The 57,671-nt window shown below is 67.0% G+C and carries 48 protein-coding genes and 2 tRNA genes (1 of these 50 running past the window's edge); 23 read left to right on the top strand and 27 right to left on the bottom strand.

Annotated elements, in window-relative coordinates; translation table 11 throughout:
* Positions 1–73 carry the 3' portion of an HNH endonuclease gene (locus U9978_RS04635; protein WP_322759782.1) on the top strand. The gene continues 443 nt to the left of window position 1, outside the view, so only the last 73 of its 516 coding nucleotides appear in the window; its start codon lies off the left edge, out of view; its stop codon occupies positions 71–73.
* 70 nt (positions 74–143) lie between these two features.
* Here the strand turns inward: U9978_RS04635 and U9978_RS04630 are convergent, their stop codons facing one another.
* The gene (locus tag U9978_RS04630; protein WP_322759781.1) at positions 144–1,514 is read right to left on the bottom strand and encodes a GAF domain-containing SpoIIE family protein phosphatase; all 1,371 of its coding nucleotides are present in this window, start codon (positions 1,512–1,514) and stop codon (positions 144–146) included.
* A 76-nt stretch (positions 1,515–1,590) separates the two neighbouring features.
* Between U9978_RS04630 and U9978_RS04625 the strand changes: the two genes are divergently transcribed.
* Together U9978_RS04625 and U9978_RS04620 are read left to right on the top strand one after the other, a co-directional pair.
* Positions 1,591–3,210 carry an alpha-amylase family glycosyl hydrolase gene (locus U9978_RS04625; RefSeq protein WP_322759841.1) on the top strand — a complete coding sequence of 540 codons (1,620 nt, stop codon included), beginning with the start codon at positions 1,591–1,593 and terminating at the stop codon, positions 3,208–3,210.
* Positions 3,192–3,680 carry a globin gene (locus U9978_RS04620; RefSeq protein WP_416210846.1) on the top strand — a complete coding sequence of 163 codons (489 nt, stop codon included), beginning with the start codon at positions 3,192–3,194 and terminating at the stop codon, positions 3,678–3,680. Before U9978_RS04625 ends, U9978_RS04620 begins: the two co-directional genes overlap by 19 nt.
* A 30-nt stretch (positions 3,681–3,710) precedes the next feature.
* On the opposite strand, the gene U9978_RS04615 is transcribed toward U9978_RS04620, so the two are convergent.
* The 4 genes from U9978_RS04615 to ssb all read right to left on the bottom strand — a co-directional run bounded on the left by U9978_RS04615 (position 3,711) and on the right by ssb (position 8,971).
* Positions 3,711–4,034, bottom strand: coding sequence for a YciI family protein (locus tag U9978_RS04615; RefSeq protein ID WP_322759779.1), 324 nt, complete (start codon positions 4,032–4,034; stop codon positions 3,711–3,713).
* A 22-nt stretch (positions 4,035–4,056) separates the two neighbouring features.
* Entirely contained in the window at positions 4,057–5,739 is a 1,683-nt protein-coding gene (gene ettA / locus U9978_RS04610) for an energy-dependent translational throttle protein EttA (RefSeq protein WP_322759778.1), read from the bottom strand.
* Between the two features lie 220 nt (positions 5,740–5,959).
* Positions 5,960–7,873 (bottom strand): hypothetical protein, encoded by a 1,914-nt coding sequence (locus U9978_RS04605; RefSeq protein WP_322759777.1) that lies wholly within the window; start codon positions 7,871–7,873, stop codon positions 5,960–5,962.
* Between the two features lie 378 nt (positions 7,874–8,251).
* Positions 8,252–8,971 carry a single-stranded DNA-binding protein gene (gene ssb, locus U9978_RS04600; protein ID WP_322759776.1) on the bottom strand — a complete coding sequence of 240 codons (720 nt, stop codon included), beginning with the start codon at positions 8,969–8,971 and terminating at the stop codon, positions 8,252–8,254.
* 530 nt (positions 8,972–9,501) lie between these two features.
* Here ssb and U9978_RS04595 point away from each other — a divergent pair.
* Together U9978_RS04595 and U9978_RS04590 are read left to right on the top strand one after the other, a co-directional pair.
* A tRNA-Arg gene (locus U9978_RS04595) sits at positions 9,502–9,574 on the top strand.
* Positions 9,575–9,836: 262 nt separating this feature from the next.
* Positions 9,837–10,469: a phage major capsid protein gene (locus U9978_RS04590; RefSeq protein ID WP_322759775.1), complete on the top strand. Its 633-nt coding sequence runs from the start codon at positions 9,837–9,839 to the stop codon at positions 10,467–10,469.
* Between the two features lie 28 nt (positions 10,470–10,497).
* Here the strand turns inward: U9978_RS04590 and U9978_RS04585 are convergent, their stop codons facing one another.
* Complete coding sequence (locus U9978_RS04585; RefSeq protein ID WP_322759774.1) at positions 10,498–10,956, bottom strand: GNAT family protein; 459 nt, start codon at positions 10,954–10,956, stop codon at positions 10,498–10,500.
* A gap of 47 nt (positions 10,957–11,003) precedes the next feature.
* Here U9978_RS04585 and U9978_RS04580 point away from each other — a divergent pair, with 47 nt between their 5' ends.
* The 4 genes from U9978_RS04580 (at position 11,004) to U9978_RS04565 (ending at position 15,364) form a co-directional block, all read left to right on the top strand.
* Positions 11,004–11,282, top strand: a complete 279-nt coding sequence (locus tag U9978_RS04580) for a hypothetical protein (protein ID WP_322759773.1) — start codon at positions 11,004–11,006, stop codon at positions 11,280–11,282.
* A gap of 1,111 nt (positions 11,283–12,393) precedes the next feature.
* Complete coding sequence (locus U9978_RS04575; protein ID WP_322759772.1) at positions 12,394–12,567, top strand: type II toxin-antitoxin system Phd/YefM family antitoxin; 174 nt, start codon at positions 12,394–12,396, stop codon at positions 12,565–12,567.
* Between the two features lie 820 nt (positions 12,568–13,387).
* Complete coding sequence (locus tag U9978_RS04570) at positions 13,388–13,621, top strand: ferredoxin (protein WP_322759771.1); 234 nt, start codon at positions 13,388–13,390, stop codon at positions 13,619–13,621.
* A 399-nt stretch (positions 13,622–14,020) separates the two neighbouring features.
* Positions 14,021–15,364: a pyridoxal phosphate-dependent aminotransferase family protein gene (locus U9978_RS04565; protein ID WP_322759770.1), complete on the top strand. Its 1,344-nt coding sequence runs from the start codon at positions 14,021–14,023 to the stop codon at positions 15,362–15,364.
* A gap of 101 nt (positions 15,365–15,465) precedes the next feature.
* On the opposite strand, the gene aat is transcribed toward U9978_RS04565, so the two are convergent.
* From aat to U9978_RS04545, 4 genes are all read right to left on the bottom strand, one after another.
* On the bottom strand, positions 15,466–16,350 hold the full coding sequence (gene aat, locus U9978_RS04560) for a leucyl/phenylalanyl-tRNA--protein transferase (protein ID WP_322759769.1): 885 nt from the start codon (positions 16,348–16,350) through the stop codon (positions 15,466–15,468).
* Entirely contained in the window at positions 16,341–18,728 is a 2,388-nt protein-coding gene (locus tag U9978_RS04555) for a bifunctional diguanylate cyclase/phosphodiesterase (RefSeq protein WP_322759768.1), read from the bottom strand. The genes aat and U9978_RS04555 overlap by 10 nt, the downstream gene beginning before the upstream one ends.
* Positions 18,729–19,099: 371 nt before the next feature.
* Positions 19,100–20,086: a pirin family protein gene (locus U9978_RS04550; RefSeq protein ID WP_322759767.1), complete on the bottom strand. Its 987-nt coding sequence runs from the start codon at positions 20,084–20,086 to the stop codon at positions 19,100–19,102.
* Between the two features lie 142 nt (positions 20,087–20,228).
* Positions 20,229–21,332: a ferritin-like domain-containing protein gene (locus tag U9978_RS04545; protein ID WP_322759766.1), complete on the bottom strand. Its 1,104-nt coding sequence runs from the start codon at positions 21,330–21,332 to the stop codon at positions 20,229–20,231.
* A 700-nt stretch (positions 21,333–22,032) separates the two neighbouring features.
* Here U9978_RS04545 and U9978_RS04540 point away from each other — a divergent pair.
* The 3 genes from U9978_RS04540 (at position 22,033) to U9978_RS04530 (ending at position 23,601) form a co-directional block, all read left to right on the top strand.
* Positions 22,033–22,653, top strand: coding sequence for a hypothetical protein (locus U9978_RS04540; RefSeq protein ID WP_322759765.1), 621 nt, complete (start codon positions 22,033–22,035; stop codon positions 22,651–22,653).
* Between the two features lie 54 nt (positions 22,654–22,707).
* Positions 22,708–23,385 (top strand): oligoribonuclease, encoded by a 678-nt coding sequence (gene orn, locus U9978_RS04535; protein ID WP_322759764.1) that lies wholly within the window; start codon positions 22,708–22,710, stop codon positions 23,383–23,385.
* A gap of 140 nt (positions 23,386–23,525) precedes the next feature.
* Positions 23,526–23,601 (top strand) — tRNA-His (locus U9978_RS04530).
* A 27-nt stretch (positions 23,602–23,628) separates the two neighbouring features.
* On the opposite strand, the gene U9978_RS04525 is transcribed toward U9978_RS04530, so the two are convergent.
* From U9978_RS04525 to U9978_RS04505, 5 genes are all read right to left on the bottom strand, one after another.
* Complete coding sequence (locus tag U9978_RS04525; RefSeq protein WP_416210852.1) at positions 23,629–24,117, bottom strand: MarR family winged helix-turn-helix transcriptional regulator; 489 nt, start codon at positions 24,115–24,117, stop codon at positions 23,629–23,631.
* Between the two features lie 180 nt (positions 24,118–24,297).
* On the bottom strand, positions 24,298–24,723 hold the full coding sequence (locus tag U9978_RS04520; RefSeq protein WP_416210851.1) for an OsmC family protein: 426 nt from the start codon (positions 24,721–24,723) through the stop codon (positions 24,298–24,300).
* Between the two features lie 189 nt (positions 24,724–24,912).
* Complete coding sequence (locus U9978_RS04515) at positions 24,913–25,989, bottom strand: hemolysin family protein (RefSeq protein WP_322759761.1); 1,077 nt, start codon at positions 25,987–25,989, stop codon at positions 24,913–24,915.
* Entirely contained in the window at positions 25,986–27,368 is a 1,383-nt protein-coding gene (locus U9978_RS04510; RefSeq protein WP_322759760.1) for a hemolysin family protein, read from the bottom strand. Before U9978_RS04510 ends, U9978_RS04515 begins: the two co-directional genes overlap by 4 nt.
* Before the next feature lie 333 nt (positions 27,369–27,701).
* On the bottom strand, positions 27,702–28,403 hold the full coding sequence (locus U9978_RS04505; protein ID WP_416210850.1) for a response regulator: 702 nt from the start codon (positions 28,401–28,403) through the stop codon (positions 27,702–27,704).
* Positions 28,404–28,920: 517 nt separating this feature from the next.
* Here U9978_RS04505 and U9978_RS04500 point away from each other — a divergent pair.
* Positions 28,921–30,489, top strand: a complete 1,569-nt coding sequence (locus tag U9978_RS04500; protein WP_322759758.1) for an aldehyde dehydrogenase family protein — start codon at positions 28,921–28,923, stop codon at positions 30,487–30,489.
* A gap of 132 nt (positions 30,490–30,621) precedes the next feature.
* On the opposite strand, the gene U9978_RS04495 is transcribed toward U9978_RS04500, so the two are convergent.
* The gene (locus U9978_RS04495; protein ID WP_322759757.1) at positions 30,622–31,428 is read right to left on the bottom strand and encodes a polysaccharide deacetylase family protein; all 807 of its coding nucleotides are present in this window, start codon (positions 31,426–31,428) and stop codon (positions 30,622–30,624) included.
* A 240-nt stretch (positions 31,429–31,668) separates the two neighbouring features.
* Between U9978_RS04495 and thiO the strand changes: the two genes are divergently transcribed.
* The 9 genes from thiO to U9978_RS04450 all read left to right on the top strand — a co-directional run bounded on the left by thiO (position 31,669) and on the right by U9978_RS04450 (position 42,764).
* Positions 31,669–32,859 carry a glycine oxidase ThiO gene (gene thiO, locus U9978_RS04490; RefSeq protein ID WP_322759756.1) on the top strand — a complete coding sequence of 397 codons (1,191 nt, stop codon included), beginning with the start codon at positions 31,669–31,671 and terminating at the stop codon, positions 32,857–32,859.
* A 12-nt stretch (positions 32,860–32,871) separates the two neighbouring features.
* Entirely contained in the window at positions 32,872–33,072 is a 201-nt protein-coding gene (gene thiS, locus U9978_RS04485; protein ID WP_322759755.1) for a sulfur carrier protein ThiS, read from the top strand.
* 1 nt (position 33,073) lies between these two features.
* A complete protein-coding gene (locus U9978_RS04480; protein WP_322759754.1) occupies positions 33,074–33,847 on the top strand; it encodes a thiazole synthase in 774 nt (257 codons plus the stop codon).
* Positions 33,848–34,316: 469 nt separating this feature from the next.
* Complete coding sequence (locus U9978_RS04475; RefSeq protein WP_322759753.1) at positions 34,317–36,347, top strand: hydantoinase/oxoprolinase family protein; 2,031 nt, start codon at positions 34,317–34,319, stop codon at positions 36,345–36,347.
* A 36-nt stretch (positions 36,348–36,383) separates the two neighbouring features.
* Entirely contained in the window at positions 36,384–38,372 is a 1,989-nt protein-coding gene (locus U9978_RS04470; protein WP_322759752.1) for a hydantoinase B/oxoprolinase family protein, read from the top strand.
* Between the two features lie 224 nt (positions 38,373–38,596).
* A complete protein-coding gene (locus U9978_RS04465) occupies positions 38,597–39,010 on the top strand; it encodes a hypothetical protein (RefSeq protein WP_322759751.1) in 414 nt (137 codons plus the stop codon).
* 161 nt (positions 39,011–39,171) lie between these two features.
* On the top strand, positions 39,172–40,008 hold the full coding sequence (locus U9978_RS04460) for a hypothetical protein (RefSeq protein ID WP_322759750.1): 837 nt from the start codon (positions 39,172–39,174) through the stop codon (positions 40,006–40,008).
* A 12-nt stretch (positions 40,009–40,020) separates the two neighbouring features.
* Positions 40,021–42,006 carry a fumarate reductase/succinate dehydrogenase flavoprotein subunit gene (locus tag U9978_RS04455; protein ID WP_416210849.1) on the top strand — a complete coding sequence of 662 codons (1,986 nt, stop codon included), beginning with the start codon at positions 40,021–40,023 and terminating at the stop codon, positions 42,004–42,006.
* Entirely contained in the window at positions 42,006–42,764 is a 759-nt protein-coding gene (locus tag U9978_RS04450) for a succinate dehydrogenase/fumarate reductase iron-sulfur subunit (RefSeq protein WP_322759748.1), read from the top strand. Before U9978_RS04455 ends, U9978_RS04450 begins: the two co-directional genes overlap by 1 nt.
* Positions 42,765–42,845: 81 nt before the next feature.
* Here U9978_RS04450 and U9978_RS04445 read toward each other — a convergent pair whose 3' ends face one another.
* The 9 genes from U9978_RS04445 to U9978_RS04405 form a co-directional block, all read right to left on the bottom strand.
* Positions 42,846–44,480: a polysaccharide deacetylase family protein gene (locus tag U9978_RS04445; RefSeq protein WP_322759747.1), complete on the bottom strand. Its 1,635-nt coding sequence runs from the start codon at positions 44,478–44,480 to the stop codon at positions 42,846–42,848.
* A gap of 153 nt (positions 44,481–44,633) precedes the next feature.
* Positions 44,634–45,971 (bottom strand): non-hydrolyzing UDP-N-acetylglucosamine 2-epimerase, encoded by a 1,338-nt coding sequence (wecB, locus tag U9978_RS04440; RefSeq protein WP_322759746.1) that lies wholly within the window; start codon positions 45,969–45,971, stop codon positions 44,634–44,636.
* Positions 45,972–46,053: 82 nt separating this feature from the next.
* Positions 46,054–46,860, bottom strand: a complete 807-nt coding sequence (locus tag U9978_RS04435; protein WP_322759745.1) for a family 16 glycoside hydrolase — start codon at positions 46,858–46,860, stop codon at positions 46,054–46,056.
* Positions 46,857–48,419: a glycosyltransferase family 2 protein gene (locus U9978_RS04430; protein ID WP_322759744.1), complete on the bottom strand. Its 1,563-nt coding sequence runs from the start codon at positions 48,417–48,419 to the stop codon at positions 46,857–46,859. Before U9978_RS04430 ends, U9978_RS04435 begins: the two co-directional genes overlap by 4 nt.
* A 122-nt stretch (positions 48,420–48,541) precedes the next feature.
* Positions 48,542–48,727, bottom strand: a complete 186-nt coding sequence (locus U9978_RS04425; protein ID WP_322759743.1) for a hypothetical protein — start codon at positions 48,725–48,727, stop codon at positions 48,542–48,544.
* 894 nt (positions 48,728–49,621) lie between these two features.
* Positions 49,622–50,251 carry a hotdog domain-containing protein gene (locus tag U9978_RS04420; protein ID WP_322759742.1) on the bottom strand — a complete coding sequence of 210 codons (630 nt, stop codon included), beginning with the start codon at positions 50,249–50,251 and terminating at the stop codon, positions 49,622–49,624.
* Positions 50,252–50,402: 151 nt separating this feature from the next.
* A complete protein-coding gene (locus U9978_RS04415) occupies positions 50,403–50,915 on the bottom strand; it encodes a hypothetical protein (RefSeq protein ID WP_322759741.1) in 513 nt (170 codons plus the stop codon).
* Complete coding sequence (locus tag U9978_RS04410) at positions 50,912–52,216, bottom strand: molybdopterin-dependent oxidoreductase (protein WP_322759740.1); 1,305 nt, start codon at positions 52,214–52,216, stop codon at positions 50,912–50,914. Before U9978_RS04410 ends, U9978_RS04415 begins: the two co-directional genes overlap by 4 nt.
* A 109-nt stretch (positions 52,217–52,325) precedes the next feature.
* The gene (locus tag U9978_RS04405; protein WP_322759739.1) at positions 52,326–53,561 is read right to left on the bottom strand and encodes a low temperature requirement protein A; all 1,236 of its coding nucleotides are present in this window, start codon (positions 53,559–53,561) and stop codon (positions 52,326–52,328) included.
* Positions 53,562–53,609: 48 nt separating this feature from the next.
* Here U9978_RS04405 and U9978_RS04400 point away from each other — a divergent pair, with 48 nt between their 5' ends.
* Positions 53,610–55,274, top strand: coding sequence for a N,N-dimethylformamidase beta subunit family domain-containing protein (locus U9978_RS04400; RefSeq protein WP_322759738.1), 1,665 nt, complete (start codon positions 53,610–53,612; stop codon positions 55,272–55,274).
* A 188-nt stretch (positions 55,275–55,462) separates the two neighbouring features.
* On the opposite strand, the gene U9978_RS04395 is transcribed toward U9978_RS04400, so the two are convergent.
* Entirely contained in the window at positions 55,463–56,998 is a 1,536-nt protein-coding gene (locus U9978_RS04395) for a long-chain-fatty-acid--CoA ligase (RefSeq protein WP_322759737.1), read from the bottom strand.
* The coding region (locus tag U9978_RS04390; RefSeq protein ID WP_322759736.1) for an LLM class flavin-dependent oxidoreductase at positions 56,998–57,671 on the bottom strand (674 nt) is incomplete at its 5' end. The genes U9978_RS04390 and U9978_RS04395, both read right to left, overlap by 1 nt.

The raw sequence follows: 57,671 nt of genomic DNA, 5'->3' as shown, positions 1-57,671 counted from the left end.
GGGCAGCCGCCGGATGGACCCGCGCTGGTCGCGCTATCTCAGCTCGGAAGGTGACGAAGCCGCATCCGCCTGACGTTGCAGGCGTCACCCACCCGACCCGGTCCGCCAACCTGAGGTCCACCAGTGGCCTACTGGTGATGAGCTCAAGTGGTCATCACCAGCAGGGCGGTGTCGTCGTCGGTCTGCACGGCCAGCCCGGAAGCGGTCACGCAGCGCTGCAGCAGCGCCCGCGCCGTCACGGGCGGACCCGCCGGCGCCACGTCATCCGTCGCGCCGCGCAGATCACGACGCAGCCGGTCCATGCCGTCCTGGAGCGGGTGCCGACGGGACTCGACCAGGCCGTCGGTGTAAAGGATGATCCCGGAGCCTGGTGGGAGTTCCAGCGAGGTCTCCGAGAACACTCCGATATCACCGACTCCGAGTGGCAGGCCCGGATCGAGGACCAGGTAATCCGGCTCCTCGCCGGGCATAACCAGCAAGGGCGGCAGATGGCCGGCGTTCGACACGGTCGCCCGGCGGGTCGTGGGGTCGTAGACGACATACATGCAGGTAGTCAGGTGCAGCCCGGGAAGGGCGTCCACAACCCGGTCGAGCCGGGACAGCAGCTCGGCCGGCGCCCAATCCTCCAGTGCATACGCCCGCAGCGCCGCCCGCAGCTGGCCCATCACCGCGGCCGCCTGCAGACCTCGTCCCATGACGTCGCCGATCGCGATCCCCACCCGACCGTCCGGTAGCGGGATCACATCGTAGAGGTCACCACCGACCTCGGTCCCGACCGTGCCGGGACGGTAGTCCACCGCGATCTCCACCCCACGCAGGGCCGGCGGGTTCGCCGGCAACAGCGAACGCTGCAGGGTGAGCGCGCTCTCCTGCTCGGCGCTGTAGCGCTGGGCGTTGTCAAGGGCAACCGCCCCCTGGCGGGCCAAGTGCTCGGCGAGGCTGATCTCGACGGGTGTGTACGTCCCCGACTCGCGGATGAGCATCATCGCACCGAGTACCCGACCGCGGCCCGGCATCGGCACGGTGATCGACGGTCCTTTCAGGAGCTGGTGGTACAGGCTGTCGGCCCCAGCCCGGATCGACAGCCGCGCCGCGATGTCGTCGGTCAGGTAGGGCGTGTACCAGGTCTGCCCGGTGCGCAGCACCAGGCCGGGCGCGTAATCGTTGTCCAGGCTGGGCTGCTCGGTGGCGACTGCGTCACGCAGGACCTCCGCGACCCGGTCGTCGCGGTGCACGATCGCGCCGAGGCTTATCTCGTCACTGTCGCGGAGAAAAACCATGGCCCCGTCACCGAGCCGTGGTATCGCCAGCGATGCGATCATGTCGACGATCCGCTGCGGGACAAGGGAACCGGACAGCACCAGACCTGCGTCGGAGAGGAATCCGAGCTGCTCGAGCGCCGTCTGTTGCGCGACACGCCTGCGGGGACGAAGGACTCGTCCATCCAGAACACGATGGATCAGCCCGAACGAGTTATGCACGCTCTGCGAAATCGAATGATAACGTATCGTCACCCCTTCCACATGGCGAAGTCTAGTTCGGTCAGCGGATATCACGCCTGACGACAGGGATCGGGACTTGGATGGAACCATGCATCGTTGGTGGCTCGACGCCGTGCTGTACGAGGTCTACATCCGCAGCTTCGCAGACTCCGACGGCGACGGGATCGGGGATCTCGCGGGCATCGCCGCCCGCCTGCCCTACCTGCGCGATCTGGGCGTGGACGGAATCTGGATCACACCGTTCTACCGGTCACCCATGGCCGATCACGGCTATGACGTGGCCGACCACCGCGACGTCGACCCGTTGTTCGGTGACCTGGCCACCTTCGACGCGCTCCTGACCGACGCACACCGTCATGGCCTCAAGGTGCTCATCGACCTCGTACCGAACCACTCCAGCAACGCCCACCCGGCCTTTCGGGCGGCGCTCGCCGCCGGCGCGGGTTCCCCCGAGCGTGACCTCTACATCTTCCGGGACGGACGCGGCGAGAATGCGGCGCAGCCACCGAACAACTGGGAGTCGGTGTTCGGTGGACCTGCCTGGACCCAGGTGGCTGACGGGCAGTGGTACCTGCACCTGTTCGCACCGCAACAGCCCGACTGGAACTGGCAGCATCCCCAGGTGCGTGCCGACCATGACGCCACCGTCCGTTTCTGGCTCGACCGCGACATCGACGGCTTCCGCATCGACGTCACCCACGGCCTGATCAAGAACGACCTCCTGCCGGACAACCCACCGGCGCCGGGCGAGACGATCGCCTTCTTCCGGGAGCGGGCCGAGCCCCATGCCTGGGACCAGGACGGGGTCCACGAGATCTACCAGCGCTGGCGGGCGATCGTCGAGGACTACGATCGCCGCGACGGTAAGGCGCGGGCGCTGGTCGGGGAGACCTGGGTGGCCGACCCGCGACGGCTGGCCCGCTACGTCCGGCCCGACGAGCTGCACCTGACGTTTGCGTTCTCGCTGCTGGCCGCCCCGTGGTCGGCCGCGGCCTGGCGTAGTGCGATCACCGAGGATCTGGCCGCGACCGCCGAGGTGGGCGCCCCCGCGACCTGGGTGCTGTCCAACCATGACGTGATCCGGCCGGCCAGCCGCTACGGCGACGGCGCGATCGGCCTGCGCCGGGCCCGTGCCGCGCTGCTCACTCTGCTCGCCCTGCCCGGTCCGGTGTTCCTCTACCAGGGCGACGAGCTCGGTCTGCCCGAGGTGGACGTGCCGCCCGAAGCCCGCCAGGATCCCGTCTGGGAGCGGTCCGGCCGGCGTCGCCCCGGTCGGGACGGCGCCCGGGTGCCACTGCCGTGGTCGGAACACACCCAGCCGTTCGGGTTCAGCGCCGCCGGCGTGACGCCCTGGCTGCCACAGCCGGATACCTGGGCCGAGCTGACCGCCCGCGCACAGGCATCCGACCCGATGTCGACGCTCGTGCTGATTCGCGGTGCGCTGGCGCTGCGACGCGCCCTTCCCCCGCTTGGTGACGGTCCGCTGCGTTGGCGCGACGATCCAGCGCCCGGATGCCTCGCGTTCGACCGCCCCGGGCTCCCAGGCGCACCAGACCAGGCCGGTCTGACCTGCGTGATGTCGACCGCCGAGCGGGACACGACGCTGTCGCTGCCCGGCCGCCTCATCCTGGCCAGCGGTCCGGTCGGCTATGACGGGGTCACGCTGACGCTTCCCCCGGACACCACCGCATGGCTCGAGCTGCGATGACCCGAACAGGTGCCGTTCCCCGTATCACCCCGACGGTCCGCGATCCGTCGCGCAGAATGGTCGGTGTGACTCAGCGACCGTCGATGGCCCGTCCGACCGATACCTTCTACGACGCGGTCGGCGGCGAGAAGACGTTCCACCGGCTGGTGGCCCACTTCTACGCAGGGGTTGCCGAAGACCCGTTGCTGCGGCCGCTCTACCCGGAGGAAGACCTGTCCGCCGCCCAGGAACGGCTGCAGATGTTCCTCGTCCAGTACTGGGGTGGGCCCTCGACCTACAGTGAGCAGCGCGGCCATCCACGGCTACGACTTCGTCACGCACCGTTCGCGATCGGCCCGGCTCAGCGGGACGCCTGGCTGATCCGGATGCGTGCCGCCGTCGACGAACTGGACCTGTCCCCCGAGTACTCGCAGCCGCTGTGGGATTACCTGACGATGGCGGCCAACTCACTGGTCAACCACCCCGAATGAGCCGGCGGTCCGGCTGAATGGCCGGGCCGTTCAGCCGGACCGGTGCGGGGCGCGAAAGCCCGAGACGAACGGGATGACCTCGATCATCAGATAGCCCGCCCGGACCAGCGGATCCGCCTCGGCAGTGGCACGGGCCTCGTCCAGCGACCCGGTCTGGAACAGCAGCACCGCCTGCAGCTGCGTGTCAGGTTCGTCCGACCCGCCATACAGCACAAGCGACCCCGCAGCCCGCAGCGACTCCAGATACTTCAGGTGCTCGGCATGCCGCCGGTCGTACCCGCCATCCTCACCGGACGCCGGATGCGGGCGTCCCTGCCTGAGAACGACCAGCTCATAACGGTTCAGCGCGGCCATGACGCTCCCCCACGGTCGGGTCCTATTCGCGGGTGAGCTTGCGGTAGGTCACCCGGTGCGGACGCGCTGCCTCGACGCCAAGGCGTTCGATCTTGTTGGCCTCGTAGTCCGCGAAGTTACCCTCAAACCAGAACCAGCGAGCCGGGTCGGCCTCCGTACCTTCCCAGGCAAGGGTGTGGGTGGTGACACGGTCCAGGAACCAGCGGTCGTGGGAGATCACAACCGCGCATCCCGGGAACTCTCCCAGGGCGTCCTCCAGCGACCGCAGCGTCTCGACGTCAAGGTCGTTGGTGGGTTCGTCGAGCAGCAGAAGGTTGCCGCCCCGCTTGAGGGTCAGGGCGAGGTTCAGACGATTACGCTCGCCGCCGGACAGGACTCCGACCGGCTTCTGTTGATCCGGCCCCTTGAAGCCGAATGCCGACACGTACGCCCGGCTCGGCAGATCGACTTTGCCTACGATGATGTGGTCAAGTCCGTCGGAGATGATCTCCCACACGTTCTTCTTCGGGTCGAGGCCCGCGCGGCTCTGGTCGACATAGGCGATGTCAACCGTCTCACCGATGACCAGCTCGCCGGCGTCGGGTGTCGCCGAACCGGTCAGCATGGTGAACAAGGTGGTTTTCCCGACACCGTTCGGGCCGATCACGCCGACGATGCCCCCGCGTGGCAGGGAGAACGACAGGTCGTCGATGAGGACCCGGTCGCCGAAACCCTTACAGAGTTTCTTCGCCTCGATCACGAGGCTACCCAGCCGCGGACCCGGTGGGATCTGGATCTCCTCGAAGTCGCGGGGACGCGCCTTGTCCGCCTCCGCGGCCAGCTCCTCATAGCGGGCGAGGCGGGCCTTGCTCTTGGCCTGGCGGGCCTTCGGGTTCGAACGCACCCACTCCAGCTCCTGCGCAAGGACGCGCTTGCGCTTGGCGTCCTTGCCACCCTCGACCTTGAGGCGGGCGGCCTTCGTCTCCAGGTATGTCGTGTAGTTGCCCTCGTAGGGGTAGGCGTGACCCCGGTCGAGCTCGAGGATCCAGCCGGCGACGTTGTCGAGGAAGTACCGGTCGTGGGTGACCGCGAGTACCGCTCCGGCATAGCGCGCCAGGTGCTGCTCCAACCAGGCGACGCTCTCAGCGTCCAGGTGGTTTGTCGGCTCGTCCAGCAGCAGCAGGTCAGGAGCCTGCAGCAGAAGCTTGCACAGTGCGACGCGGCGGCGCTCCCCACCGGAGAGCCTGGTCACGTCGGCATCACCCGGCGGCAGCCGCAACGCGTCCATCGCCTGATCGAGTTGGCTGTCGAGCTCCCAGGCGTTCACCGTCTCGATCTTGTCGATGAGTGCCGCCTGCTCGGTCAGGAGCACGTCGAAGTCCGCGTCGGGCGCGGCCATCTTTTCGTTGATCTCCTCATACCGCGCGAGGACTCCACGGATCTCCCGGACCCCGTCCTCCACGTTGCCGCGAACGTCCTTGTCCTCGTCCAGTCGCGGTTCCTGCGCGAGCATGCCGACGGTGAAACCGGGGCTCAACGTCGCGTCTCCGTTGCTGGGCTGGTCAAGACCGGCCATGAGCTTCAGCAGCGACGACTTGCCCGCGCCGTTGGGACCGACGACGCCGATCTTCGCACCGGGCAGGAACGACAGAGTGACATCGTCGAGGACGACCTTGTCACCGTGGGCTTTGCGCACCTTGCGCATCTGGAAGACGTACTGCGCCATACGGTCAACCTTATGAGTCGGGCAGCCTGATACGTCAGGCGGCAGTGCGGGTCAAGCGGCAGTGCGGGTCAAGCGCGCGGGTCTCCTCGGCGGGAAGAGCACCGAGGACGGCTGGGAGTGCCCCGGGACGCTGATGGCATGCACGCGGGAGCGACACCAGGGTACGAGCCAACTCCCCCGGCCATGTCCCGTGGACCTCTTTCCCACGGGACACCGACCGTCAACCAGCGCTCAGCCGGATGGTTGGCGCGAGCCCCGACCCCACCGCCCCAACCTGGCCGTCCGGGACGAGAACGCTGACGCCGGCCCCCGCATCGACACGGACCGGGAGATCCTGGCGGTCGAGAAACCGCTCACCGCCGCCAGACGTCGAAGTGTAGAACAACGCCAGTATCACCGAATGGTCCGTTGTCGCCGGCGCATCTGCGGGACGCACACCTGCCGCAGGTCCACCTGCCCCAGACACAGCACTGACCGTGGGATCGGAACCGATGCCTGCCACGTCCACCCCGTCGGGGCCGATGGTGAGCGTAGCGGCCACCGGCCGGGCCGGGTCCAGCGAATAGGACGCTCGGCGTCCGTCAAAGATCATCTCCAACCGGGCCGCGCGGGCCCCGGCCGGAACCGATGCACGCACATCGACACCGATGCTCCGGCCGTCGACAACCCGTAGGCGTTCCAACCGGGCAGCCGTTGGTGACTCAAGTGTCCGGTTGTATCCATCGGCCAACCGGAGCAGGTAGGCGGATCGGTCCGGATGATCGGCGAGAACGGTGAAATCGGCACGGCCCCGTGACACCGCATACAACACCCGGCCGTCCATCGCGGGCGAGTTGGCCACCACCGACGTGGGGTGCATGAGGAACGCCGGGTCGGCCGACACGATGACCAGTACTCGCCCGGGTTGAGCTGCGATCATATTCGTCAGATTACGATCACGTCGGGTGAAGGACACGTTGGCCCCCACCGCGAAGACGAGCACAACGGTACTCAACCCCAGACATGCGGTACCGGTGAGCCCGCCTGCCCATGGCCGCGCGACAGCGAGGTCGACCAGCCCCCGAGCTCCGAAAACGACCAGTGGGATGAGAACGGGCATCAGGTAGAAGGGGCCGACATAACGGATACCACCCCACAGCTCGGCGGCGTTCCAGGCTCCCCAGAACACGATGTACCCAAGAATCAACAGAACTGCCCCGACCCCGACAGCGAGGGCCGGCCCCGACAGCCGACGGCGAACGACCGCCGCGACCGACAGCGCTGCCAGGAACACCCCACCACACGCCCAGATCCCGAGAAACCAGAGATGGTCACCGATGGAGACGAGCCCCTCGACCGGGCCGAAGCGGTGCGCGGGGTCGGTGGGAAACAGGCGGCGATCCCCGAAGCCCAGCTTGTCGTCGGGTTCGAGCAGCGCAAACGGCAGTGTGAACGGACTGCCCGTTGCCGCCGCGTTGTAGCTGAGCAACGCGGCGACCGGAATGATCATCCCTGCCCCGGCCCAACGCAACAGCCACCACCGCCGTCCGCGGGCGCCCCGGTGCACAGCCCACAACGCAAGCGGGCCGAGCACCAGGGCGGTGTCGTACGGGCGCACCGCCATGGCCAGCCCCAGCGCCAGCCCTGCCGCGACAAGCGGCGCCCCACGGCCGGTTCGCAGCCCTCGCAGCAACCCGACAAGCACGCACTCATACAGCACAAGGACCGGCAGATAGGACAAAATCATCGCGCTGTGCAGGATGACCAGCGGAGACAGTGCCAGCAGCCAGGCGGCGACCGCGGCAGCCCGTCGATCGCCCAGCAACTCGATTCCGACGTGGTAGGTCGCTACAACCGCGGCTGCGACGACAAAGGCGAGTCCCGCGGCGGTCCCGCCGGTGAGTACGAGACTCAACGCGAACAGCCCGGCGACTACCGGGGTGTACTTCAGGACGTAGTGGCCGTCGACGACCGCCGCCAGCCACGGTGCGTAGGACTGCGCCGGCGTCGGAGCCGACGGAAACAGCTGGCCGCCCGCCAGTGTCTGGGCCTGCAGCCGGTAGAGGGCCTCGTCGTTGTTGATCGACAGATACGGAAACAGGTAATGATTGATCAGGACGGCCGCGAGCGCGCTGAGCACGGCCGCGATCGCCACACTCCACCCGGGCCGAGACACCGCGGCCAACCGTGACCGCAATACCACCGGTGGTCGCCGCCACGACGGTCGCTGGTCACGCAGCCGGTCGGGCACAGGCTCGGGCAACGGGTCGAGGCGGTCATCTGACCGGCTCCGGCTAGAGGGCCAAAGGCGATGCGATCGTGGTTCTGGCGCATCGCCGGGTGCCGTGGGCCCGTCCACGCGCCCACGCGGTACCCGGATGGGCGTCGGTATATCGGCACCCCGCGCGCTGGTCACGGACTGACGCTACCCACAGGTCCGGCTGGGACCGGGCATCCACCCGTCTCATGGCCGTTGCGGAACCGGCCAACGCCTGTGCCGAGCGCCACCCGCGGGCCGCCGACTACCGTGACATCACACCGTCGCCGGACGCTGAGCCGGGACGGCGGGAGGTCGGCGCTCAGACCCCGGCGCCCCTGGTAGGTCGCCTGGCATCGGCTCGCTGAGCAGCTCGTCCGCGCCTGCATGGGTGAAACCCCCGTCACGGTACCCGGCGCCGGTTCCGACGCCGGTCTGGCCATTGTGCACACCGGTCATGCCATGGCCGGCGTGGGGTTCGGAGCCCACCGCCCTGCCATCGCCTTCGGTGGCGTCCGCAACCTCCACGGCACCCACGGCGTCCATGACCTCCGGAACCTCGGTAGCGTCCGTAACCTCGGTAGCGTCCGTAACCTCCGTGGTGTCCATAACCTCCGTGGCTTCCCGGTTCGAGCGCACCACCCGCCGGACCTCGGCCGACTGGCGGGTCAGGTCGACCGCGACCGCATCGGCATCCACTTCGTAGACAACCCGGCGGCCTCCGTCCTGGGTCTCGTACGACCTCTGCCGAAGCCGCCCGACCACGAGCGTCCTGTCCCCCTTGTGCAACGACGCTCCGACGTTCTCCGCCAGGTGCCGCCAGCAGGTGACGGTCACGAAGACGGTGTGGCCATCCACCCAGCGGTTCTGCGAGCGGTCGAACCGGCGCGACGTGCTGGCCATGCGCAGGGAGCAGACGAAGTTCCCGTTCGCCGTGCATCGCACGTCAGGGTCATCGACGAGGTTGCCGAGCAGCGTGACCGATGCTTCGATCATGGTTCCTCCCGGATCATGGATACTGGCCTGCTTCCGTGACGGACGGTCCCGAAGGGTTGGAGGCCGTGCGGTCACCGACTCCCGGCGGATCGCGACGCGATCCCGCTGTGGCCGTTCGTGCCGCGCAGCCAGGTGCCCTGAGAAACCCAGCGAGACCGTCCGCTGTCTCGTCCCACGTCACACTGTGACCTTTGCCGACCAGTTCGGCACGTCACCGCGGTCCGCTGTGGAAAGCAGGGCAGCTGTCCACAGTGGTAACGTCAAAGAGATGCACGATTGGCCGATACTGTGCCATCCTGGACTTTTAGGCTGGCGCATCCCGGCCAGCCGAGTATGGCGCCACAGCGACGGACGCGATCAGCTGACGACGTCGGGGTTGCCGCTGGGATCGGCGACGGACACGGTTGGCCTGGTGCGGACACCGCGGACGCTCGTTGACACCGGCCACGAGGTGATCGATCATTTGTGCGCGGTCCAGCTACGAACCGCACTGCGCGTTCGTGCCGGGCTGCACGCACAATAGGTGGTAAGCGCCCGTAGCTCAGCGGATAGAGCAAGTGCCTTCTAAGCACTTGGTCGCAGGTTCGATCCCTGCCGGGCGCACAGACACCCCCTGACCTGCGCAAACGCTGTCGATCTCTGTGGGCGGTGCTTTGCATGCCGCACAGGCACCCGATAACTTCACTCGCCATGACCTCCCCCGAAGATCGGGTAACGGGTCGGGTGACAGGTCCGCTCGGCCCACTGCTGGCCTCCTGGCTCCGCTCTCTGCACTCCGACCACAAGAGCGATCAGACGTGTACGACCTACATCGCGGCGGGTGTCCTGTTTGACGGGTTCCTCGCCGAGCAAGGCACCGTGGGCCATGTCGGCCAGGTCACCCGTGCCGATGTCGAAAACTGGATCATCAGCCTGCACCAGTCCGGCAAGGCTGCGAGCACGGCGAACAACCGGTTCCGGTGGTCAACGAAGAGTCGCTCCGGCTGCTCCTCAAAAGCCTCGAGGGCGAAGACTTCCTGTCACGCCGGCCGGCTCTGGCCAGCCGACCGGCATCGTCACCGCCCTGACCGGCGGTTCGCCGGTGGTGATCTCGACGACCACCGACACGTTCGCCGTCGGGGACGTCTACAAGGTCGAGACCGCGCTCCCGGCGCGGTACCGCCGGCGGGGTCAGTGGGCCGCGAACAATGCGATCTACCAGTCCATCCGGCAGTTCGGGACCTCGGACGGGCACGCCCTGTGGGAGCGGATCGCCAACGGCCAACCGCCGGAGCTTCTGGGCTACCCGGCGCATGAGGCGTCCGACATGGACGGCACGATCACCGCGTCAGCGGAGAACTACGTCATCGCAGACCGGCTGGGTATGACGATCGAGTTCATCGGCCAGCTGTTCGGCTCCAACCGCCGGCCGACCGGCCAGCGGGGCTTCTACGCCTATCACCGGGTCGGCGCTGATTCCGTCCATGACCCGGCCTTCCGGATGTTGAACGTTACATGATCAGATGGTCGTCGCACGACGCAGGGCCTCACCCGCCGGCACGGGCCTCCCAATCGGCCCGGCTGACCGCATACACGTTGTTGTCCTGCCACGGGCCGACCGTGGCGACGTCCCGGAAGACCATGCCGAGCTTGCGGGCAATGCCGTTCATCCCGATGTTGCCCTGGTCAGTGACGGTGACCAGCTCGTCCACGGCCAGGGTGGTGAACCCGAAGGCGAGGGAGGTCTGGACCGCAAGACCTGGATCCGCATGATCATGTCGACTCGGGGCGGTCGACCGGCACGGTGAACGTCCGCCGGCGGAACCCGGCCTGCACCATCGCCTGGTGTGCCGAGAGTCGGCCGGCGGGTGGGGCCGGCGGGTGGCCGCGGGGATGTGTAGCCGCTGTGGCAGCGACGCCTTGGTGGGTGGCCGGCCCGGCACGAGTGGATGGTTGACATACATTTTCCGCCCGAAAACCGGCCCCTCCTGACGTCTTCCTTCCACTCGTCGCACCGGCTGCGCTCGATGCGCGCCCGCGACGCCACACAGTCGTGCGGACATGGGCCGGACAGACGACCCAACGCCTGTTGCGGCATTACTGGGCGTCCGACTCGGGCGAGGACGAGATCACCCTACGCATGGACGCGGCCGCCCAGCGCCGGTTCCCCCTCTCCCTCCAGGAGGCACACCTCGCAGGGATCGCATCCGGGGTCCTCGGCCAGGGAACGCTCGCCTGGATGCTCGGCATCGATCCCGATGCGCTGGAAGTCGACATCCCCGCAGTGCCCGACGTGGACGTCGATGATCCCGCCGTGGCGCTTGGTCTCTGAACCGTGGCCGAAGCGGGCGTCAACATCTGCCAGGACCTGCTGATGACCCTGCCCGTGCCGCTGAGGGTCAACATGACCAAGAACATCTAGATCATGGAGTCCGTCCTATATGATGCGATTCGTCATGATAAAGGAGGGGTTCGGTGACTGGGTGGCCGCGGCATCCTCGCAAGGAGTATCAGGATCTACTAAAGCTAGTTGACCAGCACGGTTGGGCGGTTTCACGCGACAAGGGGTATTATAGGGCACTATGCCCCTGTGGGCGGCATGCGAAGTCGATCCCAATCACTCCATCAGTAGAACGATCACTGCTGAATCTGAGAAAGTGGTTCGAGCGACAGTCGTGCTGGCGGGAAGGGGAGGGGCAATGATATTTCACCTGTACCTAAAGCTCGATGTTGACGCAACACCACAAGGAACCGACCTGTTCGAAGCGACCGACCGTTTCATGGAAGAACTGCACGCGCTGGCGAACCAGGCCGACCACCTCGACTGCACGGTCGGCGTCGAACGGGCGCCCAGCAGCCGTAGCGCAGGAACGATCGAAGTTGATCTTGATGTTGAGGCGCGGACATTCGACGACGCGGTCCCGTTGGCAATGTCATGGCTCCGTGCAGCCCTCCATGCCAGCGACGTACCGACGCCCCGATGGGGTCCAGACGCGATCACCGTTACTCGACAATCTGTAGTTACATGTTCGTAGCAGATCGTTCGAAGTGTGGAAAGTAAAGGAAGTTAGCTAATCGCCTCTGGGCGGAGCACATAGCTCGGCCACCGGCGCCCGGGGGACGACCTAAAGCACGACCGCGTCCGCCGGTCCGATCATCACGCGGTAGCGGCGTTGCCGTCCACCCGGGCCGGGCCGTACCCGCCCGATGATGATCCGGCCGATGAGTCGCCGGGTCCAGGGGCGTCGGGCTGTTCTGCCGGCGCGAAGCTGGTCTGCAAGATCACTTCAGCCAAGCGGACCGACGCATTCTGATCAAAGGCAATACCGGCATGATCCGGACAGGATCATGCCGGCCGCTGTTCGCTGCCGGGGCTGCAGCCTCCTGCCCTTGGCGTGCTGGAGTTGCGCCCCCGAGCATCCAGATCCACGCACGCTGAAGGCATGCGCAGTGAACCACTGACAGACGCGAAGGCCCACCTTGACGAGCTGGCTGACGATGTCGAGACGACCGGTCCGATGCTCCTCAGCCGCCCGGGACGTGTGGGGGTCATCATCGTCTCCGCGGAAGACTGGCAACAGGTCGAGGATCTGATCTCTGTAGAAGAAACCGAGTGATGGCTGCGTAGCGAGCGTGAACGCGCTTCTCGCGTTGAGCCCCCGGAGCACGACAGCCAGGCGCCGGGACTCGATGAGGACCAGGTCCGGCGAAAGTACGCGCACCTCCTCCCCGGAGGTCGTGACCAAACGTGACCTACCGCCTCAACTTAGAGCGCCCGGCAATAGGGCACGGGCGATCTGGTGGCCTGGTGGCCTGGTGGCCTGTTGGAGTCCACGTGGCCGGGTCGGCAACCGGCTCAGATACCCGTGCAGCGCCCGGCAGACGTCCCGTCTCGGCGAGATGTCCGGCCGTCTCCACGCCAGGCATTGGCCCCGGCATCATGGCGTGGACGGGCGCCTGCGCGCCCGCGGCGTTCGACCGCACGTTTCACGGCGGTAAATGTTCGATGGCGGAGCCGGTGCGCCTCCGTGGAACCCCGCCCGGGAAACGACACGCCCCGCCGCTGAAACCGGTCTGCGGAAAATCACCAGGCCGTCCGGGGCGGTGGCCGATGTCACGTCGGCTGCTCCGCGAGAACGCCACGTCGACCGGAGCCGAGGCCGGTACCTGCACATTCATGCCTCAACCGAAGATCTGGCGCATCCCTGCTGTCCCCATCGGGTCCGCGCTCGCCGCGGCGTCCAGCGGAAATATCACCATTGGTCCGGCCGGCCCGGACGGCGGCGGGCATTGCGACCCATGGACTTCCCGACCCGAGTACCTGAACCGCCGCTTCCCGACATCCGCGGCGCGCGACCGCCCTAACAGGCGGCCGGCTTGCCGATAGAATCGGCTGGGCGGCCACCGCCAATGCTCCCAACGAATGCGAGGTGTGATGTGGCAAGCGAAAAGCGTCGACTTCCCATGAACGTCGAGGGACCCTTCTTCGTCGACTCTGAATGCACTGACTGCGAAAACTGCCGGGGCGTCGCCCCGGATTTCTTCAAGCGCGACGAGGCTCGCGAGGTTCATTACATATGCCGGCAGCCGTCGAATGAGGAGGAAGAGGAAATGCTGCTGCAGGCCCTCGAATTCTGCCCGGCTGAGGCGATCGGACGGATGGCGGCGTAACCCTCCGCGTACCGCGGGCCTCGTGATTACGATCTTCTCGGGCCGGGGTTCCTGTCACCGGGACGCCCCAAGGGACCCCGGCCGAGATCGCCGACAGCCGAACCGCGACGGGCTGCGGCGGCCCCATCACGGGAAGACCCAACCGGCGTACGCCGCGACCCATGGCAGACGAGCCGTACTCCGGTTGGGTATGGTCCAGGTTATTTCTGACATGATCGTAATACTTTCTGCTATTTATACTAATTCAGTATATTCATTCCTAACTACCGGTAAAATAGCCTTTGCCTGAAGTGACCATCGGATCGGATGACCCGACAGTTCGTCGGTAAATACTCAAAAGCAACGCCGTCCGCGAAAGTTGCGCCGTAGCGTGGAACCCTCATCTTTCGAGGAGGGGCGTTGTCCAAGACTCCGGGGCGGTTGTCCACACGCCAGACTCCGCCAGACCCGCCGGGACCCTACGATCGGATACTGGGTCGTCCGCTGGGCCCCCTGGTGGAGCTCGCCGAGCTACGAAACACCCATCCAATGGTGGACTCCGTCGTCGACGAGATCGACGGACGCCGGATTCGCATCGGCGACCACTGGCTGACGGACTTCGCGTCCTGCAACTACCTCGGGTTCGACCTGGATCCGGAGATCATCGCAGCGGTGCCGGAATACCTGGCCAAATGGGGTACTCATCCGAGCTGGTCACGAATGATCGCCTATCCGCGACCGTTCGCCGAGATTGAAGAAGAGCTTACCGAGCTCCTCGGCACCGAAGACAGCCTCACGATTCCCACGATCACACACATCCACATCTCGGCCATTCCGGCCCTCGCCGGGGAGGGTTCGGTCTTCCTCGACCGACGTGCGCACCGCACGGTCTACGACGGCTGCGCCATGGCACAGGCACGAGGCGCGACCTTGCGGCAGTTCGAGGCCGAGAACCCCAGTCAGCTGGACGAACTGCTGCGGGCGTGTCCCCACCACCCGAGACTGGTGTGTATCGACGGCGTTAACAGCATGACCGGCAATGCATCCCCCTTGGCCGAACTGCTCACGGTCACCCGCGCAAACGACGCGATCCTCTACGTCGACGACGCCCACGGTTTCGGTGTCCTCGGTGAGCGCAGCGCGGACGAACTCAGCCCGTACGGTTCACACGGCAACTCCCTTGTCCGCCATGTCGGGGAGACCTACGACGGACTCATCCTGGTAGGCGGCTTCTCCAAGGCGTACTCGTCGCTGCTGGCGTTCATCGCCTGCCCGACCTCGGTGAAGAACTACCTCAAGGTGACCGCCGCACCGTACACCTTCTCCGGGCCGTCGCCGGTGGCTTCCCTCGCGACCGTGCAGGCCGGCTTCCGGCTCAACGCCGCGCGGGGCGATACCATCCGAGCCGATCTCCATCGCAAGACCGCCCGTGTTCTCGACGGGCTGGTGCAGCTCGGGCTGCGGACCTTGAACCGGTCCGGGACGCCGATCATCGAAGTACCGATCGGTACTCCCGAAGACACAGACGCCATGGGAATCCACCTGTTCAACCGTGGGATCTACGTCACCATGGCGCCCTATCCGGTGGTGCCCCGGGCTGACGTCGGGGTCCGTATCCAGATCACGGCGGCCAACACCGACGAAGAAATCACGCATCTACTGACCGTGCTCGCTGAAATCGCCGCGATGTTCCCCGGCACGCAAGCCGAGCCCAGCGTGCCGGCGTCCCGTTACGAACCCGCCCAGCAGACGACGATCGGGTAGATCGATCCACCTGGGCACGCCCAGCCAAAGGCCGCGCGATCATGCCTCTCCGCGCGCGGCCGGAGGCGCAGCCCCGGCACGCCCAGCCAAAGGCCGCGCGATCATGCCTCTCCGCGCGCGGCCGGAGGCGGGACCGTCCCGGCCCGCCGAGCCCGCCGGGCCGCTCGCGCGCGTTCGACCAGGCGTGCCACGGACATCCGGTCACGGACGAGCCGCACGTCGATGTCCCGCACGTCGCGCAGAACCGCCAGAAACCGCTCACGCGGGATCTCGACGGCGCCCATGGAGCCAGCGTGCGCACTGACGAACTGCGCGTCGACAAGCCGACCACCGGCCTGCACGAACCGCGCGTCGAAGTCGACCAACGCGACCTTGGACGCATCGGTCTGCACATGGAACATGGACTCGGCCATGAAGGCGCCACCGACGAGCACACCGAACATGCCGCCGATGAGGTCGTCGCCCTTCCACACCTCGACGCTGTGCGCCCACCCGAGCCGATGCAGCTCACGGTAGGCATCCGCGAGCTCAGGCGTGATCCAGGTGGGTCGGCCGCCCCGGCTGCACCCGCGGACGACCTCGGCAAACGCCTCGTCTACGGTGGTGGTCCACGCGCACGCACGCATCCGTCGGAACAACGAGTCGGACACGTGCACCGCGCCGACGGGCAACACTCCCCGTGGGTCCGGACACCACCAGGGAAAGTCGAGATCCGGCGGGTCGTCCCCGGACAGGTTGAAGACTCGCCCGTCGGCGACAGCCGTGGCCAGCCGACGGTGCGTGTCCGCGACCTCGAGCGGATCGTCGACAGGAACCGGGAAGGGGAAGACCCCCCGCCGGTACGCCCCGACGAGCGTGGCCGGGGTGAGCTCACCGCCGACCGCGACGGGTAATTCGACTGGCTCAGCCGGCTCGGCATAATCCTTCTCTGGCAGCCCGTCCCACGGCGACGGGCCCGGCAGCCCAGGCCGGCGGGTCAGGTCCACATGCGACCCGAGCGGACGGGTTCAGGCCGCGGCGCCACCCGGCCAGCCGCGCCTGCCCGACCCACCGGCGACGACGACGGTCCTACGGATAACGCGGTGGATCCGGCTGGCGACCGGTGGTTGTGCCGATGCCACAGCAACGGCGTCAGCTCCTCGGCGGGCTGCGGACAGCCCAGGTAGAAGCCCTGCGCCAGATCACAGCCAAAGTCGGTCAGGCGCCCCATCGCAGTCTCGGTCTCGACTCCCTCCACAACGATGCGCAGGCCGAGGGAGTGCGCAAGCCCGACCGTGGACTGCACGATCGCCGCTGCCACCGGATCGGATTCCAGGTGCACGGCAAACGATTTGTCCAGCTTGAGCTCATCCACCGGGAGCTCCCGCAGGTAGGACAGGGACGAGTATCCCGTCCCATAGTCGTCCACGGCGATGTGGATTCCCATCTCCCGCAGGGTTGTGAGCACGGCCGCGGTGCGGATCCGGTCGAGCATCAGCGCCGTTTCGGTGATCTCGAACTCGAGCGCCCGCGCAGGCACCCCGTGCAGCTCGAGGAGCTCCGCGACCTCGGCCGGGAATCCCGTGTCGAGCAGATTGGCCGCGGAGAGGTTGACCGCTACGCCGATGTCCAGACCGACGTCCCACCATCGGCGGCACTGCCCCAACGCGAGCCCGAGGACCTCCAGCGTCAGCGGACGCATCAGCCCGGTGTGCTCGGCCAGGGGCAGGAAGACATCGGGCTGGAGCAGGCCCTTGGTGGGATGTTCCCATCGTACGAGCGCCTCCACCGCGTGGCAGCTACCGGTACGCAGGTCGACCTTCATCTGGTAATGGACCCGCAATTGATCATCACCGAGCCCGCCTCGCAGCGCCTCGATGACGTCAAGCCGGTCTGGGGTGTGCACATCCGCGCCAGGCCGGTAGTACTCGACCCCGGAACGGGCGGACTTGGCCGCGTACATCGCGACATCCGCCCGCTGCAACAGGACGCTCGCGGTGACCGCGTCGTCCGGGTGGAGCGCGGCCCCGATGCTGGCGTCCACGTGCAGGGTGACCGCACCGACGTCGAAGGGGCCCTTGAGCGCAGCGAGTACCCTCTCGGCGACCATCTTGGCCACCGCCGCGTCCGCATCCTCCAGGATGACGGCGAACTCGTCCCCGCCGAGGCGGGCCAGCAGATCTTCCGGGCGCAACGCCGCCGCGATCCGCCGCCCGACGAGTTTCAGTAGATCATCGCCGACAGGATGACCAAGAGAATCGTTGATTTCTTTGAAACGGTCAAGATCGAGCACGAGTAGCGCGAACCGACGGGCGCGGCGGTCGGCGCGGAGATCCAACCCGTCCAGACGCTCGAAGAAGCCACGGCGGTTGGCCAGGCCGGTGAGCTCGTCGGTCCGGGCCTGCAGTTTGGTCTCAGCGAGTTGGCGGACCTCGGCGAAGGTGATCCCCGTCCGCACGAGCGCGACCAGAACGGTGGCAGCGGCGAGCGCGACGGTCGCGGGCGGCAGGCGCTGCGTCGCAGCGCCGAAGACCAGGAGACCGAGCGCAGCTAGCGTGAAGATCGCCGGGATCGCCAGCACGCCCCACCCGGTGAGACCCTCCGTCTTCTCCCGCGGTGGCCGTTGCCAGGCTGCGTACGCAGGCAGCACCAGCGCCAACGCCCACAGCACCTCGACCGGCCCGCCCGCGGAGTAGTGACCGCTGGCAACCTCACCGACAACGATCGTATCGGCCACCGCAAAACCGATCAGCGAGCCACCGAGGAGGTACCAGACCCGTTCCAGCCGCCAGCCCAGCAGACCGAACACGCTCACCACAAGTACGAGCAGCATCAGATCGGCCAGGGGATAAGCGAGGTTCAACCCAACCGCCGACATGCTGGTTGCCCGGACCTTACCGATGGCGCCGGCGGCCAGCCCGCTGGCAAGTGCCGCCACCCCGAGACCGCCCACCAGGGCGTCCAGCCAGACACTGGGATGAAACCGGGACACCCGTTTGCGTAGCAGTAGAATCACGGAAATATACGTCGCGATATAAAACACCAACCAGCCGACGTCGGCTGGCGACGGAGACGGTTGCGGATTGCGATCGGCGACCTGCGTTGTGAAGTACGCCGTCCCAGCACCGTAGAACAGAAGGCCGATCCCGATCGCGACCCACGCGGCCCGTTCGCCGCGCACCAGAATGGCACGCGCCAGGCACATAGTTCCCGCCGCCGCGCTGAACCCGTTGCCAAGCCATCGATCAACCTGGCTGATCACGGTCGAGCTGTCGCGCAGGCCTGCGACGGTCGTGGCGGCGAAGAACACCGCGGCCACCAGGAGCGCCGCTCGTCCTACTCGCACCATCCGCAATCGGCGAGCGGCGTGAACTGAAGTCGTCAAGCGGTCATCCCCCCACGATCAGGCCGGCGGGGCACATTCTGACACTCGGGGCACTATTCGCTCCCGAGGACCCACCAATCCGGCCGGGACTTCGGGGACCGGACCGGGGTTTCGGGGACCTTTGCGATAGCGCTACCTTTGGCCCGGCTGGCAGCGGCTTGTACGTGGATCACTGCGCTACCGCGGTTCGACACCGACCCACGGCGGCGGTATGCCGACGTCCAAGGTGCCGCGCCCGTCCACCAACGCTGTCCGTCAGCCAAGGAATCCTGAAGTAACTGCTCGACCTCTACCCGGCACTGCGCGATCCAGTCCTGAGCCACGCTCTGACCGGCCCGTTCGCACGTCTGCAGGGGCCGGCGGCGAGCGCCTCAGCCGGAACGGTCGACCACGCGATGGGGCATGAGGGCATTCGCGGGGATGACGCCCAAACGTCCGGCCTGGTAATCCTCCACTGCCTGGCGCAGTTCGTCGCGGGTGTTCATCACGAACGGCCCGTACATCTCGACATGCTCGCGGATCGGCCGCCCGCCGAGCAGCAGGACCTCCAGCATCGGGCTCACCCCGGACTGGCGGTCGTCGGCCGCGAGTGTCAGGTGGTCGCCGGGCCCGAACACGGCGAGCTGCCCGGCGCGGACCGGATGACCCTCACCGCCGACCCGTCCCGAACCCGCGAGGATGTAGGTCAGCGCATTGAAGTCGACGGGCCAGGGGACCGTCAGCCGGGCACCCGGGGACACCGACGCGTGCGCCACCGCGATCGGGGTATGGGTCGAGCCGGGACCGCGATGGCCGGCGACGTCACCGGCGATGAGCCTCAGCAGCGCCCCGGCGTCCGGCGATGCGACGAGGCTGACCCGGTCGCCTTCGATGCTCTGGTATCGCGGCGAGCTGAACTTGTCGCGCCCCGGCAGGTTCACCCACAACTGGATGCCATGGAAGAGCCCACCGCTGACGACAAGCTGTTCGGGCGGAGTCTCGATGTGCAGGATGCCCGCGCCGGCTGTCATCCACTGGGTCGCACCATCGGTGATGAGGCCGCCTCCACCGTTGGAATCCTGGTGCTGGAACGTCCCATCGATCATGTATGTGACGGTCTCGAAACCGCGGTGGGGGTGCCACGGCGTGCCCTTCGGCTCGCCAGGGGCGTACTCGACCTCACCCATCTGATCCATATGAACGAAGGGATCAAGATCAACCAGGCTGACGCCGGCGAAGGCGCGGCGCACGGGAAAGCCCTCGCCCTCGCGGCCCGATGGCGCAGTCGTCACCGACCGGACCGGGCGATCCACGGCACCGGGGAGCGGCACGCTCAAGCGCGGCAGGCTGGTCGGGTCGGCGGCGGTCACGGCAGGCATCGCGGTCCTCCTGGCACCTTTCACGGATCGAACGTTGCTGGAGCAACTATACGACAGGATAACTCCGGAGCGCCCCGACCGCTTCCCGATCAACCCGATAGCCCGTCACCGCGACAGCCCGACAGCCCTCGGTCCCGAATGTTCAGAGCGCGGAAGCGATCGTCTGCTCCACCTGCAGCCTGCGCGCCACCAACTCCATCTCGTCGGCTCGCGCCCGGTCGAGGCCGTCGGCGATATCCTCGTCCCTGTTCATCAGTTCCGCCAGATCGAGGTCGGACAGGTCGAGGACACCCATCCGCGCGTAGGCGTCGCGGACCTTCTCCCCCCACAGGCCGATGTCCCGGACGCACGGCACGATCCGGCTGAACAGCAACTTGCGGAAGGCTCGCATGTAGCTGGAGGTTTCGACCGCCGCAAGGCACTCGGCCACGTCGAACCCGAGGTTCTCCCACACTTCGGCACCCCGCAGCCGGTCACGCATCAGCCAGCAGCTTTCGACGACGAATTCCTCGCGTTCCGCGCGCTCCCGACTACTCAACTGCGCATAGTAGTCACGTAGTACCAGACGCCCGAACGCCACGTGCCGAGCCTCGTCCTGCATCACATAGGCGAGAATCTGCTTGGGCAGCGAGGCGGACGTGGCATCGCGCAGCACCCCGAACGCGGCGAGGGCGAGCCCCTCGATGAGCACCTGCATGCCCAGGTACGGGATGTCCCATCGACTGTCGGTAAGGGTCGAGTCGAGCAGCGACCGCAGCTCGGGGTTGATCGGGTAAACGATACCGATCTTCTCGGTCAGGAAACGGGCATAGGTCTCGGCGTGCCGCGCCTCGTCGATCGTCTGGGTCGCAGCGTAGAACTTCGCATCCATGTCCGGTACCGACTCGACAATCCGAGCACTGCAGATCATCGCACCCTGCTCGCCGTGCAGGAACTGACTGAACTGCCACGAGACCAGATGCCGACTCAGCTCGCCCCGCTCCCGCTCGCCGAGTTTCTCCCAGACAGGGAGACCGTGGATGGGAATCGTCTCGTCCGCAAGCTCGAGTGGACGATGGGGGTCGACCTCCACCGACCAGTCGATCCTGGTCGCTGCGTCCCACTGTCTGTCCTTGCCCTTTTGGTAGAGCTCCAACAGCCGCGCGCGGCCTTCGTCGTACTCCCAGGAAAAACGCGCGGCACCTGCCATCGGCACATCCCACGTGGAGCCACCGGCCGGCATCACGTAGTGGTCGTGCGTGCTCATGACCTGACCTCCGTGTTAGAGCTCCGGGGACTACGGCCTCCGGGCGCGCGATCTGACGATCGTCGCGCGCCCTTTGGCCCTCTAGGCCATCCGGCATGTGCAGACTGTCAGAGCCGCGGTAGGTGTCAAGCAATCACCCACTGTGCACAGTTCGTCATGATGACTAAGAGCGACGGGCAACATCGACGGGCAACATCGACGGGTGATAACGGGACGGTCCCTCGGATGGGGGGACCCGCCGGTGCTCGACACGCCGCTTGTAAGGTTAAGGGTTTGTGACAACCGGCCCCGCCGGTCGCCTGGACCGCTACCGTCTGGGCTGTGGACCGCAGCTGCAGTCGACCGAATTTCCTGCGGCAAGAGCGCCTGCGAGCAGCAGGCCGGCTCCGAAGCCGTCGGCGCCCCCGTGACACTCATGGTCGTCGCCGGCTGACGGCCCGACCACCGGGGCGCCCGGTCCGCCGCCGCTGACCACGGAACCGCCCGGGTCCCCCGGGCCGTCAACGAGATCCGATCCGTGAGCTGGCTGCCATCGCCAGTGCCACTCATGTGGTCACCGTGCCCGCACTCGCGCGGGCACGGTGTCAGCGCGCCCGTCTACCCGGCCGGCTTCCCATCGCCTGGACACCGTATGGCGATATGGTCAGCTTGTTACTAATCGGGCACACGGATGGAAAGGGCGCACCGGCCGGTGGCACTGGTGAGGCGGGGTGGGCTCGGCATCCTGATGTTCGCAGCCGCGCTCGCGCTGATGCCGGTCCTGGTGCTGTGGCATCACCATCATCCAGACCAGCCCGCTCGCGACGCGACGCTCACCGTCGCCGGCTCCGGGCAGACCGGCGGCGCGATGGCCGCCACCCGGACGAACTCCGACGCCAGTACCCCACCAGTCATCCCGGCATCGCCCGTCAGGCCCGCGGCCGTGCCCAGTCGTAGCGGTGCAGTCGGAACCGGTGCCGTCGGAACCGGTGCCGGCTCGGCGGCGAGTCCGGCCCTGATCGGCTTCACCGGCATCGTCTCGGGAAACGTCGTGAGCGGATTCATGCAGGGTGTCGTGGTAAGCGGAGTCGTTGAGATCGAACTCGTGGTTTCCGGGTCACCCGGCACGATCCTGTTCAGCCTGACCGGATCCGTCCCGACGTCCTACACGGCCACTGGGCCACCGTTCCTGTTCGCTCCGCAGGAGACGGGGTGGAACACGACGCGATTCCCGAGCGGGCAGTACACCCTCACAGCGACAGCGAGCCAGCGGTCCGTGCCGCCTCTCGCCGTGACGTTCCAGGTCGCCAACCCGCTGCCCCCGCGGTCCGCCGCCGGCTGAACGGAGGGGTCTCCGCGTGACGTCCCGATCGAGAGACCCTATGGTCAACCAGATATGGATCGCCTCGTCTGGATCGACTGTGAGATGACCGGGCTCAACGCCGCCTCCGACCTTCTACTGGAAGTCGCATGTCTAATTACCGATAGCGAACTTAATATCCTTGGTGAGGGCGTGGACGTGGTTGTGTCCGCACCCGAGACCGCGCTGGCCGGGATGGAAGCCGTGGTCAAGGAGATGCATACCGCCTCGGGTCTGACCGATGCGGTACGGGCGTCGACCCTGGCCCTGGGCGACGCCGAGCAGCAGGTACTGGACTACGTCCGGCGTCAGGTTCCGGATCCGGGCAAGGCTCCCCTGTGCGGCAACTCGATCGCCACGGATCGCGGCTTCCTCGCCCGGTACATGCCGACCCTCGACAGCTACCTGCACTACCGGATGGTCGACGTGTCAACGGTGAAGGAACTCGCGCGACGCTGGTACCCCAGGGCCTACTACGCGGCGCCACCCAAGCGCGGCGGTCACCGCGCGCTCGCCGACATCCGCGAGAGTATCGACGAGCTGCGGTACTACCGGAAAGCCATCTTCGTGCCGCAACCGGGACCCAGTAGCGAGTCCGCCCGGGCGGTGGCGCGGGAGATCCGGGTTGACACCGACCCGCGCGACGCTCCCCGCACCGCGGCGGATGTCACCGCGGCGGACGGCGGGGACGCGCCGCCGCCGTCCGCCGGCTGATCTCGTTCAGGACACCGCAATCCTCGTGGCCAGAACGAGGGATCGACCGGTACTATGAGCCAGGTCCTGGGAAGTTGTGCAGGTCGACCGCGGGTCCGCGGTCGACCGTGCGTACTGAAGGGGCATGCTTTTGGTACGTGGTGGGTGTAGCTCAGCTGGTAGAGCACCGGGTTGTGGTCCCGGGTGTCGCGGGTTCAAGTCCCGTCACTCACCCCATGTGATGATCTGTTGTGATGCGCGCTATCAGGACTCTGCTGTGGCGGTGACCACAGCGGTGAGCCTACGCAGAGCGGTACGCAGAGCAACGAACTCGTCCTCGGACAGACTCATGGCGCCGCCGATGACGGATGGCACCGCTCGAGCCCTCTCCCTGAGCGCGGCGCCCGTCTCGGTCAAGGTGACCTGGACGGAACGCTCGTCGTCAACGCGCCGCTCGCGCCGCAGGAGACCGGTCGACTCCAGCCGTTTGAGTAGCGGTGAGAGCGTGCCGTAGTCCAGCTGCAGAGCGGCGCACAGATCCTTGACCAGGCTCGCCTCGTGGTCCCAGAGCACCAGCATGACCAGATACTGCGGATAGGTCAGGCCGAGCCGGTCGAGCACAGGCCGGTAGACAGCCGTCACGGCACGCGATGCCGCGTACAGCGCGAAGCACAGCTGATCGTCCAGGCGCAGCGAGAACTCCCGCGGCCTGTCACCGGTGTGGGCGACCGTGTCGGCATCCCGGCTGGTCATCGCGTCCCGGCTGGTCATCGCGTCCCGGCTGGTCATGGCGTCCCGGCTGGTCATGGCCCATAGTCCCATCCCACCACCACTTGGGCGCCCGCACGTCGGTCGATCATGCAGCCTCCTGGCACGCATGAACGCGTCAGGAGGCTGCCAGCCGCGATCCGCGGTGGGCGGAGCGAACGACCGTCAGAACAGACCAGCGGTGAGGGTGATGGGCGTTGCCGCCAGCGCCTGGCTCACCGGGCAGTTCGCCTTGGCATCCGTTGCAGCCTTGACGAACTCGGCGTCGTCGACTCCAGGCACGTCACCACGGACGGTGATGTGGATGCCGGTGATACCAGTGCCCGGCTGGAAGGTCACGTCCGCCTGGGTCTCAAGGCGGCGCGGCGGATTCCCCGCCCCGGTAAGGGCGTGCGAGAGCGCCATGGAGAAACAAGCCGAGTGGGCTGCCGCGATCAGCTCCTCTGGGCTGGTGACGCCGTTGGGCGCCTCAGCGCGCGCGGGCCACGAAACCGGGAAGTCGCCGATCCCGGACGAGGCGAAGGTGACGGTACCACCGCCGTCAGTCAGATTACCTTCCCATGCCGTACGGGCGGTGCGGGTGGTTGCCACGGTCGGTACCTCCGTCATAGCGATCTGATGGTTGCAGCAGCCGAACAGCCGCAACTAAAGCGTACACGATTACATCGTGCACAACCTTTCTTGCCGAACAAACCACCGTCGGTCACCCGACTGCGCGGTGGCTGTCCCCGGCCGCCACGTCACCCCTGCTGCCCCTGTTGCCGGGCGCTCGTGGACGAACTACCCGCGTGGGACGAACGAACGGTCGGGGTCACCGTGGGCCGGCTGGTTCTCGTCCCGAATCTCGCCGACAAGTTCTTCGAGGACGTCCTCCAGCGCGACAACCCCGAGAATCGTTCCGTCCCGGTCGGTGACCCGGGCCAGGTGTGCCCCGCTGCGCTGCATCGTCGAGAGCACCGTCCGGAGCCTGTCGTCCACACCGACCCGGGCCAGCGGGCGTACCCACTTCGCCGGGATCGGCGCCGACCGCTTCTCCGGATTGGTCTCCAGGACGTCCTTGAGATGCAGGTATCCGGTGAGCGCACCGGAGGAGTCACGGACCGGGAAGCGGGAGAAACCGGTCCGCGCGGCGAGCGCCTCCACCTCACGTGGGGTCGCACCGGCCGGAACCGTCTCCAGTCCGTCGAGGGGAAGCAGGACGCTGCGCGCGTTGCGCTCGTCGAGGTAAAGCGCCCCCGACAGCAGGCCGTGTTGGTCGGCGTCGAGCAGGCCCTCGCGCCGGGACTCCTCGACGAAGCCGGCGACCTCGTCGCGGGTGAAGGCGCTGGCAACCTCGTCCTGCGGAGCCACCCGCAGGAGCCGCAGGCTGAGGTTGGCGGTCATGTTCAGGCCGACGATCGCCGGCCGCAGACACCGGACGATCCCGGCAAGAGGTGGGACGAGCAGCAGAGCGCTTCGGTCAGGCCCGGCCAAGGCGATGTTCTTGGGAACCATCTCGCCGATGACGACATGCAGGAACACCACTATGATCATGGATACGGAGAACGCGATCAGATGCCGGGGAGCGTCGGACAGCCCGATCGATGCGAACGGACCGTCCAACAGGTGGGCGACCGCGGGTTCCCCGAGTGATCCCAGTCCCAGGGTGCAGATCGTGATACCCAGTTGAGCGCCGGCCAGCATCAGCGAAACGTCCTCCATCGCCCGCAGGGTGGTCTGTGCGCGGGCGGATCCGCGCTGTGCCACCGGTTCGACGGCGCTTCGGCGAGCCGAGATCAACGCGAACTCCGCGCCCACGAAGAACGCGTTGACGAGCAACAGAACCACGGCGAGGCAGACGGCGACCGGGTTGCTCACCGCACCGCGTCCATCATGTCCGGGCTGGGCCGACCCTCGTGCGCAGGGGACCGACTCTCGTGCGCAGGTGGCCGACCCAGGTGCGCGGGCGCAAGAGCCAGGTGGACACGGTCCACCCGGCGGCCATCCATCAGATGGACGGCCAGAGTGACGCCGTCGACATCGACGATGTCGCCGGCGACGGGCAACCGGCCGAGCCTGTCTGCGATCAGACCTCCGAGGGTCTGATAGGCGTCGTCCAGCGGCAGCCGCACGCCGACTGTCTGCACAACCTCGTCAACGCGGAGCAGACCGGACAGCAGCCATGTGCCGTCCTTACGCCGCTGCGCGTGCGCGCCCACCCGGTCGTGCTCGTCCACCACATCGCCGACAAGCTCCTCGATCAGATCCTCGATGGTGACCAGACCGTCCGTTCCGCCGAACTCGTCGATGACAACCGCCAGCTGCAGGCCGCCGCGGCGCAGGGTCTCCAGCAGCGGGTCGAGTTCCATCGTGGACGGCACGACCAAATGATCAATCATGACGTCGCCGACGGTCACCGTTTCCCGGTCCTCCTCCCCGACCGCGACGGCGTGCTTGACGTGGATGAGACCGACGACGTCGTCGAGGCCCTGGCCGACCACGGGGAAGCGGGAGTGCCCGGTCCGGCGGGCCATGGCGATGACCTCGCCGACCGGATCGTCGACCTGGACGGTACGCATCCGGACCCGGGGAGTCAGGACGTCCGCCGCCTGCTTGTCCCCGAACGCCAGCGACCGCTGGAACAGCGTCGCAGTCTCCGGCGCGAGTGTGCCCTTTTCCGCGGACCTACCCACCAGGGAGAACAACTCCTGCGCGGATCGGGCGGAGGCGAGCTCCTCCTGGGGCTCGATGCCCATCCGACGCAGCAGGCCGTTGGCGGTTCCGTTGAGGAGGCGGATCGGGTAGCCGGTCACACGGCTGAAGCCTCGCTGGAACCCCTGCACCGCGCGAGCGGTGGGCAGCGGACGGGCAACCGCCAGATTCTTCGGGACCAGCTCGCCATAGATCATCGTTGTGACCGTGGCGAGCGCCAAGGCGATCGTCCCGCCGACGCCGCGGACCGCTCCCCCGGGTACGCCGAGGAATTCCAGCGGCCCCTCGAGGATGCCCGCGATCGCCGGCTCGGCGAGGAAACCGATCGCCAAGTTGGTGATGGTGATCCCCAACTGCGCTCCGGACAGCTGGGTCGAGAGATTCGTGAGGGCCGACAGGACACCCGCCGACCGCCTGTCACCCGCTTCGGCGGCGCGCGTCACGCGTGAACGGTCAACCGTCACCATGGCGAACTCCGCGGCGACGAAGACTCCGCAGATCATCACCAGGACGACGCTGAACAGGACAAGGAGCCACTCTGTCATCGCAGCCTGCCCAGGTCGGCTCGATCCGGGGCAGGCGTCGGACTATGACCGGGTAGGTCGGGACTGGGCATGACCCTCTCGAAGATCGACACGATGGGGCCCGGCATGACGGGGCCCGACACGACCGGACCCGACACGACGGATGCGATACGACGCGGGTAGCCACGAACCCCCTGCGATCGGACGCCGCTGACAATCGACACCCTGACAAGGTCCGCTGACCCACGCAACACGGCCTGACACATGTCCCCCAAGAATGCCCGCGCCACAGGCCGGTGCGGGGAGCCGGCGCGGCAAACCCTGGAAGGCCGGCGGACGGCGTACGCCGGCCTCCTAGTCGATCTCGAAAAGGCCCTGGCGGACGGCGTACATGACCGCCTCCATACGCGAATGAAGCTGCAACTTGTCCAAAATGTTACGGACATGATTCTTCACTGTGTTCTCACTGATGAACAGTTTGCGGGCGATTTCCCGGTTCGCGCGACCCTCCGCGACCAGCTTGAGAACCTCCAGTTCGCGGGCGGTGAGATGCGGAGCGGGTACCCGGCTCGGCCGGTCGTCCGATCCGCGCGCCAGGGTGGCGAACTCGACCATCAGCTTCGACGCCATCGAAGGGCTGATCAGGCTCAGACCGTTATGCACGGCACGCACCGCACCCGCAACCTCGTGTGGGGGTATCGATTTGAGAAGATAACCGACCGCACCGGCCTTAATCGCTTCGAACAGGTCGGACTCGTCATCACTGACTGTCAACATCACAATCTTCGCAGTCGGCACTTCCCGCTTGATGGCGCCCGCCGCATCAATGCCGTCACGGTGCGGCATCCGGACATCCATCAGGACGATGTCCGGAGTGGTTCCCGTGGCGATCACGACAGCCTGCCTACCGTCGGCGGCACGACCGACGACCGTGATGTCGTCCTCAAGATCAAGGACGGTCTCCAACCCCTGCAGGAACAGCTCATGATCATCAACAACGAGCACTCGGATGGGTTCGGGCTGAGGCGCCACAGGCGGCAGAACGCTGACCATCAGAGATCGGAGCTACCAGGCACGGGAGGTCCGAGGACGGACTGCCGCCGGACAGACGAGGTGCGATCGACGCATGTGCCCACTCTATGTGACGGCAGTCTTGCGTAGAGCCGAGTCTTCCCGCCAGTGCTGATCGAGTCGCGCACGGACACCGCTTCCGACATATCGGAATGGTACGCGCCGCCGCCCCATCGCACCGCCAGCGGCATATTGTGATCATACCCGCGAACGTGGTGATTCATCAACCCCGAACCGGACGTTTCGCGCCCGCCGCAGCGGGCCGGCCACCGGGGCCGGATCCCGAGACTCCCGCTCCTGTGATCACTATGCAACTACGTTAAGTAACATCACGCCTGTTCGGGTACGCGCCATCAGGATCATCCAAACGACCATCGTCGACGGTGTGGTTCGGACATCGCCCACGTCTCCCGACCCCCGCCTGAATCACCCGATGCGTTCGCCACTATCCGGGAAACACGCCCTAGTGGCGCCTGGAGCCGATCAAAGGCAACCTGACCCCATGGTCGCACCCTCTCCCAGCACGCCCCGCCTGCATCTCAAGCCCGGCACCACATGGTCGGACGCCTACGCCCGGTGCACACAGGTCGCCCCCGAGGCGTTCGCCGACGACCGGCTCCGCAATCTGTGGGGCGGTCAGTGGCGCCGGACCGGCGAGCCTCTGCGCAGCGTCACACCGGTCGACGGATCGCCGATCACCGGACCACCCATGATCGAGCCCGATGAGGCCCGGGAGGCCATCCGCGCAACGCTGGACGACCACAAACGATGGCGGGACGTACCGCTGGCCGACCGCAAGATGCGGGTGAGCGCCGCGCTGGACGCCATGGACAGCCACCGTGATCTACTCGCCCTGCTACTGGTGTGGGAGATCGGCAAGCCGTGGCGGCTGGCGCGCACGGACGTCGACCGGGCCATCGACGGCGTCCGCTGGTACGTCGAGGAGATCGACGCGATGCTGGCCGGCCGCACCCCCCTACCAGGGCCGGTCAGCAACATCGCCAGCTGGAACTACCCGATGAGCGTGCTCATGCACGCGATGCTGGTCCAGGTTCTGGCTGGCAACGCGGCAATCGCGAAGACCCCGACCGACGGCGGTGCCGCCTGCCTCACCCTCGCCTGCGCCCTGGCGCGGCGCGAGGGCCTGCCGGTGGCCCTGGTCTCGGGGTCCGGCTCCCGGCTGTCGGGTGCACTGGTGCGGGCGCCGGAGATCGGTGCTCTGGCCTTCGTCGGTGGACGCTCCACCGGCGGCCAGGTCGCGGCCGCTCTGGTCGACACGGGCAAGCGGCACTTCCTCGAGCAGGAGGGCCTCAACGCCTGGGGCATCTGGGAGTTCTCCCAGTGGGAGCTGCTGGCCGCGCATCTGGGCAAGGGCTTCGAATACGGCAAGCAACGGTGCACCGCCTATCCCCGCTATGTCGTCCAGCGCCAGCTCTTCGATCAGTTCCTCGCCGCCTACCTGCCGGTGGTGTCCTCGGTGCGGTTCGGCCATCCGCTGGCCGTCGTACATGACGACGACCCCCTGCCCGAGCTCGCCTACGGGCCCGTCATCACCGCGGAGAAGTCCGCCGAACTCGCCGGCAAGGTCGACGAGGCGATCTCCAAGGGAGGGGTACCGCTGTACCGGGGAGCGATGGCCGACGGCGCATTCATCCCAGGACAGGACACCGCCGCCTATGTACCCCCGGTGGCGATCCTCGCTCCCCCGCCGTCCTGCGCGCTGCACCATGCCGAGCCGTTCGGCCCGGTGGACACGATCGTGGTGGTCGACTCCGAAGCCGAGCTGCTGGCCGCGATGAACGCATCCAACGGCGCGCTCGTGGCATCGCTGGCCTGTGACGACGAGGTGCTCGCCCGCCGGCTGAGCAGTGAGATCCACGCGTTCAAGGTGGGCATCAACAAGCCACGTTCGCGCGGCGACCGGGCCGAACCGTTCGGCGGTCGCGGCGCGTCATGGAAGGGCGCCTTTGTCGGCGGCGACCACCTCGTCCACGCCGTCACCGTCGGGGGGGACCCGGCCGAGCGGCTGTACGGTAACTTCCCGAGCTACTCGCTGTACCCCGACGCCTGACGCCTGACGCCTGACGCCGCAGGCACCCCGACGGCTGAGGCACCCGCGCCGTGGAGCCCGGTCCGCACCGCGAGCGCGGGCCGAGCCGACACCTGTTGAGCGGTCCCCGGCAACCAGCGGCACAACCAGCGGTCACCAGACTCCGAGGCCGTGCTCGGCGAGGGGACCCATCCGAAGTCCCAGATCGTGGCAGCGGGCGGCGAGCTCCGGCAACGCGCCGAGGGCACTGTGCCACGCCTGTGGCGCGGACGTGCAGTCGGAGTCGTGCAGGACGATGGTGCCGCCACCGCGCAGATCGGGCGCGAGGGTGTCCAAGACGCTCAGCGGCGTGGCCGTCGAGGTCCAGTCCCGGCCCCAGGCGGTCCATAACACCGGTATGAGATTCAGCCTGCTGGCGGCGAAGAGGAAACCGGCCGACAGGATGCCGTGCGGCGGCCGGGCGAACCGCGGCTCCTGGCCGGTGACGGTGGTGATCAAATCTCGGGTACGCTTGAGCTGGCGGTAGGTCGACAGTGGCCCCCGCAGCAGCATCGGTCGATGATCCCAGGCGTGGACTGCAAGCTCATGGCCGGCGTCGGCCATCCGCTGGGCGAGGTCGGGTGCCCGCTCCACCATCGTCCCGAGGACGAAGAAGGTGGCCCTTACATCCAGTTCGGTGAGCACATCGAGGAACAAGGGGGTGGACGCCGGGTCCGGGCCGTCGTCGAAGGTCAACGCCACGTGGTCCGGCGCGCCGACCCCAGCAAGGACGGGCACGACCCGCGTTCGCAGGTGACGCAGGGTGGCCACCGAGGGTGCGGCATAGGCCAGGGCGGCAGTGGCACCGAGCACAGCGGTGGCCCGGAAAACCCGCACCGACGAGGTATTCCCGGCCGGACGCACCACCGACGTCACGGTCGACCGTATCCCCGACCGGTCGGGAACCGGCGCGTCCATCATGGCGGACACCTTCCCACACGGTTCGCCCAACGTGGCGTCGCCCCCGGCGTCGCCCCCGATGCCTGCCCGATGCCTGCCCGGCGTCGGCCCGACGCCGGCACCCCGTCAGGACGGTTGACCGGCCGAACAACGAAACTTGCATCCGAGGCATCCGACGGTGTCGGGTGAGGTGAACCGCGGCACGCAACGCTGCACAACGCAACGCTGCACAACGGACGACAGCGCGGGAGAAGGAGGCTCATGCTGGCAGGCGTGGCCGGCGCCCGGCGATCGGGTCCAGCAGCGTCCGACGTGGACGTCATCGTGGCCGGCGCAGGCGTGATCGGTCTTGGGGTCGCGTGGCGCGCCCGGCTTCGTGGGCTGTCGGTGACCATCGTCGATCCCGCGCCGGGATCGGGCGCGAGTAGAACGGCCGCGGGCATGCTGGCCCCCGTCACCGAGCTTCACTACGGTGAGCGGCCGCTCCTGGAGCTGAACACCGCTTCTGCGCTGCGTTACCCCGCCTTCGTCGACGAGCTGGAACGCAGCAGTGGTTGCGACATCGGTTACCTGCGGTGCGGGACGCTGGTGGCAGCCTGGGACGCTGCGGACATGGCCGGTCTGCGTGACATCCACGGCTTCGCGCGGTCGCTGGGTCTGGAGACCGAACTGCTGACCCGACGGCAGTTGCGCGCCCGGGTCCCGGCATCGGCGAGCGGGCTCGTCGGAGCACTGGCTGCGCCGGGTGACCACCAGGTCGACAACCGCCTTCTGCATCACGCGCTGCTGCGGGCATGCGAGCGGGAAGGGGCGCGCATGGTCCGGGTGGCCGCGCGGGAATGGCTGCTGCGCGGTGGTCGGGTCGTCGGGCTACGGCTCGCCGACGGCACCGACCTGACAGCGCCGGTGGTCGTGCTGGCCGCCGGAGCGTGGTCGGCCCGGATCGGTGGGCTGCCACCGGAGGCCCTCCCCGCGGTCCGACCGGTCAAGGGCCAGACGCTGCGGCTGCGGACCGTCGGGCCACCCCTGCTGACCTGCGTGCTGCGGGGCTCGGTGCGCGGCTGCCCGATATACCTGGTGCCGCGCGGCGACGGTCGGGTCGTGGTCGGGGCCAGCAGCGAGGAGGTCGGATTCGACGTACGCCCGCGTGCCGGCGCCGTGTACGAGCTCCTGCGCGATGCCCAAGCCCTCATGCCGGGGTTGGGTGAGGCCGAGCTCGAAGAGGTGAGCACCAGCCTGCGGCCCGCATCGCCCGACAACGCCCCGCTCATCGGCCCGTCTCGGGTGCCCGGACTCGTGCTCGCCGTCGGCCACTACCGCAACGGCGTGCTGCTCACCCCGGTGACCGCGGATGCCATCGCCGGCCTACTCGCCGACGGTGCGATGCCCTCCGAGGTCGCACCGTTCACCCCGGCACGGTTCGAGCCCGCGGTAACCCCGAGCAGGCACTGAGGAGGATGTCGGATGACTCTCACCGTGAACGGCAAATCCATGCAGGTACCGGCCGGCACCACCCTGCACCAGCTCATCGCGGACCTGGCCGGGGCTGGCCGGGGAACCGCCGCCGCGGTCGACGGCGTTGTGGCCCCCCGCAGCCGATGGGCGGAGCTGGAGCTGCACACCGGCCAGCACGTGGAGATTCTCACCGCGACCCAGGGAGGTTGACATGGCCGACGATGTCCTGGTCATCGCAGGCGAGGAGCTCGCTTCCCGGCTGATCATGGGTACCGGTGGGGCGCCGAGCCTGGCCGTCATGGCGGCGGCGATCGAGGCGTCCGGCACGGCCATGTGCACGGTGTCCATGCGACGGGTCGATACCGCTACACCCGGATCGGTGCTGGACATGCTCGCCGGTTGCGGTGTCCGGGTACTGCCGAACACCGCCGGGTGCCGCACCGCCCACGAGGCCGTCCTGACCGCGCAGCTCGCCCGGGAGGCGCTGGAAACGGACTGGATCAAGCTGGAGGTGGTCGCGGACGACTACACGCTGCTCCCGGATCCGGTCGAGCTCCTCGACGCAGCCGAACGCCTGGTCGCCGACGGGTTCACCGTCCTGCCCTACACCAATGACGATCCGGTGCTCGCCCGCCGACTCCAACAGACCGGCTGCGCCGCGGTGATGCCGCTGGGCGCGCCCATCGGCACCGGGCTGGGAATCCGCAACAGCCACAACATCGAACTGATCGTCGCCGAGGCCGAGGTTCCCGTCATCCTCGACGCCGGGATCGGTACCGCCTCCGACGCGGCGCTGGCCATGGAACTCGGCTGCGACGCCGTGCTGCTCGCATCCGCGGTCACCCGGTCCCAGGACCCCGCCCTCATGGCGGCGGCCATGGCAGCCGGCGTGACCGCCGGGCGACTCGCGGCACGGGCCGGGCGCATACCCCGGCGTCACCACGCACGGGGTTCGTCGCCCACCCACGGAACCGCGGTGTTCTGACCGGACGGGGATGGCTTTATATAGTTATATAAGTTTGCTGAAATATATTGACAATCTCTTTTAACATCACTATCATTACATACCACATCGACGCGAAAGATCCGGGTGGTCCCGCTTTACCGGGCCGCCCGGATCGTTTTCGTCCACCCGGGCGAAACCCCGTCGACAAGGATCCCGGCATCAAAAGAACACGTCTACCCAGCCACTTCCTGTGCAGACGTCGGCCATATTCGTCAGGAGGTCGAGAAGTGCCACAGTCCACGAGTCCACCCGGGCCGATACTCTCCGTAAGACGAGAAGATATCGAAGGTATTTGTCCTGAATGCGGCGAAACCGGGTTACAACGTTATCCGGTGCTGTCCGACGGCGGCTGGTTCGAGGTCGTGAAGTGTCGCGAGTGCCTCTGTTCGGTATCCCGCACACCCTGGTCGCGCCTTGGCACGGTCATGCGACTGGAGGACACCCTGTGATGGACAGGAAGATTGTCGGTGTCGATGTCGGCGGCACCTTCACCGACGTGGTCGCCATCTCCGACGGCCAGATCAGGGTCACCAAGGTGCCGACCGACGTCCGGACGAGCGAGACCTCGGTCCTGCGCGGAGCCGCGGACATCGACGTCGCCACGGCGGACGTGTTCAATCTCGCCAGCACCGCCGGTCTCAACTCGATCATCACGAGGCGCATTCCCAAAATCGCCTTCCTGACGACACTCGGCCACCGCGACATCCTCGACCGAGGCCGACTGGTACGGCCGTGGACGGCACTGACCGACATGTCATGGCGTCGCGGTATCGGCGACGCCTCCCGGCCCCTGGTGCCGCGGTATCTGCGGCGCGGCATCAAGGAACGGATCACCGCCCAGGGCGACGTCCTGATCGCCCTGGACGAGGACCAGGCACGCGATGAACTGCGTATCCTCGCTACCTGCAACGTCGAGGGCGTCGCGATCTGTCTGATCAATTCCTACGTCGACGGGGCGCACGAGCGGCGGCTGCGCGAGCTCGTCGCCGAGGAACTCGGTGACGTGGTCTGCTCGATCTCCAGCGGGGTGTCGCCGCTGGCCAAGGAGTACGGCCGCGCGTCGACCACCGTTGTCGACGTCATCATGAAGATCAAGTACACCCGGTACACCGATCGACTGACCACCGGCCTGCACGACCTCGGCTTCACCGGGACGTTCAACTACGCGGACTGCGCAGCCCGGCTGATGCCGGCCGACTACGCGATGGAGCAGCCCTACCGCCTCGTCGTCGGCGGGCCCGCCGCGGGTACGGTGTCCAGCGCCCACTTCGGCCGGCTGATCGGTGACGAGAACCTGCTCTGCGCGGACGTCGGCGGCACGTCGGTCGACATCAGCGTGGTCATCGACGGCAAACCGTGGTCGAACACGACCTTCGAGCTCGAACACGACCTTGTCATCAACGCACTTTCCACCGACATCGTGACGCTTGGTGCCGGTGGCGGCAGCATCGTCGCGATCACCCCGACCGGCGAGATCCAGGTGGGTCCGGACAGCGCCGGTGCCGACCCCGGGCCCGCAGCCTACGGCCAGGGCGGAACCCGCCCCACCCTCACCGATGCCGGGCTGCTCATGGGAGTACTGTCCGCGGACGGCTTCCTCGGCGGCACGATGGCCCTTCATCCCGAACTGGCCCAGGCCGCTTTCGAAGGCCTGGACACATCCCTGTCCCTGGGACAACGGGTCGCCTTCGCGTGGAAGATGGGCCTGAACAACATCGCCGAGGGCCTGCTGAACATCGCCATCCGCCGGGGGATCGACCCGCGCGACTTCAGCCTGGTCGCGTTCGGCGCCGCGGGACCGATGCTGCTTCCCTCCCTGCTGGACCTCGTCCCGCTACGACGAGTGATCATTCCTCCCCATCCGGGCCTGTTCAGCGCGCTCGGTCTGGTCAGCTCGGACCAGGTGTTCTCCGACCAGCGCAGTGCCTACACGTTCCTGTCCCCCGAAGCCGCGGACACCATCGACCGGCTGTTCCGGGAAATGGAGGACGGCCTGCTGGCCCGCCAGGGCATCGACGCGAACGCGGTCAGGATCGTTCGCAGTTTTGACGGCCGGCTCTACGGCCAGAGCTGGGAGACCCCCTTCGTCGAGGTACCCGGGGGGACCATCACCGCGGACACGGTCACCACAATGATCGCGACCTTCCACGATGCCTACCAACGGCGCAACAGCAACCGCTTCGAGATGTTTCCCGTCCAGGGCGTCACCTTCCGGGTACAGATGATCGTTCCTTCCGACAAGGCCGAGTACCCCAAACTCGAAATCGCCTCGGACGTGGCGCCACAGGCCGACACGACGACGATGCTGCGCCATCTCTATGAACGCGACGTCCCAGCGCCCGAATACCAGCGCCCGAAGCTACTGGCGGGACATCGGATCACGGGACCAGCCATCATCCGCGAGCCCATGTCCACGACGTTCGTGCCAGTCGGCCACACGGCAACAGTCGGGGAATACGGCGAGCTCAGCATCGCCTGAGCCAGGCGAACCAGCTTCTTGCAAAGGATAGGGATGATGACGACCCAGACCGGAAGTCGCGGTGGCGCCGGTCCCGCATTGCGGGACCTCGGCGACACCGAGTTCGAACAGTTCTACCAGTGTGACCGCTTCACGGCATCGGTGCTCTCCAGCCGCTTCCGTTACATCATGGAACACGTCTGCAGCCAGCTCATCACCTACGCGTTCTCGCCGCAGATCCGCGAGTCGACGGACGTCTCCGCCGCCGTCACCGGCCCGCCCTCGCTGAACCACGCGATGCCGGCGGTGGCCCAGACGATTCCGCTGTTTTTCGGCTCCATCCCGGACGCTGTCCGCATCACCCTCGAGGAGTACGGTCTCGACCGCATCGTCGCGGGCGACGTCATCATGGTGAACGACCCCTACCGGGTGGGAACACATCTCAACGACGTCTGTTTCATCCGGCCGGTCTTCAGCGCCGGCGAACTCGTCGGCGCGGTGACGATCCGCGCGCACATGCTCGACTGGGGCGGCCGGACGATCGGCGGCTTCGAGGTCACCAAGACCGACCTCTACGAAGACGGTCTGGTTTTGCCGCCGACCCTGCTCTACAGTGCGGGAAAGCCGGTCAAGTCGACGTTCAGCCTCATTCTCGACAACACGCGTCTCGGTCCGATCGTACTGCCCGACATCCAGACCATCCACACCTCGCTCGAGCTGGGCGCCGGCCTTCTCCTGGAAACCGTGGAGAAGTACGGCCTGCCGGCATATCTGGGTGGCATCCGTTATGCGTGCGACGCTGCCGCGGAGACTATGCGAAACGCACTCGAGCGACTGCCTGACGGAATCTACGAGGGCGAGGAACGGCTCGACAGCGATGGTCTCAGCGACGACGCGGAGCATGTCGTCCGGGTCCGTATCAACAAGCGGGGAGGGCGGGCGGAGTTCGACCTCAGTGGCTCCTCACCCGCGACGAATTCGGCCATCAACTGCTCGTGGCTGGACGCGAAAACCGCCGTGGCCATCGCGCTCAAGTACCTCATCGACCCGAAAAGCCCGTTCACCTCGGCGTCCCTGCGAGACGTCGATGTGCTCCTGCCTGCCGACAGCATCATCAACCCATCGCCACCGCACTGCTGCATGTTCTACTGGGAACCGGTTCTGGCGATCATCAACGCGACCTTCAGCGCTGTCAACGGTGTGCTGGGCGAGTACGCGGTCGCGCCGGACTCATGGGGAGGCACGATTCATTTCGCCAGCGGTGTCACCGCCGGCGGCGCCCCGTGGTTCAGCTCGGCCGGCGCGACCGTGACCCCGTCAGGACCATGGGGTGCCACCAGGGACGGCGATGCCGATTCGAGCCAGCTCATGATGATCTTGAATCTACTCGACGGCGGAACCGAACAGGGTGAGGCCGACAACCCCGTCGTCGTGCTCCGGCGTGACTATCTTCCCGACACCGCTGGTGCCGGGAAGCACCGCAGCGGCTCAGCCAGCGTCACCGACAGCCTGTGGTTGACCCCGGCCGAGCACCGGATCTCCACCTTTCACGTCAAGCGGCCCCCGGGCAACGGCGGCGTGTACGGCGGCCGGCCCGGAACGCTGGCCGGCGGGTGGCTGTGGGACCCCGCGACATCACCGCTCGCGCAGCAGCCCGACATCCTGCCGCTGACCATGTCGAGCCCGATCTACAGTGAGGCGACGCCCCTGATGGGGGTGGTCAACCCCCAGACGCACGAACTCGACCCCGACGGTGAGTACCGCTTCCTGCTCACCCCGGTTGCGGCGTCGGCCAACACGATGATCCGTTTTGTCTGCAACGGGGCGGGTGGCTGGGGAGAGGCGCTGGAACGCGATCCGCTGCAGGTCCTGCACGACGTGCGTGACGAATACGTCACGATCGAAGGTGCGGCGCGCGACTACGGTGTCGTCGTCACCGGCGACCCGGTCAGGGATCCCGAAGGGCTGTCCATCGACGAGACCGCGACCCGGGCGCTTCGCACGTCCCGCGCCACTGCCACTGCCACTGCCACTGCCGGAACATGACGGGAGGATTTCGCCGGTAGGCCCCCCGACCCGGCCCGCCACCGCCATTCGGCATCCCGGCACGGTCCGAAGTTCCGTGCCTCTGGCCAACCTTCCGCCCGTCGATCATACTGCTGTGTGAACGTAATGTGTCATCGATGTGACCGGCTCGGCAGCGGGAACGGGTACCGACACCCGTCCCGAAGGTCGCCGACCGGCAGGTGGAACCACGGAGGTGGCGAATCGTGCAATCGACAAGCCTACGGGACGAGCTTCTCGCCATAACCAGGGCGGTTGCGGAAGCACAACGTCACGTCCGATGCGTGCGCCGCCACGCGCCCAGCTCACGACTGGCCAGCCGTCTTGAGGTGGACGTCCGCCGCGTGTTGGAGGATCTCGACGACCTGGGGGCCGAAACCCTCAGCCGCAGCGAGACGAGCGGCCCGGCCGATGCCGGCACGGCGGACGGCCCGGCCGAGGCCGGCACGGTGGGCACCTCCACCTGCTCGGTGTACTCCGAAGGCCACGAACCCGTCTTCGTGCCGGCCCGCCAGGGCGAGCCGGAGTTCCAGCCCGAATGCGACGACGAGGGGGTTGCCGGCGGGTGGCAGCGGCGTCGCACCGTGTCGCCGCGCCGCGGACGCCGCGTCCAGGTGTGAGCATGGGACGACGGGCCGCGCCACAATCCGCGGCCTGTCGTCGGTCCGCCCCAGCCGACCGGAACGCAGCAGGGAGAACACCACCCAGGGAGAACACACCAGGGCCCCAGCTCCGCGAATCTCCATGATCGTGCTGTGGCCCGGGGGAACCGAGGAGCGCCATGCCGACGCAGACGGATGCCCGTCGTCCCGACAATCGGGGTTCCACCGGAGCCACCGCGCCCAGCACCGGCGCGGCCCGAGCGAGGATCACCCAACCCAGTCTGAGACGGGACCGATGGTGGGTAGCTCCCACCATCACGGTGGCCGTGCTCACCGGCTTCGTCGTCTACGGGACGTGGGCGGCGTTCCGCAACGGCGACTACTATGCGCATCCGTACCTGTCGCCGTTCTATTCGCCCTGCCTGACCGACTCCTGCCCGACCGATGCGCTCGGCTCCGGACTGCTCGGCGATGTGCCCTGGATCTCACCCGCCATCCTGATTCTGGCCTTCCCGCTCGGTTTCCGGCTCACCTGCTACTACTACCGGAAGGCGTACTACCGATCATTCTGGTGGGCGCCGCCGGCCTGTGCGGTTCCCGACGCCCGGCGTCGGTACAGCGGTGAGACCAGGTTTCCGTTGCTGCTGCAGAACCTGCACCGCTACTTCCTGTACTTCGGCGCCTTGTTCGTGGGTCTGCTCACCTATGAGGCTGTCCAGGCGTTCAGCTTCGACGGCGGCTTCGGTATCGGCGTCGGCACCGGCTTCCTCGCGGTCAACGTGGTACTCCTCGGCCTCTACACGTTTTCCTGCCATTCGTTCCGGCATCTGTGCGGGGGCGGGCTGCGAACCCTGTCCGCGCATCCGGTGCGCCGGCGGCTGTGGCGGGGGGTTTCGGCGCTCAACCGGCGCCACCTCGTGTGGGCCTGGTCGAGCCTTCTGTGGATCATGGCCACCGACTTCTATATCTGGCTGGTCGCCAGCGGTCATGTCCACGACTACCACTGGGTGGCGTGAGCGGCCATGACAATGCCACCAATAACAGATAAATCGGTTAAATCTCCTATCTCGGAAACGCATGCATACGACGTCGTGGTGATCGGTGCCGGTGGCGCGGGCCTGCGCGCGGCGCTGGAGGCGCACGAACAGGGTGCCCGGGTCGCGGTCATCTGCAAGAGCCTGCTCGGCAAGGCACACACCGTCATGGCCGAGGGTGGTATCGCGGCCGCGATGGGTAACGTGTGGCCCGAGGACAGCTGGCAGACACACTTTCGCGACACGATGCGTGGCGGCAAGATGCTCAACCAGTGGCAGATGGCCCAGATCCACGCACAGGAGGCGCCTGACCGGGTCTGGGAGCTGGAGGAGTGGGGCGCGGTCTTCGACCGGACGCCCGATGGACGGATCCTCCAACGTGACTTCGGCGGCCACCGCTTCGCCCGGCTCGCCCATGTCGGGGACCGCACCGGCCTGGAATTGATCCGTACCCTGCAGAATCGGCTGGTCAGCAAACGTGTGGACGTCTTCATGGAATGCACGGTGTTGCGTCTCTTGGCGGCGGAACGCCGACAGACCGCGCCGCCGCGGGACCTGCCGTCACAGGACGGGCCGGGGGGTGACGGACCGCCGATCATCGGAGCGCTGGCGTACTGGCGTGAGTCCGGAACTTTCGTGCGTTTCGACGCGCCCGCAGTGGTGCTCGCAACCGGCGGCATCGGCAAGTCCTACCAGGTGACATCGAACTCCTGGGAGTACACCGGCGACGGCCACGCGCTCGCGCTGTGGGCGGGGGCCGCGCTGATGGACATGGAGTTCGTCCAGTTCCACCCCACCGGCATGGTCTGGCCACCGTCAGTGAAGGGAATCCTCGTCACCGAGGGTGTCCGGGGCGACGGCGGTGTACTGCTCAACTCCGAAGGCCGTCGCTTCATGTTCGACTACATCCCGTCGATCTTCGCTGCCGAGACGGCCGACACCGAGCAGGAGGCCGACCGCTGGTACACCGACAAGGTGACCGCGCGCCGGCCACCCGAGCTACTCCCCCGCGACGAGGTGGCGCGGGCCATCAACGCCGAGATCAAGGCCGGACGGGGCTCGCCGCACGGCGGGGTTTACCTCGACATCGCCTCCCGCCGCGACCCGGACTACATCCGCCGTCGGCTGCCGTCCATGTACCACCAGTTCACCGAGCTGGCCGACGTCGACATCACCAGAGATGCAATGGAAGTCGGTCCGACATGTCACTACGTCATGGGTGGCATCAAGGTCGACCCGGCCACCGCGGCGGCGACGGTACCCGGACTGTTCGCCGCGGGCGAGTGCGCGGCCGGCATGCACGGCTCGAACCGGCTGGGCGGCAACTCCCTGTCCGACCTGCTCGTCTTCGGCCGGCGGGCGGGGCTGCACGCCGCACGGTACGCACGGGCGGTACCGGTGGACGCCCGCGGCGTGGCTGACGACGCACAGGTCCACGCGATCGTCGAGCAGGCCCTCGCGCCGTTCGCCGCTGCCGTCGGGCGCACCGCCCCTGCCGCCACTGCTGGGATGACCGGCGCTGCGGGGACAACCGGCACTGCTGCGGCAGCGGCCCCGGAGAACCCCTATCAGCTGCAGCTCAACCTTCAGGAAGTGATGCAGAACCTGGTCGGGATCATCCGGACCGAAGCCGAACTCGTCCGGGCGCTGATGGAGATCGAAGCGTTGCAGGCTCGTGCCCGCCGGGTCGCTGTCGCCGGTCACCGGCAGTACAACCCCGGCTGGCACCTCGCTGTCGACCTGCGGGCGCTGCTCACCGTCGCGGAATGTATCGCCACGTCCGCGCTGGCCCGCCGGGAAAGCCGCGGCGGGCACACCCGCGACGACTTCCCGCAACCCGATCCGGCGTTCGCAACCGTGAACCACGTTCTGCGGCTGCGCGCGGACCGGCTTGTCCTGACCGCCGAACCGCTGCCGGCGCTGCCGGCGGAGCTGGCCCACCTTTTCGAAGCAGCTGCGACCAGCGGAAAGGGCGCCTGATGGCCGCATACAACCTGGCGCTGCGGGTATGGCGGGGCGATGCCGACGGCGGCGATCTGCACGACTTCACGGTCAGCGTCGAGGAGGGCATGGTCGTCCTCGACGCGCTGCACCTGCTCCAGCAGACGCAGGTCCCGGATCTGGCCGTCCGGTGGAATTGCAAGGCCGGCAAATGCGGGTCGTGCAGCGCCGAGGTGAACGGCCGGCCGCGGTTGATGTGCATGACCCGGCTGAATCTGTTCACGCCGACCGACACCATCACCGTGACGCCGCTACGGACGTTCCCGGTGATCCGGGATCTTGTCACGGACGTCTCGTACAACTACGAGAAGGCCGCGCAGGTGCCGGCATTCGCGCCAGGGCCGCCCGCCGGTGCCGACGGACACCACCGGATGCGGCAGGAGGACGTCGACCGCGTCCAGGAATTCCGCAAGTGCATCGAGTGCTTCCTGTGCCAGACAGTCTGCCACGTCATCCGAGACCACGAGGAGAACAAGCCGGTCTTCGCCGGCCCTCGGCTGATGGTCCGGTATGCCGAACTGGAGATGCACCCGCTGGATACCGAGGACCGACGGGAGCTGCTGCGTGAGCAGGCCGGCATCGGCTACTGCAACATCACGAAATGCTGCACGGAAGTGTGCCCGGAACACATCACAATCACCGACAACGCGATCATTCCGCTCAAGGAGCGGGTGGTCGACGCCTCCTACGACCCGCTGGTGTGGCTCGGCAACCGCATCTTCCGCCGACGGCGCTGAGCGCGACCGGCGCCGACACGGCCGTCGGCCATGGGTAACGCACCCATGGCCGACGGTCCGCTCAACGGCGGGGGTCGATGCTCAGACCGTGCCCGCCGCGACGAAGGTGTAGCCAAGCTTCTTGATCCCCGCAACGGTGTCGCGTAGGTACGCCTTGCCGTAGTAGGGGTGGTAGAAGAAGCTCGCGAACCCGTCGCGAATCACGAGGTTTCGCTTGGCTGCGTCGACCAGGTCGGCCGGCAGCCGGGCCGGGTGGTTGTTGAACGGCTCCGGCTCGATGTTCCCGATGTTCTCCGGGATGATGTAGGTGCCGTTCACGTCGGTGACCGGGTACGGGAAGAACTGACCACCGTATTTGGTAGCGTCGACGGTGCCGCCGGCAAGCTGGTTACGGAAATACAACCGCCGGTCATAAGCCTTGGTGAACTTGGCGCGCACGGCGGCGTAGTCGGCGGCCGAACCGGCGTAGTGCGGGAACTCGAACGTCGTCGGCACAGGCAGGCCGGCCGCGGTGAACGCGGTGGCGGCGCTGTTCATGCGTCCGGCCGCCCATGCCTGGCTGTCCTCAGCCACCGGACCGTCGTAGACGACGTTGTTCTGGGCGTCGATGTGTGCCCGGAAGAACTCGAAGTCATCGGCGCTGACAGCATCGTATGGATTCGCGACGTTCGAGTACTGGTGGGTGTAGCCGTGCATGAGCAGTGTCCCGCCCTTGCTCACCATGTACTTGAGCGCGCTGACCACGTCAGGTGTGTTCGCCAGGGTGGTGTCGACCGGGGTGCCGTTGTTGTACACACCGTTCGGGTCCCGGTAACGCGGGTAGACCGCGACGGAGAATGGCACCTGGACCGACGAGAGGTAGTCGGCCACCGTGCGGAGTTCGGCCGGATCCGCGTCCGGGCCGACGTCCTCGATCCGGACGAGCGCGCGGTGCCGGGTCGCTGTAGCCGGGGCGAGCACGTCGAAGAAGAGGTCCGACAGGGCGATGTAACGATCTGTCGTATCCGTGTAGGCATACGGGATCTCACCGATATAGGTGAGGTTGTTCGACCGCAAGGCCCAGGGGAAGGTCGTCCCGTTGGCGCGGACCGCCTGGGCGAGCACCGTCGCCTTGGTGGTGTCCACGCTGGAATAGGACATGATCCCGCTGCCGTTGGCGGCGTACCGGGTCAGACTGGTGTTCTTGTAGCGGACCTCGGCGACGGAGGAGACATCGAACTGGGACCAGTTCCAGCCGTACGTGGCGGCGAAGGTCGGTGACTGCGCGGTCAGCTGCCAGATGTTGTCGTACATCCACACCACTGGCCGGGTACCAGCCAGCACGTCGGTGAGGAACGCGGTGGGCACCTGCTCGTCGTAGGTGGAGCCGACGTAGACGACCGCCTTGTAGTTCGCCATCTCACCGGCCGTGTATGCGGCCACCGGATGCGCCTTCCAGGTGCCGAAGTGGGAAACGAGGTTCGCCGTCTGCATGGCGTACTGCTCGCCGAGCCAACCCCACTGGCCCGTGGTGTCGTACAGAATCAACGTTCCAGAAGGAGTTGTCGCCACCGTGGTGACGGCGGCCGACTGGATGCGCAACGCCGAGGTGGCGGCCGCTGGACGGACCGTCGCAGGCGCACCGGTGCGGGTGTCCGTCACCGGCCGGGGCCCGCGGCGAGGGGGTGCGGTGGACGGTGGGGGCGGTGGCGCGATCAGCTGACCATCGGCCAACACCTGCGCATCGCTGTGATGCTGCGCTGTTCTCTTGGGATGTGGCCGCTGCGCAGTTGCCGCGGTGGCCGTACTGACCAGGGCCGCAACAAGCGCCAGAACGGCAACTAAGATCGCTGCTACGGAGCCACGGAATCGGCGGGTTCGCATCTACAATCACGTCCTTTCAGGATGAATCTGGTTGGCCTGAACAGGCGCATGGCCATTCGTGGCGCCCGTGGACGCGTGGCTGGCGGAGCGGCCCACCGGAGTGCGATCCTGGTGAGGCACACCGATGGGCCCCAAGCCGACCGGCGGATGGAACCGGGGCACGAACTCGTCGACCGGCGGACCGAAACCGAAGTAGTGGGCCAGCGCCGCAACGCTGCGCCGTGCTGCACCGCCGTCGCCGTACGGGTTCACCGCTTCCGCCATCGCCGCGTACGCAGCCGGCTCATCGAGGAGCCGACCGACGCTGTCGACGATGCGGCGGGGGTCCGTGCCGACCAGTGCCACCGTCCCGGCATCCACGCCCTCGGGCCGTTCGGTGTTGTCCCGCATGACAAGCACCGGTTTTCCGAGGCTCGGCGCCTCTTCCTGGACTCCCCCGCTGTCGGTGAGCACGATGGTGGCGCGACTCATCAGGTGGGCGAAGGCGGTGTAGTCGGCCGGATCGGAGACGACCACGTTCGTCAGGCCGCTGACGGCGGGCATGATCGCCTCACGCACGGTCGGGTTCCGATGAATCGGAAAAACGATCAGAAGATCTGGCCGCTCCGTCGCGAGCTGCGCGAGCGCCTTTCCGATATCGCGCATCGGCTCGCCCCAGGATTCCCGCCGGTGGGCGGTGACAAGGAGCACGGGACGGTCACCGGAAGCGTTGCGCTCTAACTCCGCCAACAACGGGTCGTCGTTCGGCATAGGCTCCTTGACGACCCAGAGCAAAGAGTCGATCACGGTGTTGCCGACGACGAAGACCGTGTCCGGCTTGACGCCCTCCGCGAGGAGATTGTCGCGACTGGTGGGGGTGGGCGCCAGATGCAGGTCGGCGAGCTGGGTGGTCAACCGGCGGTTGATCTCTTCCGGGAACGGCGAGGTGGGGTCGTTCGTACGCAGGCCCGCTTCCAGATGCGCGACGGGAACCCCCAGGTAGAAGGCGGCGAGCGCGCCCGTGAAGGTCGTGGTCGTATCCCCCTGGACGATCACGATGTGCGGTTGCACCTGCGTGATCGTCGCCTCCAGACCGCCTAGCGACCGGGTGGTGACCCCGGCGAGTGTCTGGCCCTGCTGGAGGACGTCGAGATCGACGTCGGGAACGATGCCGAACAGGTTGTTGACCTGGTCGAGCATGCTCCGGTGCTGGCCGGTGACGGCGACGACGGGACGGAAAAACGGCGAGGCCGCCAGTTCGCGAACCACCGGCGCCATCTTGATTGCTTCTGGGCGGGTGCCGTAGACCACCAGGACGGTACGGTCTGGCCCGCTATCGGGACGGGTCGATATTTTTGTGGCCATAACATGTCCTTTCGTCGGTCCTTGTCCGTGTCGGGTCAGGGATGCGTGTCGGGTCAGGGATGACGGGATCGGCGGGGGAGAGTCATGAGCGCGGGCGGGCAGACGGGGGGTCCGTACCGATGTGGATCCGACGGAATTCCACGTCGGAGTCCTCGCAGTACAGACCCACAGCTCCGGTGAAGTAGGGGCGTTCCGGGTCAACGAGATCAGCGATCAGGGCGCCGTCGACGGCAACGGTGATTCTGCTTCCAGCCTGGGTGATCCCGATCGTGTGCCAGGTCGCGGTCGTCGTGCGCGGCATCTCGCCGCTGGCGAGGAACCGCTGCCCGCCGGGATAGGCCGGATCCTGTTTGCTGATCTCCCAGCCATTGGTTTTCAGGGCTAATGCATAGAAATGACTCCCATCGGTGTAATGCCACAGAACCCAGCCGACTTCCCAGGGCTGCGGCCCGGGCGTACGCAGCTGGCGCACGGTACGTAACTGGGTGGTGACGGTTATGTCGGTGTAGTGGTCAGCACTGACCACCAGCGCCGCATGGGTCGCGCCGGGTCCCGCCGCCGACTTCGGGGCCAGCGAGATCACCTCGTCGTCACCGGTCGGGCCTGCGGTCGGACCGGTGATCTGGCCATAGCCGTCGAAGAGCGCGAGCCAGGTGCCATGGCGGCTGCCGTCCACCCAGCGGACCATCGCGCCGCCCTCCTGGAACAGGCCGGTGAGCCGCCACATCCCCAGCAGCCCGATCAGGGCGAGCAGACTGACCAGTGCGATGCACGCGAGAACGGCCAGCCGGACGAGCAGGCCGGATCCGCCGCCGGCCGGCTGACGCCCCCGGCTTATGCCGGCGCCGCCGGGCGGATCAGCGGGCAGCAACGGTCGCACCGAGGTCATCCATCGACGGGCACCGGCTCGCCGGTGTGCTCCTGCGATGGCGCCAGACCGACGTCTTCGCTGGTCACCATGGTCGCCGTCACCGCGGATGCACTCGCCGCCGCTGTCAGGGCCGGTGCAGCCAGGTGTTCCTCCGGACTGCGGGCGGTCTTGTGCCAGCTGTTGCGGCCGCCGAGCATCCGGGCGATCGCCCACCAACCGGCGACGAACCAGACCAGGGCATACAGGATGTAGAGATGGGAATAGCCGATCAACCGCAGGACACCGAATCCGGAGCTCGGCTCCTGCCTGCGATAGACCAGCGCGCAGATCATCGCCGGAACAGCAGCCATCAGGTAGGCACCGGCGAACAGACTCGGATCGGGGCTGGGCCCACCGGCGAACCAGTCGGCCAGGACGGCCGCGGTCGAGCATCCGAACGCGAGTGTGAGCAGGGACGCCAATAAGATCAATAGCGGGCTCGACAGATGGAACAGCATGTCGGGCAGACTGCGGATCCGCGCTTCGCGAATCACCCTCGGTATCAGCCGCCATGACTGCAGGTGCCCTTGGAACCATCGGGAGCGCTGGCGCAGCAGCCGACGAAGCCTCACCACGCCCTGCTGGTGGACGTCGGCCTGCGAGCAGAACCGGTTGCGCCAACCCGCGAGCAGCAACCTGACCCCGAGATCGAGGTCCTCGGTCAAACTGTGCGTCCACGGCTCGTCGCCGAGTGACCGCAGTGCTGAGAGCCGCACGAACTGGCCATTACCACCCAGCCCCACGTTGTCGACATGAGCCCGACCGCGCTGGAAGATGTCCGTGTAGATCACGAACTCCATGTCCTGCATACGGGCGAGCAGGTTGCCATGACGGTTGTTGATGCGGACGCCGGTCTGGACGCCGGCAGTACGCGGGTCGCTGAAGTACGACGCGACGACGTCGACGGCATGGGAATCAAGGCGTCCGTCCGCGTCGACGACAACGACGATCACGTTGTTCGGATCGCGGGCGGCGACCTCGTCGCGAGCGGCGAGGTGGGCGATGGCGGCGTTCAGGGCCGCGCCCTTGCCGGACCGGGCATTGGGCAGATCACGCCGCAGCAGCCACCGGCGCTCGTCGTGGACCCCGCGCACGATGCTGGACGTAGCGTCATCCGAACCGTCGTCGACCACCAGGACCCGGATGTCGTCTCGTGCGGTGGCCAGCAAGCGCCGCAGACTCGCCCCGATCACCGCCTCCTCGTTGAGGCAGGGCATGACGAACACGTAGAACAGCCCGGTGGGCACTGCCTCAGGAGGCTGCTGGCGGGTGCGAGACAGCGACAGCATCGTCACCAGGTAGAGGAAACCCATGACGATCAACCCGGCAGCGAGCAACCACGCGGCATCGAGCCCGTCGCCGAGCAACGACACCGCAGACATGCCGCGCGCCTGCCCCGGTGGCTGTGCCTGCCCCGGTGACTGTGCCTGCGCGGTCGCCGGAACGGCCAGGTAGCAGGCAACGGGCAGGAGGAGGACCACCCGCCACAGCACCGGACCCCCCGACAGCCGGGACCGCAGCACCCGGGACCCCGACACCCGGGACCAGGTCGGACCGGGTCTGGCCGGCGACCGGCGGCCGTGACTCTCCGCTGATCGTAACGCGAAACTACGGAGAAATTCCGTGGAAATCTTAGCTTTCCGTACACGGCACGGCCGGCTCATCGGCTGACCCGTCGTCCGGCTGGTCGACCGATGCTCCCGGTCGCGGTGACACGCTCGGCCGACGTATGCCTGAGACGGCCGCGGACGCGCAGGAGGAGGGCCAGAAGAATACACGCCACACCGGTGGCGAGATACAGCACGAATGCCAGACCGACAACGTCGGTCAACACGCCGGACAGCATGTCGAAAACCTTAGAAGTAGCACTTCCGCTTAACGCGTGATCGGCCGCACGCGATTCGAACATAGATTCTCCATCAAGGCATACATGCCCAGGTCTCCAATGGCGTGCAGCATTGCCTGATGCCCCTGACCTGCGCTGTTGACGCTCGCCAGCAACGACAGAGAGGTGCCCGACCAGCCTGGAAAGAACGCGAAAAAAGGCGACTCACGTCACCCGTCCATTCCGATGATCGCGGTGTCACTCACGCCTTGAGGTGTAGCCGGCTCACTATAACAGCAGCGAGATTCCCCGGACCGCCGCTGTCACACGGGTCGTACGATCTAACTCATCCCCCCTGGACCTGACCTCCCGAGCACTCGCCGAGGCGGTGGCGACACCATCGACCGTCTAGCGGAGAACGGCGCCCCTTCGACCCCGCTGTTCGCAGAACAGCGTTGCATGAAATTCCGCTGTGCGCAAAGGGCGTTCCGAAACCTCTGCGTCATCCCGCCGGTACATCAGGACCAACTATCACGCAGAGTCACTATCGAGTCGCCTATAGGTCACCACGCACGGCAATACATTGATCAATTTCCGTGCACACGAGAGGTTACCCGCCACCCGCGACACACCCTCTGAGCAGGTAGAACAACGCGCTTGAAAACATTGCGTACATCTCTGACAACCGATTGTCAGCAAGCAGCCATGGGCGCTGCGAAAAAAATCGATAACGCAAAGTAATATGTGAGGAATACTCCCGCCGTCGGCGGCCTGCATCCGTTGAAAAACCCTGAGGAGGGACCGCATTCTATATGACTCGCGCTATATCTACAATAAGAAAACCAATGAAAAACTTATGAAAAACTTGACGACGATGGACATGGACGGGATCCGATGCACACCGTCACCATGGAATCACTCCACATTCTCAGGAGCAACATCAACAGACATGGCATCGCGCAGGCGGTCAGCGTCGGTGTCGGCCAGGGTCAGGTGCCGGCGCGCCTCGTCCAGGCTGACAAGCCGGTAACTGGCCGTCGCCGTGGCCATCGTCGCGCCATCGAGGTCGAGGATCTCGGCCGCAGCATGGGTGAGGCCGACTCCGGTCTGCTCCACACGCGATGGTCGCATCCGGGCTACGCAGTCATACGTCCTCCCGACGAACAAAGGTGAGACGTAACGCACCTTCATTGCCGTAGTGAACGCGGTGAGGCCTGCCTGGAGGACGATCAGATTACCCATGATCTCATCGCAGACCACTCCGACCAGGCCACCGTGCACGACCCCGGGGTAGGACTCGTGCGCCCGCCCGAAGGAGAAGCGAGCCTGCATGCCCTCGGGATGAGTCCGGAACTGCAGTTGCAGGCCCTGATCATTGTGCGGCGAACACCCGAAACACCGGTAGTCCGACAGCACCGACCAGGGAACCTCGACCGGCCCCCCCGGACGCTCCCCACCAGGATCCTGTCCACCGGTCGGGATCGCCTCTACTCGCCCGACTGCGTCGGGACGATATGCATTCACCGTGGTGTCGGCGGTCGGCATCCTGAGATCTCCCTCGTTCGGCCTGGCGTCGTCGACCTGAACTCCCTTTTTCTAGTCGAATCCGCGGTACGGGGCAGTGACAATCCCCCGACCCGATCAGGCGATCAGGCCCGACAATGGACGAGCCGACACCCCCGGCTTCCCTGCGACGTCAGCCGGCCGCGTCACCGGCCCCAGCGCGGCGGCGGACCAGTAGCCGGCGGCGGAGCATGACGACCGCGGCAATCACCCAGACCACGCCCAGAACGATCACGAGATTGCGCTCGTAGGCCAGCGGGTCGACCGACGGGTTGTCGGGCTTGCGGCCATACCCCCGCCACAGGGGCAACGACACCAACGCGACCGAGCCGCTTACGATCAGCGCTGCCTGCATCACGGCCCGATACGGTGCCGGGATCAACCTTGTCAGCACGAGACCGATCACGGCCAGCGCCGGGACCAGCAGGGCGTCGTGGACGGCGATGGCCGCCAATCCCCAACCGAGCGCGTACGGCGGATTGACCGCAAGGTGCGCGTCCAACGCCCCGAGCACCCCGACGACGACCATGGCAATGCCACCGCCGACAAGCAGGGCACGGGCAGCCAGTGCCGCCACGCGCCGCACCGGTATCCGTTCAGCCGCTGCCCGTTCAGCCGGCGCCCGGCGCCCGGTGGACTCACTCATAGCATCACCACCCGGTGCACCCATTTGGTCTGCAGGACACCCGGTCGGTTCGGGGCGATCAAACGGACCGGATAGCCGTGGTCAAGCGCCAGCGGCTCGCCGCGGAGCCCGGTGGCCAGCAGGGTGAGCGGGTCCCGGGCGTGCGGTGGACGCACCTCGCTCATGCTGTAGAGGCTGCCGCTCTCCAGCGACTCGACCCGCACCGTGGCATCGTGCGGAATGCCGGCCCGATCCAGTAGCTGCGGCAGCGCAACCCCCGACCAGGTGGCATCCGCGCTCCACCCCTCAACGCAGGTGATCGGCAGGTGGGACGTGGCCTGGGGAAACGCGGCCAGGTCGGCCAAGCTCAACCGCAGCGGCCGGGGGCCGACGACCTCCAGGCGGTATCCGGGGTCACGCGCCACGGTGGCGACCCCGGCCGCGGCTGCGGTGCGGTTGACCGGCAGGTTCTGTGGTCCGACCGTCGGCTTGCGTGGGGCCAGCAGATCCAACTCTGACAGACCGGGCACCGCCTGACCGGCGGTGACCACCGTGATCACCCCAGCGGCCGCACCGACCGCTCCGACGAAGCCGCGTCGGGACAACCCGTCACCGTCGGGTTCCGGCGAGCTGCGCCGCACCGGTACGCCGCCCGGTTCGAGATCGCCGCCGTCAGGATCGAAACCTTCGAGGGTGACGTCTACGAGGGTGACGTCTACGAGGGCGACACCTGTGAGGGCGACGCCTTCGAGGGCGACATCGTGGAGCCTGCCGCGTCCGACGTTGGCGCGCACCACCGTCAGCTTCGCCGCCACGTGCACGAGCAGCGCGCCGATCGTCACCCACGCGGCCCAGTAGTGGGCGACCGTGAAGAAGAAATGGAACGGGTACCACTGGGCGATGTTCGCGATCCCGGTGGAGAGCTGGAACAGCGCACCGCCGATGAGCACGATGATCGAGATCCGCTCCAACGCGTGTGCGACCGTGCGGACCGGCGGCCACTCCCACAGCCGCGGGTAGACCGTCCACAGTTTCGCCAGCAGCAGCGGTACGCTCGCCAACCCGGTCGCCACGTGCAGGCCCTGGGTGAACCGGTAGAACCACACCGGCCGGGACGGCCACGAGAACCACGACGGTGGATGTTGCATGAAATGTGATACCAGACCGGTGGCAAAGCACGTCCCGAAGGCGATACCGAGCCAGATCCCGAGCAGCGAGGCCACTCTCGGGTCATGCAACCGGCTGGTGAACCGGCCCTCGCGCAGCGGTCCACGCCGCAGGGTCTCCGGCGGCGATGGCAGCGGGCGGGTGAGGGGGTTCATATCTTCAACGTAGGACCGCCGGCCGCCACCAGACACCCGCCACGGATTACAGGACGAGGACGGCGGCAGCCCGCGCCCTCCGGCGTGCCGCAACGGCCTGGTTCGCCCCTCACTGGTGCGGCGGAGGATCCGCCAGCTGCGGCCGGATCTGGTCGACCACGACCAGGGCGATGAGCCCGACGGTGAGCACAATCAGCACGAGCAGGCCGTAGACGTGGGCGGCGAGCGGCACGGCCGCGAGCAACACCACCACCGCGGCCATCTGCGGCCAGCTCGGTCGGTGGCCGATGCGGGCCGCGCACGCCATCAGGCCGAGCAGATAGAGCGCCGGACCGCCGAGCGTCACCAGAGCACCGGCCGTGTGCAGCTCGCCGCCGGGATGCACGATCACCAGCTCGACGCCGACCGCCGTCAACACGATCCCGGCGATGATGGGTAGGTGCAGGTAGGTGTAGACGTCACGGCCGATCTGGCCCGACTCGTCCGCCGCGCTCCGGCTGATCCGCCGGGCGACCGATCCGGCGACCTGGCCGAAGTACAGCCACCACAGGGCAGTCGACGTCAAAAATGCAAACCCGAGCGTAACGACGACTGAGCCGCGCAGCCCCGCATCGGAGGCGGTCACCCCGGCCAGCACGATGCTCTCGCCGAGCGCAATGATCACAAAAAGCTGAAAGCGCTCGGCGAAGTGGCTGCCCTCGACCTCCCACTGGCTCATCGGGGTGGGCCCGGCACGAGGCACCCAGAACCGGGCCAGCGGCGCCGCGAGGTCCAGCGCCAGCGCGGCAACCCAGAGCAGCCAGCGCGGCTCACCGGACAGTATCCCGCCAACCACCCACAGTGGGGCTGAAAGGACGCTCCAGGCAAGAATCTGCCGGAAGTTCTCGTTGAACGCCCCCGGCGGGGTCACCCATACGACGAACGTGTTTCGACCGATCTGCAACGCTGTGTAGCTGGCCGCGAAGAGCGGGGCGAGGTCGACGGAGCCTTCGGGGATCGCCACGGCCATCAGGAAGCTGGCTAGCATCACGTAGATCAGGACGAGTCGGACCGGCACCGTCTCCGGGTCGAACCAGTTGGCCATCCAGGTCGTGTAATTCCAGGCCCAGTAAACGGCGACGAGGAAGAAGGCCGCCTGCGCCGCGCCGATCCAGCTCAGATCCGCCAGCAGGTGGTGGGATATCCGGGTCACCGCGAAGACGTAGACGAGGTCGAAGTACAGCTCGAAGAAGGTCGCGCGTTGTTCCCCGCCACTCCGGCCGCGGATGTAAGGAATATCCGGAATAACGGAACGTGTCCGTTCCGCCGCACCAGGTTGCCTGACCGTACCCGTACCTGGACCCATACCTGAGCATAAGAGCGCCCGGCGACAACACTGACAAGGATGGTCGGCATGCCAGCGCATGAGACCGCACCCCGCAGGCAGCGTGAGCCGGCCGCATGGCCCACGTCTGTCGCCATCACAGTCGCCCTCGCGGTTGTGGTCGCGACTGTCCTCGGCGGGTGCAGCGGCGGTACCCACGCCGGCGACCAGGGCGACCGCGGCGCCCCAGTCGGCCCGAGCGGCCCGAGCGGCCCGAGCGGCCCGGACGACCAGGACGGCCGGACCACCGGACGAGATGCACCCACCGGGGTGAGCGCCGAGTTCGACGTCCGGGCCGAGAACGCGAAGCCCGGTGCCGACTGCGGGCTGGCCCGTCTCGGCTATAACCACGCGGTGGAGGGCTGGCTCGACCACACCAGCATCCGGTCCGGAGACGAACTGCGTCTGTTCGCGTCGACGACCGCGGCCACACTCACGGCCTCCGTCTTCCGGATCGGCTGGTACGGCGGACGAACCTGCCGGCTGGTCACCGAGGTCGGTCCGCTACCCGGTCGGGTGCAGGCCCCCGCCGCGCGCGACCCGAAAACCAGCACCGTGAGCACGTCCTGGGTGCCGACCACGGCGTTCAACACGAGCAGCTGGCCGCCTGGCGCGTATCTGATGCGCCTGGACAACTCGGACGGATTCCAGACCTACGTTCCGTTGACCGTCCGCAACCCGACGACATCGGGACGGGTGGTGATGCTCGCGGCGGTGACAACCTGGCAGGCATACAACGCGTGGGGTGGATACAGCCTTTACCACGGCCCGAAGGGATTCAACGACCGGGCCCGGGTCGTCTCGTTCGACCGACCGTACGACTATGGCGACGGCGCCGCGGACTTCACCGGAAACGAAGCCCCGGTCATCATCCTCGCGGAGAAACTCGGCCTGCCCGTCGCCTATGCGACGGATATCGACCTCCACGGCGATCCAGCGTTGTTGGACGGCGCCCGTGCGGTTGTGTCCATGGGGCATGACGAGTACTATTCACCCGCGATGCGGGACGCGTTGACGCGAGCCCGCGACCACGGGGTGAATCTGGCTTTCCTGGGCGCAAACGCGGTGTTCCGACGAATTCGCCTTGGACCGACCGCGGTCGGGCCGGACCGGCTGGAAACCGGTTACAAGGTCGCGGCCGAGGATCCGTTGAACGGTGTCGACGACGCCGCCGTCACCGCGAACTGGCCGTCTCCACCCAAGGCGAGTCCGGAGAGCACGCTCACCGGTGGCATGTACCAGTGCAACCCGGTCCATGCCGACCTCGTGGTCCGCGACCCTGGGCACTGGCTGTTCGCCGGAACCGGGTTGAGCGCGGGCAGCCGTATTCCGGGAATGATCGGATCCGAGTACGACCGGGTCGACCTCACCTATCCGACACCGTCGCGGATCGAGGTTCTCGCACATTCACCGGTGCTCTGTCATGGCCGGCCCGACCATTCCGACGTCAGTTACTACACCGCCGACTCGGGCGCGGGCGTGTTCGACGCCGGTACCAGCGCGTGGGTGTGCGGCGTAACCGATGTGTGCGGGTCCGGCGCGGCCGGACCCGTGGTACAGAACTTCGTCACCACCGTCACCACCACGATGCTGACCACATTTGCGCAGGGCCCGGCCGGGCAACGACATCCCGGCGCCCGATCCGTGCCGGGTGACGACACCGGCGGCGGCGGGAATCCGGGCGGCGAACGGTAGCCCGGCAAGCCCCCGCAGGACGCAAGCGGGTGGCCAGGGCAACCGGGGCGGACAGGTCACCGGGGACGAACTGCACCTGTTCGCGTCCACGACCGCGGCCAGGCTCAATGCCTCTGTCTTCCGGATCGGCTGGTACGGCAGGCGACTTCAATGTGCAGATGGGGAGGTAAGGTGTGTCGACGTGGTGATCAGAGAGCTGTCGCAGGCGCGTACCGGCTGCGGAGCTCGCGCTTGAGGACCTTGCCGGTGATGTTTTTGGGAAGTTCGGCAACCACATGGATCTTCCGAGGGCTCTTGTAACCGGCAAGCTGCGCCCGACAGGTCCTGAGGATGTCCTCGGGGTCCACGTGTGCACCGGACCGGAGAACAATCACAGCTACCACACTCTCCCCCCATACCGGGTCGGGAACACCGATGACGGCGGCTTCCGACACGGCCTCATGCTTATGGAGGACCTGCTCCACCTGCGTGGAGTACACGTTCTGTCCACCAGTTATGATCATATCTTTGATGCGGTCGACGAGATAAACGTATCCTTCTTTATCCACGGTCGCCACGTCACCGGTGTGCAGCCACCCATCGGTGAACGCGGCGGCGGTGGCCTTTTCGTCGTTCCAATAACCACTGGTAACCAGATCACCGCGAATGACCAGCTCACCGGGGGTGCCGGCGGGGCATCGCCGCATCTGCTCATCCATGACCGCGACGGCGGTCAGCGGCAACGGCCGGCCACAGGACTCCAACAGTTGCTCCTGACCCGACAGCGCACGAACATGGTCCTCAGGACTGAGAGCCGTCACCCATCCGGTTGACTCGGTCTGGCCGAAGCCGGTCACCAAAACCGGTCCCAGCCGGTCCGCCAAAGCGCGGGCAGTGCTCGTGGGCATGGCCATCCCGCCGTATCCCAGTCGGCGGATGGAGGACAGGTCGGCCGTGTCATAGCCCGGATACCGGAGCACGAAAGCCGCCATCGTCGGCGCCAGCGAAGTGATCGTGATTCGATGTTCCGCCACCAGTTCCAGGAACGCGCTCGGCTCAAACGCGGGCATCAGGACAGTCGGCACCCCGCACAGGTGGTAGGTGGGGACCTGAAACGCGGAAACATGGCACATGGGGAAGGTCATCAGCATCCGGTCACGCTCCGTCGGCGAGACCGCGAGCATCATTGTCATGGCCGCTGTGATGATTCCACGATGGGTGATCATCGCCCCCTTGGGGCTCCCGGTCGTACCGCTCGTATAAACCAGCCATGCCGTGTCGGAATCTGACACTTCCACCTGAGGACGGGTGGGTGAGGCCGATGCGACCAGCTCCTCGTAGGAGGAGCCGCGGCCGTCCGATGGACCACCAATTACAAACATGTGTTCGATAGCTGGGACGTCGCCGAGCACGGGCCGGAGTTCGTCGACGAACTCCCGGTCGACAATCAGCACCCGGGCGCCGGCCGCAGCTATGATCTCAGCCCATTCCCTGGGATGGATCCGGTAGTTGAGCAGGGTGAGTACCATGCCGGCGGTCGGTACACCGTAGAGAGCCTCGACATAGGCGGGCACATTGCGAGCCAGGATCGCGATCCGGTCTCCCGGCGATGCGATCCGGGAAAGGCCGTCCGCCAGCCGTAACGAGTCCGCATGCAGGTCCGCAAATGTCCGTCGCTCGTTCCCCGTGACCAGCGCCACCCGTTCCGGCCAGTTCGCGGCTGCCAGTGACAATATGTCGCCCATCAGCATTCGTCTGTCGCCTCCACCCGCCTGGAAAGGGTTATCAAGGGCAGTACCTCGTGCGTGATGCGTTCCGCGTTGCGGAGGGACTCGCCGAGATCCGCACCGCTCGTCTGAAAGATCATGTGGCGTGCCCCCGCATCCACGTATGCCTGCACCCGTGCGGCAACCTGTTCCGGGGTACCTGCGGCGGTCACGCGGTGGATGAGTCCGCGCAGGTCCCGTGACCAGACTGAGCCGAACATCTGCGCCATGTCGGCGTAGGCATCCTCGGGCCGGTCCGCTACACCGATGAACAGAAACTGGAACCATTCGAAGCTGTCGAGCTTACGTCCGATGGCGTCGGCCTGGGCGCGAACCGTCCGGACCGTTTCGGCGTACCGGTCCGCAGACAACAGATAGGGCATCCATCCGTCGCCGATGGTCGCGGCTCGCCGCATCGCCGGCGCCTTCGTTCCCGCTATCGGTATCCGTGGACCACCGGGCTGGACGGGCGGCGGGGAGATCTGCACGCCCTGGAACGGGTAATGCGGGCCGGCCCCATCGACCGCTTCGCCGGTCCACAGGTCCCGTAAGACGCGAATCTGTTCGTCGACCCGGTAGCCGCGGCCGGCGACCGGCACACCGCAGGCATCAAACTCCTGCGGATATTCCCCACCGACCCCCACCCCCAACG

The organism is Protofrankia sp. Cr2 (assembly GCF_963555885.1).
In the GTDB taxonomy this organism is placed as follows: Bacteria; Actinomycetota; Actinomycetes; order Frankiales; family Frankiaceae; genus Protofrankia.
This window is presented reverse-complemented; position numbering and strand designations above follow the sequence as displayed.

What these genes read in the sequence shown, in the direction of transcription:
- U9978_RS04470 (WP_322759752.1), top strand. Translation starts at nt 36,384, where the DNA reads ATGACGACCCAGACCGGAAGTCGCGGTGGCGCCGGTCCCGCATTGCGG.
- U9978_RS04495 (WP_322759757.1), bottom strand. Translation starts at nt 31,428, where the DNA reads ATGATGGACGCGCCGGTTCCCGACCGGTCGGGGATACGGTCGACCGTG.
- thiS (WP_322759755.1), top strand. Translation starts at nt 32,872, where the DNA reads ATGACTCTCACCGTGAACGGCAAATCCATGCAGGTACCGGCCGGCACC.
- U9978_RS04615 (WP_322759779.1), bottom strand. Translation starts at nt 4,034, where the DNA reads ATGGCCGCGCTGAACCGTTATGAGCTGGTCGTTCTCAGGCAGGGACGC.
- U9978_RS04475 (WP_322759753.1), top strand. Translation starts at nt 34,317, where the DNA reads ATGGACAGGAAGATTGTCGGTGTCGATGTCGGCGGCACCTTCACCGAC.
- U9978_RS04625 (WP_322759841.1), top strand. Translation starts at nt 1,591, where the DNA reads ATGCATCGTTGGTGGCTCGACGCCGTGCTGTACGAGGTCTACATCCGC.
- U9978_RS04590 (WP_322759775.1), top strand. Translation starts at nt 9,837, where the DNA reads ATGTCGGCCAGGTCACCCGTGCCGATGTCGAAAACTGGATCATCAGCC.
- U9978_RS04395 (WP_322759737.1), bottom strand. Translation starts at nt 56,998, where the DNA reads ATGGGCGACATATTGTCACTGGCAGCCGCGAACTGGCCGGAACGGGTG.
- U9978_RS04620 (WP_416210846.1), top strand. Translation starts at nt 3,192, where the DNA reads ATGGCTCGAGCTGCGATGACCCGAACAGGTGCCGTTCCCCGTATCACC.
- U9978_RS04415 (WP_322759741.1), bottom strand. Translation starts at nt 50,915, where the DNA reads ATGAGTGAGTCCACCGGGCGCCGGGCGCCGGCTGAACGGGCAGCGGCT.
- ettA (WP_322759778.1), bottom strand. Translation starts at nt 5,739, where the DNA reads ATGGCGCAGTACGTCTTCCAGATGCGCAAGGTGCGCAAAGCCCACGGT.
- U9978_RS04550 (WP_322759767.1), bottom strand. Translation starts at nt 20,086, where the DNA reads ATGCCTGCCGTGACCGCCGCCGACCCGACCAGCCTGCCGCGCTTGAGC.
- U9978_RS04545 (WP_322759766.1), bottom strand. Translation starts at nt 21,332, where the DNA reads ATGAGCACGCACGACCACTACGTGATGCCGGCCGGTGGCTCCACGTGG.
- U9978_RS04450 (WP_322759748.1), top strand. Translation starts at nt 42,006, where the DNA reads ATGGCCGCATACAACCTGGCGCTGCGGGTATGGCGGGGCGATGCCGAC.
- orn (WP_322759764.1), top strand. Translation starts at nt 22,708, where the DNA reads ATGGATCGCCTCGTCTGGATCGACTGTGAGATGACCGGGCTCAACGCC.
- U9978_RS04525 (WP_416210852.1), bottom strand. Translation starts at nt 24,117, where the DNA reads ATGACCAGCCGGGATGCCGACACGGTCGCCCACACCGGTGACAGGCCG.
- U9978_RS04425 (WP_322759743.1), bottom strand. Translation starts at nt 48,727, where the DNA reads ATGCTGTCCGGCGTGTTGACCGACGTTGTCGGTCTGGCATTCGTGCTG.
- U9978_RS04405 (WP_322759739.1), bottom strand. Translation starts at nt 53,561, where the DNA reads ATGGGTCCAGGTACGGGTACGGTCAGGCAACCTGGTGCGGCGGAACGG.
- U9978_RS04455 (WP_416210849.1), top strand. Translation starts at nt 40,021, where the DNA reads ATGCCACCAATAACAGATAAATCGGTTAAATCTCCTATCTCGGAAACG.
- U9978_RS04420 (WP_322759742.1), bottom strand. Translation starts at nt 50,251, where the DNA reads ATGCCGACCGCCGACACCACGGTGAATGCATATCGTCCCGACGCAGTC.
- U9978_RS04460 (WP_322759750.1), top strand. Translation starts at nt 39,172, where the DNA reads ATGCCGACGCAGACGGATGCCCGTCGTCCCGACAATCGGGGTTCCACC.
- thiO (WP_322759756.1), top strand. Translation starts at nt 31,669, where the DNA reads ATGCTGGCAGGCGTGGCCGGCGCCCGGCGATCGGGTCCAGCAGCGTCC.
- U9978_RS04410 (WP_322759740.1), bottom strand. Translation starts at nt 52,216, where the DNA reads ATGAACCCCCTCACCCGCCCGCTGCCATCGCCGCCGGAGACCCTGCGG.
- U9978_RS04435 (WP_322759745.1), bottom strand. Translation starts at nt 46,860, where the DNA reads ATGACCTCGGTGCGACCGTTGCTGCCCGCTGATCCGCCCGGCGGCGCC.
- U9978_RS04480 (WP_322759754.1), top strand. Translation starts at nt 33,074, where the DNA reads ATGGCCGACGATGTCCTGGTCATCGCAGGCGAGGAGCTCGCTTCCCGG.
- ssb (WP_322759776.1), bottom strand. Translation starts at nt 8,971, where the DNA reads ATGATCGAAGCATCGGTCACGCTGCTCGGCAACCTCGTCGATGACCCT.
- U9978_RS04510 (WP_322759760.1), bottom strand. Translation starts at nt 27,368, where the DNA reads ATGACAGAGTGGCTCCTTGTCCTGTTCAGCGTCGTCCTGGTGATGATC.
- U9978_RS04575 (WP_322759772.1), top strand. Translation starts at nt 12,394, where the DNA reads ATGCGCAGTGAACCACTGACAGACGCGAAGGCCCACCTTGACGAGCTG.
- wecB (WP_322759746.1), bottom strand. Translation starts at nt 45,971, where the DNA reads ATGGCCACAAAAATATCGACCCGTCCCGATAGCGGGCCAGACCGTACC.
- U9978_RS04400 (WP_322759738.1), top strand. Translation starts at nt 53,610, where the DNA reads ATGCCAGCGCATGAGACCGCACCCCGCAGGCAGCGTGAGCCGGCCGCA.
- U9978_RS04500 (WP_322759758.1), top strand. Translation starts at nt 28,921, where the DNA reads ATGGTCGCACCCTCTCCCAGCACGCCCCGCCTGCATCTCAAGCCCGGC.